The organism is Lactobacillus sp. ESL1191 (assembly GCF_058504435.1).
On the sequence record NZ_CP196365.1, the window covers coordinates 300001 to 357082 of the forward strand.

Annotated in this window: 50 protein-coding genes, 27 tRNA genes, 3 rRNA genes and 1 riboswitch (2 of these 81 running past the window's edge); of the genes, 75 read left to right on the forward strand and 5 right to left on the reverse strand. The window is 42.8% G+C overall.

What is annotated here, in order from left to right:
• The 40 genes from ACSYSN_RS01620 to ACSYSN_RS01815 form a co-directional block, all read left to right on the forward strand.
• Positions 1 to 106 (forward strand): 16S ribosomal RNA (locus ACSYSN_RS01620); it begins 1456 nt to the left of the window's first position.
• 210 nt (positions 107 to 316) lie between these two features.
• Positions 317 to 3227 (forward strand): 23S ribosomal RNA (locus tag ACSYSN_RS01625).
• An 84-nt stretch (positions 3228 to 3311) separates the two neighbouring features.
• A 5S ribosomal RNA gene (rrf, locus tag ACSYSN_RS01630) occupies positions 3312 to 3428 on the forward strand.
• Together the 16S, 23S and 5S rRNA genes with 16 tRNA genes alongside form the textbook arrangement of a ribosomal RNA operon.
• A 5-nt stretch (positions 3429 to 3433) precedes the next feature.
• Positions 3434 to 3506 (forward strand) — tRNA-Val (locus ACSYSN_RS01635).
• A 4-nt stretch (positions 3507 to 3510) separates the two neighbouring features.
• Positions 3511 to 3583 (forward strand) — tRNA-Lys (locus ACSYSN_RS01640).
• A 12-nt stretch (positions 3584 to 3595) separates the two neighbouring features.
• Positions 3596 to 3677, forward strand: a tRNA-Leu gene (locus ACSYSN_RS01645).
• A 30-nt stretch (positions 3678 to 3707) separates the two neighbouring features.
• Positions 3708 to 3780, forward strand: a tRNA-Thr gene (locus ACSYSN_RS01650).
• A gap of 12 nt (positions 3781 to 3792) precedes the next feature.
• A tRNA-Gly gene (locus ACSYSN_RS01655) sits at positions 3793 to 3864 on the forward strand.
• A 10-nt stretch (positions 3865 to 3874) separates the two neighbouring features.
• Positions 3875 to 3960 (forward strand) — tRNA-Leu (locus tag ACSYSN_RS01660).
• 9 nt (positions 3961 to 3969) lie between these two features.
• Positions 3970 to 4043, forward strand: a tRNA-Arg gene (locus ACSYSN_RS01665).
• 4 nt (positions 4044 to 4047) lie between these two features.
• Positions 4048 to 4121 (forward strand) — tRNA-Pro (locus tag ACSYSN_RS01670).
• Between the two features lie 34 nt (positions 4122 to 4155).
• Positions 4156 to 4229, forward strand: a tRNA-Met gene (locus ACSYSN_RS01675).
• Positions 4230 to 4242: 13 nt separating this feature from the next.
• Positions 4243 to 4316: transfer RNA gene (locus tag ACSYSN_RS01680), tRNA-Ile, on the forward strand.
• Positions 4317 to 4353: 37 nt separating this feature from the next.
• Positions 4354 to 4427 (forward strand) — tRNA-Met (locus ACSYSN_RS01685).
• A gap of 3 nt (positions 4428 to 4430) precedes the next feature.
• A tRNA-Asp gene (locus tag ACSYSN_RS01690) sits at positions 4431 to 4504 on the forward strand.
• Between the two features lie 6 nt (positions 4505 to 4510).
• Positions 4511 to 4583 (forward strand) — tRNA-Phe (locus ACSYSN_RS01695).
• A gap of 20 nt (positions 4584 to 4603) precedes the next feature.
• A tRNA-Gly gene (locus tag ACSYSN_RS01700) sits at positions 4604 to 4674 on the forward strand.
• A gap of 4 nt (positions 4675 to 4678) precedes the next feature.
• A tRNA-Ile gene (locus tag ACSYSN_RS01705) sits at positions 4679 to 4752 on the forward strand.
• 5 nt (positions 4753 to 4757) lie between these two features.
• Positions 4758 to 4847: transfer RNA gene (locus tag ACSYSN_RS01710), tRNA-Ser, on the forward strand.
• A 452-nt stretch (positions 4848 to 5299) separates the two neighbouring features.
• A complete protein-coding gene (locus tag ACSYSN_RS01715; RefSeq protein WP_491712510.1) occupies positions 5300 to 5638 on the forward strand; it encodes a hypothetical protein in 339 nt (112 codons plus the stop codon).
• A 260-nt stretch (positions 5639 to 5898) separates the two neighbouring features.
• Positions 5899 to 5970, forward strand: a tRNA-Glu gene (locus tag ACSYSN_RS01720).
• A gap of 27 nt (positions 5971 to 5997) precedes the next feature.
• A tRNA-Ser gene (locus ACSYSN_RS01725) sits at positions 5998 to 6084 on the forward strand.
• Positions 6085 to 6094: 10 nt separating this feature from the next.
• Positions 6095 to 6168, forward strand: a tRNA-Met gene (locus ACSYSN_RS01730).
• A gap of 3 nt (positions 6169 to 6171) precedes the next feature.
• Positions 6172 to 6245: transfer RNA gene (locus ACSYSN_RS01735), tRNA-Asp, on the forward strand.
• Positions 6246 to 6251: 6 nt separating this feature from the next.
• A tRNA-Phe gene (locus ACSYSN_RS01740) sits at positions 6252 to 6324 on the forward strand.
• A 7-nt stretch (positions 6325 to 6331) separates the two neighbouring features.
• A tRNA-Tyr gene (locus tag ACSYSN_RS01745) sits at positions 6332 to 6413 on the forward strand.
• A 4-nt stretch (positions 6414 to 6417) separates the two neighbouring features.
• Positions 6418 to 6488 (forward strand) — tRNA-Trp (locus tag ACSYSN_RS01750).
• Positions 6489 to 6499: 11 nt separating this feature from the next.
• Positions 6500 to 6572 (forward strand) — tRNA-His (locus ACSYSN_RS01755).
• 7 nt (positions 6573 to 6579) lie between these two features.
• Positions 6580 to 6651 (forward strand) — tRNA-Gln (locus ACSYSN_RS01760).
• 21 nt (positions 6652 to 6672) lie between these two features.
• Positions 6673 to 6743, forward strand: a tRNA-Cys gene (locus ACSYSN_RS01765).
• Between the two features lie 40 nt (positions 6744 to 6783).
• Positions 6784 to 6868, forward strand: a tRNA-Leu gene (locus ACSYSN_RS01770).
• A gap of 117 nt (positions 6869 to 6985) precedes the next feature.
• Positions 6986 to 8158, forward strand: a complete 1173-nt coding sequence (locus ACSYSN_RS01775) for a glycosyltransferase family 4 protein (RefSeq protein WP_491712511.1) — start codon at positions 6986 to 6988, stop codon at positions 8156 to 8158.
• Entirely contained in the window at positions 8151 to 9194 is a 1044-nt protein-coding gene (locus ACSYSN_RS01780; protein ID WP_491712512.1) for a glycosyltransferase family 4 protein, read from the forward strand. Before ACSYSN_RS01775 ends, ACSYSN_RS01780 begins: the two co-directional genes overlap by 8 nt.
• A complete protein-coding gene (locus tag ACSYSN_RS01785) occupies positions 9194 to 10219 on the forward strand; it encodes a lysylphosphatidylglycerol synthase transmembrane domain-containing protein (RefSeq protein ID WP_491712513.1) in 1026 nt (341 codons plus the stop codon). The genes ACSYSN_RS01780 and ACSYSN_RS01785 overlap by 1 nt, the downstream gene beginning before the upstream one ends.
• A gap of 69 nt (positions 10220 to 10288) precedes the next feature.
• Positions 10289 to 12349 (forward strand): LTA synthase family protein, encoded by a 2061-nt coding sequence (locus ACSYSN_RS01790; protein WP_491712514.1) that lies wholly within the window; start codon positions 10289 to 10291, stop codon positions 12347 to 12349.
• Between the two features lie 68 nt (positions 12350 to 12417).
• A complete protein-coding gene (gene secG / locus ACSYSN_RS01795; protein ID WP_317637826.1) occupies positions 12418 to 12651 on the forward strand; it encodes a preprotein translocase subunit SecG in 234 nt (77 codons plus the stop codon).
• Between the two features lie 72 nt (positions 12652 to 12723).
• Positions 12724 to 15042, forward strand: a complete 2319-nt coding sequence (gene rnr, locus ACSYSN_RS01800) for a ribonuclease R (RefSeq protein ID WP_491712515.1) — start codon at positions 12724 to 12726, stop codon at positions 15040 to 15042.
• Between the two features lie 9 nt (positions 15043 to 15051).
• Entirely contained in the window at positions 15052 to 15510 is a 459-nt protein-coding gene (smpB, locus tag ACSYSN_RS01805; protein ID WP_317637828.1) for an SsrA-binding protein SmpB, read from the forward strand.
• 367 nt (positions 15511 to 15877) lie between these two features.
• Complete coding sequence (locus tag ACSYSN_RS01810; protein ID WP_491712516.1) at positions 15878 to 16534, forward strand: nitroreductase; 657 nt, start codon at positions 15878 to 15880, stop codon at positions 16532 to 16534.
• 81 nt (positions 16535 to 16615) lie between these two features.
• Positions 16616 to 17959 (forward strand): hemolysin family protein, encoded by a 1344-nt coding sequence (locus ACSYSN_RS01815; RefSeq protein WP_491712517.1) that lies wholly within the window; start codon positions 16616 to 16618, stop codon positions 17957 to 17959.
• A gap of 55 nt (positions 17960 to 18014) precedes the next feature.
• On the opposite strand, the gene hpt is transcribed toward ACSYSN_RS01815, so the two are convergent.
• On the reverse strand, positions 18015 to 18584 hold the full coding sequence (gene hpt / locus ACSYSN_RS01820; RefSeq protein WP_317637831.1) for a hypoxanthine phosphoribosyltransferase: 570 nt from the start codon (positions 18582 to 18584) through the stop codon (positions 18015 to 18017).
• 188 nt (positions 18585 to 18772) lie between these two features.
• On the opposite strand from hpt, the gene ACSYSN_RS01825 reads away from it, so the two are divergent.
• The 6 genes from ACSYSN_RS01825 (at position 18773) to ACSYSN_RS01850 (ending at position 24277) form a co-directional block, all read left to right on the forward strand.
• Positions 18773 to 19855 carry a M42 family metallopeptidase gene (locus ACSYSN_RS01825; protein WP_491712518.1) on the forward strand — a complete coding sequence of 361 codons (1083 nt, stop codon included), beginning with the start codon at positions 18773 to 18775 and terminating at the stop codon, positions 19853 to 19855.
• A 74-nt stretch (positions 19856 to 19929) separates the two neighbouring features.
• A riboswitch (TPP riboswitch) is annotated at positions 19930 to 20021 on the forward strand.
• Between the two features lie 42 nt (positions 20022 to 20063).
• Entirely contained in the window at positions 20064 to 20648 is a 585-nt protein-coding gene (locus tag ACSYSN_RS01830) for an ECF transporter S component (protein WP_491712519.1), read from the forward strand.
• 279 nt (positions 20649 to 20927) lie between these two features.
• Positions 20928 to 21251 (forward strand): hypothetical protein, encoded by a 324-nt coding sequence (locus ACSYSN_RS01835; RefSeq protein ID WP_491712520.1) that lies wholly within the window; start codon positions 20928 to 20930, stop codon positions 21249 to 21251.
• A gap of 104 nt (positions 21252 to 21355) precedes the next feature.
• The gene (locus ACSYSN_RS01840) at positions 21356 to 22549 is read left to right on the forward strand and encodes a hypothetical protein (RefSeq protein ID WP_491712521.1); all 1194 of its coding nucleotides are present in this window, start codon (positions 21356 to 21358) and stop codon (positions 22547 to 22549) included.
• Positions 22546 to 23157 carry an ATP-binding cassette domain-containing protein gene (locus tag ACSYSN_RS01845; protein WP_491712522.1) on the forward strand — a complete coding sequence of 204 codons (612 nt, stop codon included), beginning with the start codon at positions 22546 to 22548 and terminating at the stop codon, positions 23155 to 23157. Before ACSYSN_RS01840 ends, ACSYSN_RS01845 begins: the two co-directional genes overlap by 4 nt.
• A gap of 4 nt (positions 23158 to 23161) precedes the next feature.
• The gene (locus tag ACSYSN_RS01850) at positions 23162 to 24277 is read left to right on the forward strand and encodes a hypothetical protein (RefSeq protein ID WP_491712523.1); all 1116 of its coding nucleotides are present in this window, start codon (positions 23162 to 23164) and stop codon (positions 24275 to 24277) included.
• A 100-nt stretch (positions 24278 to 24377) separates the two neighbouring features.
• Here the strand turns inward: ACSYSN_RS01850 and udk are convergent, their stop codons facing one another.
• Positions 24378 to 25019 (reverse strand): uridine kinase, encoded by a 642-nt coding sequence (gene udk, locus ACSYSN_RS01855; protein ID WP_491712524.1) that lies wholly within the window; start codon positions 25017 to 25019, stop codon positions 24378 to 24380.
• A gap of 170 nt (positions 25020 to 25189) precedes the next feature.
• Between udk and ACSYSN_RS01860 the strand changes: the two genes are divergently transcribed.
• From ACSYSN_RS01860 to ACSYSN_RS01930, 15 genes are all read left to right on the forward strand, one after another.
• Positions 25190 to 26056, forward strand: coding sequence for a LysR family transcriptional regulator (locus tag ACSYSN_RS01860; protein WP_491712525.1), 867 nt, complete (start codon positions 25190 to 25192; stop codon positions 26054 to 26056).
• Positions 26057 to 26155: 99 nt separating this feature from the next.
• On the forward strand, positions 26156 to 27631 hold the full coding sequence (locus tag ACSYSN_RS01865; protein ID WP_491712526.1) for an FAD-binding protein: 1476 nt from the start codon (positions 26156 to 26158) through the stop codon (positions 27629 to 27631).
• Between the two features lie 12 nt (positions 27632 to 27643).
• A complete protein-coding gene (locus tag ACSYSN_RS01870) occupies positions 27644 to 28378 on the forward strand; it encodes an SDR family NAD(P)-dependent oxidoreductase (RefSeq protein ID WP_491712527.1) in 735 nt (244 codons plus the stop codon).
• A 10-nt stretch (positions 28379 to 28388) separates the two neighbouring features.
• On the forward strand, positions 28389 to 29840 hold the full coding sequence (gene vprA, locus ACSYSN_RS01875) for a vinyl phenol reductase (RefSeq protein WP_491712528.1): 1452 nt from the start codon (positions 28389 to 28391) through the stop codon (positions 29838 to 29840).
• Positions 29840 to 31033, forward strand: coding sequence for an MFS transporter (locus ACSYSN_RS01880; RefSeq protein WP_491712529.1), 1194 nt, complete (start codon positions 29840 to 29842; stop codon positions 31031 to 31033). The genes vprA and ACSYSN_RS01880 overlap by 1 nt, the downstream gene beginning before the upstream one ends.
• A gap of 232 nt (positions 31034 to 31265) precedes the next feature.
• A complete protein-coding gene (locus ACSYSN_RS01885) occupies positions 31266 to 31988 on the forward strand; it encodes a GntR family transcriptional regulator (RefSeq protein ID WP_491712530.1) in 723 nt (240 codons plus the stop codon).
• Positions 31989 to 31990: 2 nt separating this feature from the next.
• The gene (locus ACSYSN_RS01890; protein WP_491712531.1) at positions 31991 to 32680 is read left to right on the forward strand and encodes a GntR family transcriptional regulator; all 690 of its coding nucleotides are present in this window, start codon (positions 31991 to 31993) and stop codon (positions 32678 to 32680) included.
• 13 nt (positions 32681 to 32693) lie between these two features.
• Positions 32694 to 33161 (forward strand): PTS sugar transporter subunit IIB, encoded by a 468-nt coding sequence (locus ACSYSN_RS01895; protein ID WP_317637840.1) that lies wholly within the window; start codon positions 32694 to 32696, stop codon positions 33159 to 33161.
• A 15-nt stretch (positions 33162 to 33176) separates the two neighbouring features.
• Positions 33177 to 34004: a PTS mannose/fructose/sorbose/N-acetylgalactosamine transporter subunit IIC gene (locus ACSYSN_RS01900; protein ID WP_317637841.1), complete on the forward strand. Its 828-nt coding sequence runs from the start codon at positions 33177 to 33179 to the stop codon at positions 34002 to 34004.
• Positions 33985 to 34809: a PTS system mannose/fructose/sorbose family transporter subunit IID gene (locus tag ACSYSN_RS01905; RefSeq protein ID WP_491712532.1), complete on the forward strand. Its 825-nt coding sequence runs from the start codon at positions 33985 to 33987 to the stop codon at positions 34807 to 34809. Before ACSYSN_RS01900 ends, ACSYSN_RS01905 begins: the two co-directional genes overlap by 20 nt.
• Positions 34810 to 34827: 18 nt before the next feature.
• The gene (locus ACSYSN_RS01910) at positions 34828 to 35898 is read left to right on the forward strand and encodes an SIS domain-containing protein (protein WP_491712533.1); all 1071 of its coding nucleotides are present in this window, start codon (positions 34828 to 34830) and stop codon (positions 35896 to 35898) included.
• A gap of 37 nt (positions 35899 to 35935) precedes the next feature.
• Complete coding sequence (locus ACSYSN_RS01915; protein ID WP_491712534.1) at positions 35936 to 36931, forward strand: SIS domain-containing protein; 996 nt, start codon at positions 35936 to 35938, stop codon at positions 36929 to 36931.
• Positions 36932 to 36951: 20 nt separating this feature from the next.
• A complete protein-coding gene (locus ACSYSN_RS01920) occupies positions 36952 to 37365 on the forward strand; it encodes a PTS sugar transporter subunit IIA (RefSeq protein WP_491712535.1) in 414 nt (137 codons plus the stop codon).
• Positions 37366 to 37830: 465 nt separating this feature from the next.
• On the forward strand, positions 37831 to 38166 hold the full coding sequence (locus ACSYSN_RS01925; RefSeq protein WP_317637846.1) for a PTS sugar transporter subunit IIB: 336 nt from the start codon (positions 37831 to 37833) through the stop codon (positions 38164 to 38166).
• A 14-nt stretch (positions 38167 to 38180) separates the two neighbouring features.
• Positions 38181 to 38531 (forward strand): PTS sugar transporter subunit IIA, encoded by a 351-nt coding sequence (locus ACSYSN_RS01930; protein ID WP_317637847.1) that lies wholly within the window; start codon positions 38181 to 38183, stop codon positions 38529 to 38531.
• Between the two features lie 75 nt (positions 38532 to 38606).
• Here the strand turns inward: ACSYSN_RS01930 and ACSYSN_RS01935 are convergent, their stop codons facing one another.
• Positions 38607 to 40052: a 6-phospho-beta-glucosidase gene (locus tag ACSYSN_RS01935; protein ID WP_491712536.1), complete on the reverse strand. Its 1446-nt coding sequence runs from the start codon at positions 40050 to 40052 to the stop codon at positions 38607 to 38609.
• Positions 40053 to 40203: 151 nt separating this feature from the next.
• Here ACSYSN_RS01935 and ACSYSN_RS01940 point away from each other — a divergent pair, with 151 nt between their 5' ends.
• The 6 genes from ACSYSN_RS01940 (at position 40204) to ACSYSN_RS01965 (ending at position 45279) form a co-directional block, all read left to right on the forward strand.
• The gene (locus ACSYSN_RS01940) at positions 40204 to 40707 is read left to right on the forward strand and encodes a PTS cellobiose transporter subunit IIA (protein ID WP_491712537.1); all 504 of its coding nucleotides are present in this window, start codon (positions 40204 to 40206) and stop codon (positions 40705 to 40707) included.
• An 80-nt stretch (positions 40708 to 40787) separates the two neighbouring features.
• Positions 40788 to 42137: a PTS cellobiose transporter subunit IIC gene (gene celB / locus ACSYSN_RS01945; RefSeq protein WP_491712538.1), complete on the forward strand. Its 1350-nt coding sequence runs from the start codon at positions 40788 to 40790 to the stop codon at positions 42135 to 42137.
• 111 nt (positions 42138 to 42248) lie between these two features.
• On the forward strand, positions 42249 to 42719 hold the full coding sequence (locus ACSYSN_RS01950) for a Dps family protein (RefSeq protein ID WP_491712539.1): 471 nt from the start codon (positions 42249 to 42251) through the stop codon (positions 42717 to 42719).
• 92 nt (positions 42720 to 42811) lie between these two features.
• On the forward strand, positions 42812 to 43507 hold the full coding sequence (rpiA, locus tag ACSYSN_RS01955) for a ribose-5-phosphate isomerase RpiA (RefSeq protein WP_491712881.1): 696 nt from the start codon (positions 42812 to 42814) through the stop codon (positions 43505 to 43507).
• Between the two features lie 113 nt (positions 43508 to 43620).
• Positions 43621 to 44541 (forward strand): nucleoside hydrolase, encoded by a 921-nt coding sequence (locus ACSYSN_RS01960; RefSeq protein ID WP_491712540.1) that lies wholly within the window; start codon positions 43621 to 43623, stop codon positions 44539 to 44541.
• 12 nt (positions 44542 to 44553) lie between these two features.
• Entirely contained in the window at positions 44554 to 45279 is a 726-nt protein-coding gene (locus tag ACSYSN_RS01965; protein WP_317637854.1) for a GntR family transcriptional regulator, read from the forward strand.
• Positions 45280 to 45339: 60 nt separating this feature from the next.
• On the opposite strand, the gene ACSYSN_RS01970 is transcribed toward ACSYSN_RS01965, so the two are convergent.
• A complete protein-coding gene (locus ACSYSN_RS01970; RefSeq protein WP_491712541.1) occupies positions 45340 to 45720 on the reverse strand; it encodes a bacteriocin immunity protein in 381 nt (126 codons plus the stop codon).
• On the reverse strand, positions 45717 to 46481 hold the full coding sequence (locus tag ACSYSN_RS01975) for a DeoR/GlpR family DNA-binding transcription regulator (protein WP_491712542.1): 765 nt from the start codon (positions 46479 to 46481) through the stop codon (positions 45717 to 45719). Before ACSYSN_RS01975 ends, ACSYSN_RS01970 begins: the two co-directional genes overlap by 4 nt.
• A gap of 284 nt (positions 46482 to 46765) precedes the next feature.
• Between ACSYSN_RS01975 and ACSYSN_RS01980 the strand changes: the two genes are divergently transcribed.
• The 8 genes from ACSYSN_RS01980 to ACSYSN_RS02015 all read left to right on the forward strand — a co-directional run.
• Positions 46766 to 49165: a phosphoketolase family protein gene (locus tag ACSYSN_RS01980; RefSeq protein ID WP_491712543.1), complete on the forward strand. Its 2400-nt coding sequence runs from the start codon at positions 46766 to 46768 to the stop codon at positions 49163 to 49165.
• 236 nt (positions 49166 to 49401) lie between these two features.
• Positions 49402 to 50601: a metallophosphoesterase gene (locus ACSYSN_RS01985; protein ID WP_491712544.1), complete on the forward strand. Its 1200-nt coding sequence runs from the start codon at positions 49402 to 49404 to the stop codon at positions 50599 to 50601.
• A gap of 10 nt (positions 50602 to 50611) precedes the next feature.
• On the forward strand, positions 50612 to 51784 hold the full coding sequence (locus ACSYSN_RS01990) for a nucleoside transporter C-terminal domain-containing protein (RefSeq protein ID WP_317637859.1): 1173 nt from the start codon (positions 50612 to 50614) through the stop codon (positions 51782 to 51784).
• Positions 51785 to 51959: 175 nt separating this feature from the next.
• Positions 51960 to 54629, forward strand: coding sequence for a calcium-translocating P-type ATPase, PMCA-type (locus ACSYSN_RS01995; RefSeq protein ID WP_491712545.1), 2670 nt, complete (start codon positions 51960 to 51962; stop codon positions 54627 to 54629).
• A gap of 214 nt (positions 54630 to 54843) precedes the next feature.
• Positions 54844 to 55581: an amino acid ABC transporter ATP-binding protein gene (locus tag ACSYSN_RS02000; protein ID WP_317637861.1), complete on the forward strand. Its 738-nt coding sequence runs from the start codon at positions 54844 to 54846 to the stop codon at positions 55579 to 55581.
• 11 nt (positions 55582 to 55592) lie between these two features.
• Positions 55593 to 56408 carry a transporter substrate-binding domain-containing protein gene (locus ACSYSN_RS02005; RefSeq protein ID WP_491712882.1) on the forward strand — a complete coding sequence of 272 codons (816 nt, stop codon included), beginning with the start codon at positions 55593 to 55595 and terminating at the stop codon, positions 56406 to 56408.
• On the forward strand, positions 56405 to 57043 hold the full coding sequence (locus tag ACSYSN_RS02010; protein ID WP_491712546.1) for an amino acid ABC transporter permease: 639 nt from the start codon (positions 56405 to 56407) through the stop codon (positions 57041 to 57043). Before ACSYSN_RS02005 ends, ACSYSN_RS02010 begins: the two co-directional genes overlap by 4 nt.
• A 15-nt stretch (positions 57044 to 57058) precedes the next feature.
• Positions 57059 to 57082 carry the 5' portion of an amino acid ABC transporter permease gene (locus ACSYSN_RS02015; protein ID WP_491712547.1) on the forward strand. The gene runs 636 nt beyond the window's last position, so only the first 24 of its 660 coding nucleotides appear in the window; its start codon is at positions 57059 to 57061; the stop codon falls past the right edge of the window.

The following is a 57082-nucleotide window of genomic DNA, read 5'->3' on the forward strand; positions in this document are numbered from 1 at the left end:
GTAGGATAACCTGCAAAGGAGTCAGCCGTCTAAGGTAGGACAGATGATTAGGGTGAAGTCGTAACAAGGTAGCCGTAGGAGAACCTGCGGCTGGATCACCTCCTTTCTAAGGAAGCAAATAGGTGGAGAGTAGGAATACTAAAAGAAGCCTAGGAGCAGGAAGCACACTTTGTAAACATTGTTTAGTTTTGAGGGTAGTACCTCAAGAGTTAGTACATTGAAAACTGAATATAATCCAAGAAAAAACCGAGAAACAATCAAATCAAAAGAGAACAGATTGCACGAGCGACCGAGAAGAGTAAGATCTTAGAAGTAAGGTCAAGTAAAGAAGGGCGCACGGTGGATGCCTAGGCACAAGCAGGCGAAGAAGGACGTGACGAACCACGAAAGGCTTCGGGGAGCAGTAAGTAAGCGATGAACCGGAGATATCCGAATGGGGGAACCCAATGCATGCAGATGCATTACTAATAAGTGAATCAATAGCTTATTAGGGCGAGACGCAGTGAACTGAAACATCTAAGTAGCTGCAGGAAGAGAAAGAAAAATCGATTTCCCAAGTAGCGGCGAGCGAAACGGAAAGAGCCCAAACCAGATGATTTATCATGTGGGGTTGTAGGACTGCAAGAAGGTAGCGTAAGTGATAGCAGAATTACCTGGGAAGGTAAGCCAGAGAGGGTGAGAGCCCCGTAAGCGAAATTGCGAGCGCGCCGAGCAGGATCCTGAGTAGGTCGGAACACGAGAAATTCCGATTGAAGCAGCGAGGACCATCTCGCAAGGCTAAATACTAGCATGTGACCGATAGTGAACCAGTACCGTGAGGGAAAGGTGAAAAGAACCCCGGAAGGGGAGTGAAAGAGAACCTGAAACCGTGTGCCTACAAGTAGTCAGAGCCCGTTAAGGGGTAATGGCGTGCCTTTTGTAGAATGAACCGGCGAGTTACGTTAATTAGCGAGGTTAAGTCCAAAAAGGACGGAGCCGGAGCGAAAGCGAGTCTGAAGAGGGCGAGTAAGTTAGTGGATGTAGACCCGAAACCAAGTGACCTACCCATGACCAGGTTGAAGGTGCGGTAAAGCGCACTGGAGGACCGAACCCACGTAAGTTAAAAATTGCGGGGATGAGTTGTGGGTAGCGGTGAAATTCCAAACGAACTTGGAGATAGCTGGTTCTCTCCGAAATAGCTTTAGGGCTAGCCTGGTGCGAGGATGATCATGGAGGTAGAGCTCTGTTTGGACGAAGGGCCCATCAAGGGTTACTGAATTCAGATAAACTGCGAATTCCATGGATCAAAGCACTGGAGTCAGACTGCGAGTGATAAGATCCGTAGTCGAAAGGGAAACAGCCCAGATCACCAGTTAAGGTCCCAAAATCTATGCTAAGTGGAAAAGGATGTGGAGTTGCGTAGACAACTAGGATGTTGGCTTAGAAGCAGCCATCATTAAAAGAGTGCGTAATAGCTCACTAGTCGAGTGACTTTGCGCCGAAAATTTACCGGGGCTAAGCATAGTACCGAAACTGTGGATGTGTAGTAATACACGTGGTAGGAGAGCGTTCTAAGGGCGGAGAAGCTTAACCGAGAGGATAAGTGGAGCGCTTAGAAGTGAGAATGCCGGTATGAGTAGCGCAAGATAGGTGAGAATCCTATCCGCCGAAAGACTAAGGTTTCCTGGGGCAGGCTCGTCCGCCCAGGGTAAGTCGGGACCTAAGGCAAGGCCGAAAGGCGTAGTCGATGGACAACAGGTAGAAATTCCTGTACTGCGTTAGATCGTTAAAAACGAAGGAGGGACGCAGGAGGCAAAGAACGCATGGCGCTGGAAGCCCATGTTTAAACGATAAGTGTGGAGAAGAGTCAAATGCTTTTTTCCGGAAAGCACAAGTCGTGATGAGGAGCGAAATTAAAGTAGCGAAGGTTCTAGAGTCACACTGCCAAGAAAAGCTTCTAGTGAGAGCTAACGTACCCGTACCGCAAACCGACACAGGTAGTCGAGTGGAGAACACTAAGGTGAGCGAGAGAACTCTCGTTAAGGAACTCGGCAAAATAGCCCCGTAACTTCGGGAGAAGGGGTGCTGGTGTAAGAGCCAGCCGCAGTGAATAGGCCCAAACAACTGTTTATCAAAAACACAGGTCTCTGCAAAGTCGAAAGACGACGTATAGGGGCTGACACCTGCCCGGTGCTGGAAGGTTAAGGAGAGAGGTTAGCGTAAGCGAAGCTTTGAACTGAAGCCCCAGTAAACGGCGGCCGTAACTATAACGGTCCTAAGGTAGCGAAATTCCTTGTCGGGTAAGTTCCGACCTGCACGAAAGGTGTAATGATTTGGGCACTGTCTCAACGAGAGACTCGGTGAAATTATAATACCCGTGAAGATGCGGGTTACCCGCGACAGGACGGAAAGACCCCATGGAGCTTCACTGCAATTTGATATTGAGTAGCTGTTAAACATGTACAGGATAGGTAGGAGCCAGAGAAGATAGTACGCCAGTATTATCAGAGGCAATGTTGGGATACTACCCTTGTTTGATGGCTGCTCTAACCAGGGCCTCTAAGCGAGGCATGGGACAGTGTCAGATGGGCAGTTTGACTGGGGCGGTCGCCTCCTAAAGAGTAACGGAGGCGCCCAAAGGTTCCCTCAGAATGGTTGGAAATCATTCACAGAGTGTAAAGGTATAAGGGAGCTTGACTGCGAGAGCGACAACTCGAGCAGGGACGAAAGTCGGGCTTAGTGATCTGGTGGTACCGCATGGAAGGGCCATCACTCAACGGATAAAAGCTACCCTGGGGATAACAGGCTTATCTCCCCCAAGAGTTCACATCGACGGGGAGGTTTGGCACCTCGATGTCGGCTCGTCGCATCCTGGGGCTGAAGTAGGTCCCAAGGGTTGGGCTGTTCGCCCATTAAAGCGGCACGCGAGCTGGGTTCAGAACGTCGTGAGACAGTTCGGTCCCTATCCGTCGTGGGCGTTGGAAATTTGAGAGGAGCTGTCCTTAGTACGAGAGGACCGGGATGGACATACCGCTGGTGTACCAGTTGTTCTGCCAAGGGCATAGCTGGGTAGCTACGTATGGAAGGGATAAGCGCTGAAAGCATCTAAGTGCGAAACCCCCCTCAAGATGAGATTTCCCATACGAAAGTAGTAAGACACCTCAAAGACGATGAGGTAGATAGGCTAGGAGTGGAAGAGCCGTGAGGTTTGGAGCGGACTAGTACTAATCAGTCGAGGACTTGACCAAAGCGAGTGCAAGCTAAAGATTGGGGAAGGGAATTTTCGAAGGATTATATTTAGTTTTGAGTGTAAAAACTCAAAAAGAGAAAAGTACGGTGGCAAGAGCAAGAAGGAAACACCTGTAACCATGCCGAACACAGCAGTTAAGCTTCTTAACGCCGAGCGTAGTTGGTGGGAGACTGCCTGCGAGGGTAGGACGCTGCCGTGCTTTATGGAGGATTAGCTCAGCTGGGAGAGCATCTGCCTTACAAGCAGGAGGTCACAGGTTCGAGCCCTGTATCCTCCATACCGAGTCGTTAGCTCAGTCGGTAGAGCATCTGACTTTTAATCAGAGGGTCGACGGTTCAAGCCCGTCACGACTCATGGCCCCATTTTGCGGGTGTGGCGGAATTGGCAGACGCGCTAGATTTAGGTTCTAGTGTTTTCGGACGTGTGGGTTCAAGTCCCACCACCCGTATTCGCCAGTATTGTACCATATTTACATTATGCCGATTTAGCTCAGTTGGTAGAGCATCTGTCTTGTAAACAGGGGGTCGTACGTTCAAATCGTATAATCGGCATTTCATATTTATGCGGAAGTAGTTCAGTGGTAGAACATCACCTTGCCATGGTGGGGGTCGCGGGTTCGAATCCCGTCTTCCGCTTTCATTACTTGCCGGGGTGGCGGAATTGGCAGACGCACGGGACTTAAAATCCCGCGATTGGTTTCAATCGTACCGGTTCGACTCCGGTCCTCGGCACTTAATGATGCACCCTTAGCGCAACTGGATAGAGTGTCTGACTACGAATCAGAAGGTTGAAGGTTCAAATCCTTCAGGGTGCATTTGCGGGAAGTGGCTCAGTTTGGTAGAGCACCTGGTTTGGGACCAGGGGGTCGCAGGTTCGAATCCTGTCTTCCCGATTGTAATCTTGATTTTATCGATTACATGTTTGTTGGCGGTGTAGCTCAGCTGGCTAGAGCGTCCGGTTCATACCCGGGAGGTCGAGGGTTCGATCCCCCCCGCCGCTATTTGCTAGAGCTTGGACCTTTAGCTCAGTTGGTTAGAGCAGACGGCTCATAACCGTCCTGTCGTAGGTTCGAGTCCTACAAGGTCCATAATAGATATGGAGTTTGTACTTTTACTTAATAATATCGCGGGATGGAGCAGTCTGGTAGCTCGTCGGGCTCATAACCCGAAGGCCGGTGGTTCAAATCCACCTCCCGCAATATGGTCCATTGGAGCAGTGGTTTATCTCGCCTCCCTGTCACGGAGGAGATCATCGGTTCAAATCCGATATGGACCGTAGGATGGCTCGGTAGCTCAGTCGGTAGAGCAAAGGATTGAAGCTCCTTGTGTCGGCGGTTCGATTCCGTCCCGCGCCATTATTTTAATATTACTTTTTGCGGGTATAGTTTAGTGGTAAAACGAAAGCCTTCCAAGCTTTAGTCGCGAGTCCGATTCTCGTTACCCGCTTTTGGGGCCTATAGCTCAGCTGGTTAGAGCGCACGCCTGATAAGCGTGAGGTCGATGGTTCAAGTCCATTTAGGCCCATTTATGGAGACTTACTCAAGTGGCTGAAGAGGCGCCCCTGCTAAGGGTGTAGATCGGGTTATTCCGGTGCGAGAGTTCAAATCTCTCAGTCTCCGTATTGAAATTCCTAACGTTTGACGTTAGGGATTTTTTTTACAGTAAAGTTGTAGGAACAGAAAGGGGAAGAGACAGAAGAAATGGCGAATAGTAGTAACTAATATAAAAATGATTACTGCAATGTATGAAAATCGTTTTTTGGGCAATAAAAATTGCCAGAAGATGCAAATCCCAATTTGGTTCCTTTTTCCGCAGAAAATGCTTTATACTTTACCTTGCTCGCAGCGCTTAATTATCGGAGAAATTACTATAGCCTTTGGGAAAACGCAAAAAGACCTAGGTTGACGATCAAACGAATTTTGTTTTTTCGCCAGAAAGTGTCTGTCAGGCTAGCTATCAGGAGGTTCAAGAGGCGCTGGTAATGTAACGCCTCGCGGTTCAAAAAAACAAGCAGATAGATATTTGGGTGAGACTGTGTCAGACATTAGAGCAAGAATTTGGCGGAAGCGTGTTGACCTTTATTGAAAGCTTTGATAATGATGTGGTAAAAATTCGTCATTATATGCAGGTTGAAGCCAAGGGTTATTTTCCTTATCTTTCTGGAAAGAAATTATGTAACTACTGGTTATTTTTATTGGATCAATATGTGAAGGTTAAGCTTAAAAACGTGAGTAAAATTGAAATCGCAGCTGATACTCATATCATTAAGGCAAGTGAAAAACTAGGTTTAATTAATAAGGAGCAGTTGAACAGTAGCCAGGATCAAGATATTGTGATCAAGGCTTGGTCTGACTTGCTCAAAAACGTTGAAGATAGCCCGATAGACTTTCAGACCACAGTTTGGCTGTAGGCTAGAGTTGGGTTGCCAACTATTGTAGCGGAAGTGTAGTTAGCGTGATTTTTAAGCCATTATTTGTAAGTTTTGTTTTTTTAAAGATAGAAAAGTGATTTTTTACGTAAAAGTCTTGCAAGCTGCTTGATAATCCTGTATCATAAGTAGCGTTGTGATTCAGCTAGTTAAGCGTAACTGGCTGATGAAAAGTTATTGACTTTCAATCACAAATTCGGTAAGATAATTAAGCGTATGAATGACGTCAAACCGATAATGTCGACCCGTTGGTCAAGTGGTTAAGACATCGCCCTTTCACGGCGGTAACATGGGTTCAAATCCCGTACGGGTCATTACCAGTTTTGGTATATTTACATTTTGGAGGATTACCCAAGTGGCTTAAGGGGACGGTTTTGAAAACCGTTAGACGGTTTTGCCGTGCGTGGGTTCAAATCCCACATCCTCCTTTAATAATATCGCGGGATGGAGCAGTCTGGTAGCTCGTCGGGCTCATAACCCGAAGGCCGGTGGTTCAAATCCACCTCCCGCAATATGGTCCATTGGAGCAGTGGTTTATCTCGCCTCCCTGTCACGGAGGAGATCATCGGTTCAAATCCGATATGGACCGTAGGATGGCTCGGTAGCTCAGTCGGTAGAGCAAAGGATTGAAGCTCCTTGTGTCGGCGGTTCGATTCCGTCCCGCGCCATCAGCCTGGAGGAGTAGCGAAGTGGCTAAACGCGGCGGTCTGTAAAACCGCTCTCTCTGAGTTCGGCGGTTCGAATCCACCCTCCTCCATAATAGGGATATAGTATAAAGGTAGTACATCGGTCTCCAAAACCGCTAGTGTGGGTTCAATTCCTACTATCCCTGTTTACCTCATGGCGGAATTGGTGAAGGGGTTAACACACCGGTTTGTGGATCCGGCATACATGGGTTCGAATCCCATATTCCGCCCTAGCATTGGGATATAGCCAAGTGGTAAGGCACTAGACTTTGACTCTATTATGCGCTGGTTCGAATCCAGCTATCCCAATCTATTAATAGAATATTCGATGGCGGTGTAGCCAAGTGGTAAGGCAGAGGTCTGCAAAACCTTAATCGTCGGTTCAAATCCGATCTCCGCCTTTAATGGTTCACTCATTGAACTATTGATTTAAAAAAATATGGCGGTGTGGCGGAATTGGCAGACGCGCCAGACTCAAAATCTGGTGTCCGTTTAGGACGTATCGGTTCGACCCCGATCACCGCTATTGTCTAACAGCTCTCCAACGGGAGCTGTTTTTGTTTAGCAAATTTAAGCTTTTTCTTTTTAAAAATTGCACAAGTAAAGCGGAATCTTTATAATACCTTTAGATGGAGGTGGCTTAATGAATATTGGTATTTTTACCGATACATATTTCCCGCAAATCAGTGGCGTAGCGTCTTCGGTTAAGACACTTAAAGAGGCACTTGAGGAGCAGGGACATAACGTATTTATTTTTACAACAACTGATCCGCACGTTGCCAAGGGCACCGTCGAGGCCAATGTTTTTCGCTTCAGTAGTATGCCGTTTATTTCGTTTACTGACCGGCGCATTGCTTATAGGGGTTTCTTTGAGGCAACTAAAGTAGCGCGGGAAGTGAATCTTGATGTGGTCCACACGCAGACTGAATTTGCACTCGGAATGATTGGCAAATATGTGGCGCACCAGTTAAAGATTCCCGCAATTCATACCTACCATACAATGTATGAAGATTACTTGCATTATGTGCTGAATGGTCACCTCCTGCGGCCATACCATGTTAAACAGTTTACCAGTGTCTTTCTTAAAAATATGGATGGCGTGATTGCACCTAGCATGCGCGTAAAAAAGCTTTTGAAGCGATACAAGATATCTATCCCAATGAAGGTGATCCCGACTGGTGTGGACGTTAAGAGCTTTAATCAGCCGGCAACGCATGATGTTCGCCAGGAACTTGGAATTGAGCCGGATGTTCCGGTACTCTTAACCCTCAGTCGCATTGCTGGTGAAAAAAAGATTGACCGGATTTTAAATGTGATGACGGAAGTTGTTGATGAATTTCCGCGCGCTCAGCTGGTGATTGCTGGTGGTGGTCCCGACGTTGAGGTATTGCAAGACCAAGTTGAGCGATTGACCCTTGAGGACAACGTAATTTTTGCTGGTGATGTGCCGCATAGCGATGTTGGCTCTTTCTACCAAATGGCTGATCTTTTTGTTTCGGCGAGTGATACTGAAACGCAGGGGTTGACTTATATTGAAGCTCTCGCAGCCGGGACAAAATGTGTGGTATACGATACCGACTATACCGAACAGGTTTTTGATGATTTGGCTTTTGGACAAGTTTTTACACGTCCAAGTGATATGCGGGATGAAATTTTATTCTATTTGAAAGAAAAAAAGACGGCTATTCCTGCCGAAAAACTCGAAGCCAAGCTAAAGCAGATTTCTGCCGAGCGCTTTGGTGAAAAAGTTCATCAATTCTACGAAGAAGTAATTGCAAACTACCAAGAAGACCCTAAAGAGGATACAAATGATTAGAATCAATATGTTTTCCCAAGCAGATTCCGTTGAAGGCCAGGGGGTTGGCTCGGCCTATCAGGAATTGATTAACTTGCTGAGAACGCACTTAGTCGATGAGTTTTATATAACCAACAACAAGTACGGCGCAAGCGATCTGACCCATTATCACACGGTTAATCCGACTTATTTTGCTAATAGCTTCTCACCAGCTCGTGGTCGTAAAATTGGTTATGTGCACTTTTTGCCGGAAACGCTTGAAGGTTCAGTTAAGTTGCCACCAATTGCCAAAAAAGTCTTCTACAAGTATGTTATTGATTTTTATAAACGGATGGACCAAATAGTTGTAGTCAATCCAATTTTCATTGACCATTTAGTTAAGTATGGGATTAAGCGCGACCAGGTTAAGTATATTCCCAATTTTGTAGCCAAGGATGAATTTTATCCGGAGCGTCTTGAGCAAAAGAATGCTTTTCGGCACCAATTAGGTATTCCCCTGGATAAGTTTGTGGTCTTTGGGGACGGCCAGGTGCAAGCGCGCAAGGGTGTTGACGATTTTGCGAAGCTTGCTAGAGCCAATCCAGACATGCAATTTATCTGGGCTGGCGGTTTTTCCTTTGGTAAAATTACGGACGGCTATTCTCACTTCAAGGAACTAGTTGATAATCCACCGCAAAACCTGAAATTTACTGGTATTATTGCCAGACCAGAATTAGTGAATTACCTTAACATTGCCGACTTGTTTGTTCTGCCATCCTATGATGAACTCTTTCCGATGTCAGTTTTGGAGGCTTTTAGTTGTGGTACGCCGGTCTTACTCCGTGATCTTGACTTATATCAGGCAATTATCAGCGGTTATTATTTGAAGGGCAGCAACTTTGAAGCGCTGAATGAGCAATTGCGCCAGGTGGCCAATGACCAGGATTTGCTTAATAAATACAGTCACCTGTCAAATCTGGCCAGTGAAAAGTATTCTGAAGACAATCTGGCTCAGATCTGGAATGACTTCTACCATGAACAATACGAAATTGGTCGAGAATTAGGACAAATTCACTAATGAACAAGAAACATTTATGGGGCATTGCCGTTGTCTTATTAATCAGTGGGGGAGTTCTGTACGCTGAATTGAAGGGCACACCGGTTACCCAATTACTTAAAGCTGCCCAAAGTATTAATCCAGTGGCTCTGGTACTGGTTTTTGCATTGATGTTGTTGTCATACTTATTTGAAGCAAGCATCTTGGCTGTCTTAGCTCAACGCAAGGATGAACCGAAACGCTCAAAGTGGTCCTTTGTGCGGATACCACTAATTCAGGCCTTGTTCAACTCTATTACCCCAATGTCAACTGGTGGTCAGCCCTCGCAGCTGGCAGCAATGGTCCAAATGGGGGTTGAAGGTGGTCGTGCAACGTCACTGCTGCTAATGAAATTTATTATTTATCAGATTGTGGTTTTTTTAAGCTATGTGGTAACAATTATTACGGGTTTTCACTTAGTTGCTACTAGGTTTTCCGGTCTGGCGATTTTTATTGCCATTGGTTTTTTGCTTCATGTCAGTTCAATTGTCTTTTTACTGGCAATTTTGTTTGCCTACAATTGGACCAAACGGGCGGCAAATTGGTTAATGGATATCTTGGCTAAGCTGGTTAAGTCGGAGCGCGTGGAAGGCTGGCGCCAAAACACCCTTGAAAAAATTGATACTTTTTATCATGAAAGTCAAAAACTCAAACGCGAAAAAAAGAAGCTGCTGTTGAGTAGCTTGTTAACGGTACTGCAACTGCTATGCTTTTATTCTGTTCCCTATATGGTGCTCGTGGCGCTGCAAGTGCCGGCCAGCTGGGCAAGTGTCACACAAATGAATATCATGATTATCATGTTTATGGCAATTGTGCCTATCCCAGGTGCCTCGGGTGGCGCCGAATATAGTTTTCAAACGCTTTTTGCAACCTTTATTTCATCGTCCGGTACGCTAGTTTTGGGGATGTTCTTATGGCGGTTTATCACCTACTTTATGGGCATGATTCTAGGTATCTTTGGTTGGATCATCAAACCGCAGAAAATCACTAGTCCACCAAATGATTAATTTTTACTAAAATCACTATGCTTTATTCAGCTTAAGGGTAAGATATTAGCATAGTGAGAGGAGAATAGGATGATACGGACCAAGTCTTATCTGCATTGGTTGACCAAAACTAAATTTGGCTTTTTTACCATTGTTTTATTAAGCTTTTGGCTCAAAAGCTATGCGATTTACTTAACCAAGTTTAACTTAGGAGCGGTTGGGCCGATGCAGAATTTTCTGTTGCTGGTCAACCCTCTGCCAGCAGCAATGTTGCTGCTGGGAATAGGACTTTTCTTTAATGGACGTAAGTCATATTGGATTATTGTTATTATTGACCTCATCTTAAGTTTGTGGCTGTTTGCCAATATCCTGTATTATCGAGAATTTTCCAACTTTTTATCGATGTCGATTATTAAGACGTCCGGTTCAACTGCCGATAATCTGGGTAAGAGTATTGCTGGTATTACCCAGGCCAGTGATTTTCTAGTCTTTCTTGATTTGCTTGTCATTGTCGGTTTAATGGTTGGTAAGGTAATTCAATATGACCTGCGCCCGTTAAAGCTGAAATTCACCGTACTGGTTGAAGGTTTGGCGCTTGCTCTAATGGGCGTTAACTTGCTGATGGCCGAAAAAGATCGGTCGGGCCTGTTGACGCGCACTTTTGACAATAGTTATATCGTCAAATACTTGGGTATCAACGAGTACGCTGTCTATGACGGTTTTAAGACTGCTCAAACAAGTGAGCAGATGGCCAAGGCTAACGTATCTGACCTGCATTCGGTTAAAAAGTATTTGAAAATCAACTATGTCAAGCCTAATTCCAACTATACTGGCGTGGCCAAAGGCAAGAATGTCATGGTTATCCACCTGGAAAGTTTTCAGCAGTTTTTAATTGGTTACAAGTGGAAGGGCAAAGAGGTTACCCCGAACATAAATAAGCTCTATCATTCCCGAAATACGCTTAGTTTTGCTAACTTTTACAATCAAGTAGGGCAGGGTAAGACTTCGGATGCGGAAATGATGTTGGAAAATTCCCTCTATGGCCTGCAGTCTGGCTCAGCTATGTCCAGTTATGGAACGTCAAACACATTTGAAAGTGCACCGGCTATTCTGCACCAAGAGGGTGGTTATACTACGGCGGTAATGCATGGTGGTGCGGGTTCTTTTTGGAACCGCAATAATGCGTACAAACAGTTTGGCTACCAGTATTTCATGCCGCTGTCCTATTATCAGAACAAGCCGGAATATTATGTTGGTTATGGCATAAAAGACAAAATCTTTTTCTCCCAGTCAATCAAGTACATCGAACGCCTGCCGCAGCCGTTTTATCTTAAACTGATTACGGTAACTAACCATTATCCGTATGAATTGGATAAGAAGAATCAGTCGATTGCTCCAACAGATACAGGTGATGAGACGGTTGATGGTTATGTTCAGACCGCTCGTTACTTAGATCAGGCTGTGGGCGAGCTACTTGCCTGGATGAAGAAGACGGGGCTTGACAAAAAGACGTTGCTAGTTTTTTACGGTGACCACTATGGCATTTCAGGTAACCACCACAAAGCTAGCGCAGAACTGCTCAAGCAAGACGACTTTACCAATTTTGATAATTTGAAGTTTCAACGAGTACCGCTGATGTTCCATATGAAGGGGTTAAAAGGTGGCATTAAACAAACCTATGGTGGTGAAATTGATGTGTTGCCTACTCTGCTCAACTTGCTAGGGATTAACAACAAAAATACCATCCAATTTGGGCATGACTTGTTAAGTAGTGCTGCACCGCAAGTTGTTGCTCAGCGCAACGGTGACTTTATTACGCCCAACTATGCTAAAGTGGGCGGAACCTATTATGATACCAAAACGGGTGATGAGCTGGTTGACCCCAACCCCAAAGTGCGGGCCCAGTTAGTCGGTTTATCTAACCAGGTGACTACTGAGCTATCTTTGTCAGACCGGGTGATTGCAGGGAACCTCCTGCGCTTTTATAAGCCAAAGTGGTTTAAGAAAGTTAAAACTCAGGATTATGACTATAATAGCGAAAAGGCGTTGCACCAGTTATATTCTAAGGACAAAAATTCCTTGTGGGAGAAGAACCACCGAAAGTCAACTCAGAAGGACTTTAAGACTGATGCGCCAGAGTTAAAGAAATAAAACTCGAATTAGAAACTATTTTATGCTAAAATTTAGCAGTAATGTATTTGGATATTGGAGGCAGCGGATTGTATAACTTATTTATGACGCTACTAATTATTGTTTCGGTTTTAATCGTAATTGCAACAATGATGCAGCCGCAGAAGCAGCAAGATGCACTGAATGCCCTATCTGGCGGTGCAGTGTTTAGTGGCCAGACAAAGAAACGTGGTTTTGAAGCATTTATGGAGAAGGTAACAGCAGGGTTACTGGTACTATTTTTCATTTTTGCTATCGTACTGGCTTATTTGTCTTCAAAATAGACGCTGGTTCCTCCCGCTCAGTCGATGGAGGAACTTTTTTTATCTTTTTACTATGGAACGGAGATTAAGTGCATGGCCCAAAACGAGAATATTTTAGCTAATGTTTTAGAAATTTTTCGTCGAAACCCCAAAAAACAATATCAAGTTGAAGAAATAGACCGGATGCTCAGGCGAGATCGCCTTGGGTCTTTTACCGATATGGTAAAAGCGCTTGCCTTTTTGGAACAAGAAAAAAAAATCATCACTGATGGCAAGGGCCACTACCAATTAGCTCAAGAGAATATTGAGGAAGAAGGGTGCTTTAAGGCCAATAGCAAGGGTTTTGGCTTTGTTAAGTTGGAAGATGAAGATGCGGATGATGTCTTCATTGCCAGAGATTATACTGGTTCTGCCCTTGATGGTGACCAGGTTCGGATCAAAATCACGACCGGAGGCAATCCGTGGAATGGTAAGGGTCCAGAAGGTCATGTCGAAGCGGTTATTGAACGTGGCGTGAAGGATATTGTCGGTGAATTCCATCCGCTGACAGATGCCCAAGTTAAGGTTAGTCACTTCATTGGCTATGTTTTGAGTACAAATAAAAAATTGGCGGACTATCGTGTATATGTCGGTGAAAATGGTTTAAGACCACAAAAAGGGGACATTGCCAAGGTTTCGCTTACCGTTTACCCAGGTAAGGACAATCCTGATACGATGGCCGGTGTGGTTACAGAAATTATTGGCAATAAAAATATGCCAGGCGTGGATATTATGGCGATTGTGTCGAGTCACGATGTCCGCACTGAATGGGACGAAGCAGCCATGGAGCAAGCTAATGCCATTCCGGATCACGTAACTCCAGCAGAAATCGGCGACCGTGAAGACATTAGAGATCAGGCTACAGTGACGATTGATGGCGATGATTCCAAAGACTTTGATGATGCCGTTGTTCTATGGAAAATGGCCAACGGAAACTACCATTTAGGAGTTCACATTGCTGATGTTGCTCACTACATCAAGGAAAAAACTCCGCTTGACCAAGAGGCCTTTACACGGGGCAACAGTACTTACCTGGTCGATCGAGTAATTCCGATGCTACCATTTCGACTTTCCAACGGGATTTGTTCTTTGAACGAAGGTGAAGACCGCCTGGTCTTGTCTTGTGAAATGGAAATCACCCCAGAGGGTGAGCGGGTCGCCTACCGGATCCATCCATCTGTCATGCGGTCGCACGGCCGGTTAACCTATCATAATGTTAATCAGGTCTTAGATCCGGAAAATCATGAACAATTAGCGCCGAAGTATGTCAAATTACAGGCAATGCTGCAGGATATGGCTGATTTGCACAATATCCTGTATAAAAAGCGCCACCAACGTGGGGCAATTGACTTTGAAGAGCCAGAAGCAAAAATTGTTGTCGATGACCAGGGCAAGCCGACTGACATTGTGCTCCATAACCGGGGTATTGCTGAAAAGATGATTGAATCTTTTATGTTAATGGCTAATGAGACGGTCGCGGAGGACTTTTATCGAAAGCATGTACCGTTTCTGTATCGGGTCCATGAGACTCCAGACGGTGAGCGAATTAAGAGCTTCTTTGAGTTCTGTAGTGCCTTTGACCTGCAAATCAAGGCCGACCCCAACCACGTTAAGCCAGTTGACTTGCAGAAGGTAGTTGCTAAGACAACGGGGACGCCAGAAGAAGCCGTTGTGCAAATGATGATGTTGCGTAGTCTAAAGCAGGCACATTATTCTGAGGAGCCCTTGGGGCACTTCGGCTTAGCTGCTAAATACTACACTCACTTTACCTCTCCCATTAGACGTTATTCCGACTTAATGGTTCACCGCATGATTCATGAGTACGGTGAGCAGGGAACAAGTAAAAAGGTTCAGGATCATTTCGCCAGTGTGCTGCCGGAAGTTGCTGACCAAACATCAACCCAGGAACGTGTTTCCGTTGACACTGAGCGTGAAGTGAATGACTTGAAGATGACTGAATACATGGCCAATCAGGTGGGAGAACACTTTGATGCGGTCGTGGCATCAGTTACTAGCTTTGGGATGTTTATCCAATTGCCCAACACGGTAGAGGGCCTGATTCATATCTCTAATCTAACCGATGACTTTTATAGCTTCAACGAGAAGAGTATGACGTTGACGGGCCGCGGAACACATAAACAATATCGGGTGGGGATGCCAATTAAGGTTACGCTTACTACTGCAAACGTAGAGCAGCATCAGCTTGATTTTGAAGTTTATGATCCTAATGCACCTAAAAACGGAGCTGACTCGCAGGGGCATCATGGCCGGCGTCATGATGGCGGGCACAATGACCGTAATCATCGCAGTGGCAACCGCCGGGGCGGACAGGGCAATGGTAATCATCCTCACTTCAGTAAGTATAAGCGTTAGGTTAGAAAAGTGAAGAAAGAACATAATGAGAACTTAATTGCTCAAAACAAAAAAGCACATCATGATTATTTCATTAAAGAAACTTTCGAGGCGGGAATTGCGTTAACCGGTACCGAAATAAAATCTGTGCGGGCCCGGCATATTAGCTTACGTGATGGTTACGTCCAGATTATTAATGGTTCTGCCTTTTTGGAGAATGTGCACATTAGTGAATATAAACAGGGTAACCGCTATAACCATGAACCAGTTCGTCAGCGCCGGCTACTGCTGCACAAGAAAGAAATTACGCGTTTAACTAAGGAACAAGCTGAACGCGGCATCGCTGTTATTCCGCTTAAAGTCTACCTTAAGCATGGTTTTGCTAAGGTGCTGATTGGGGTAGGCCAAGGAAAGAAAAAGTACGATAAAAGAGAAACGATTAAAAAGCGCGACCAGGAACGAGAGCTGCGTCGACAGTATAAAGTATAAGGGCGAAAAACGCCTTTTTTTGTTGCATAAAAAGTATAGTTAAATAAATAGCTATGTTATTTTTATGTTTAAGTTTGTAGACAAGTATGAATGTTTGACTATAGTAACTTATAAATGTTCGACTGACAAATTTATAATTCACCATTGTAAAATACATGTATATATTTAATGTTAAATAAAATCAAAAAATGCAATTTAAAGGTTTAAATGGTTGTGTACTTTTGCATTATTGTGTATTATTTATTAAGATAACTATTGATATAGAATAATTTATCATTGTTCTATCGATTAATGATTTTGAATCATTTATTTACCAGTATAGAGTGTCACAGAGGTGCTCATTTTTATATAAGAGTTTGAATTAATAATGGAATTTAATGATGTATACGGTAATGAACGCGTAACACGCAAATTTACCAATCGCAAGGTCAATGAGAAGTTACTGGCGAAAATAATCATGCAGGCTCAGCAATCCCCGTCATTGCTCAATTCTCAGCCCTGGAAGGCTTATCTGGTGACTGGTGAGGCGCTCAAGGGTTTAAAGCAAGCAGTAAAGCAGCAAATAGTTGATAAGGTTGAACCGCATGAGGATTTTGCCACAACGCTTAATCTTAATTGGGATTCGTATCCCAGTCAGAACATGGCTGCAGTGGGGGCATCCCAACCCTACTTTTTCAATAATAAAATTGATTTATTCAAAGATGCTAACGATACGATGTTCAATGCGCAAGATGTCGTTTTCTTAACTATTCCAAAGTCGTCTCCCTTGTGGTCAGTCTTTGACTTGGGCATCTTTTCGCAGAGTATCATGCTTTTGGCAATTAATGAAGGACTGGCCGTGATGCCAGCTCATTCAATCGTAGCTTATCCAGAACTGGCCCGCAAATACGGTCAGATTCCGAGCGATGAACTTGTCGGTATGGCAATTGGATTGGGCTTTGCGGATAAGTCGGCGGAAGTGAACGACCCTAAATACATCCCAGCGCGTCTGCCTTTTGAAAAAATTTACAAATTAGTTAAGTAAAAAGCCATTTAGGTCATTAAAAAAGCGGTTTAAATGATAAAATAAAGGGAAGAGATTTTTTTACAAAAGGTGAGATAGATATTGAATACTCCCCAATTAGTTGCTAATTTGATAGCAACTTTGGTAATTTTTGTTTTTGCTGCTTTTTTTGTAGCGGCTGAATTTGCGTTAGTTCAGACCAGGGCAAGCCAACTTGAAGACATGCTGAGCAACCACCTGGGCAACCAGCGTAAAGTTAAACGTGCCTTGCTGATGGTCCAAAATCTAAATGAATACTTGTCGACTACCCAGGTTGGTACTACCCTTGTCGGGGTTGTTTTGGGTTGGTTTTCGGCTGAAACTTTTGCTGGACTGTTTGAAAGGCTACTAGTCATGCTGCACTTGAACCAGTCTGTTCTACGCTCGGTTAGTGCCATTTTAGGAGTGATTTTGTTAACCTATTTAGAAGTGGTGGTTACCGAAATAGTACCTAAAAATATTGCGATTGACATGCCGGTGAAGATACTGTTAAAGATTGTCACCCCACTGCAGTTTTTTCATACATTGGTTTATCCATTTGTGTGGCTACTCAACTCCAGCTCCAATCTTCTTTTAAGAATGCTGGGCTTTGATTCAGCTGATGAAGAAAATGAAGTTTATTCACAATCTGAAATTATCAAATTATCACGCAAAGCCGTGCACGGTGGTGCACTGGATAAGAATGATCTGACCTACATGAAGCGGGCTTTTGAACTCAATGATAAGGTAGCCAAGGACATTATGACGGATCGGACCAGGCTAATGGTCATTAATGCTGCCGATACGATTAAGCAGGCCCTGAAGCTCTACCTAAAAGCAGGTTTTAGCCGGTTGCCCGTTGTGCGTGATCATAACAAGGATGATATTGTCGGTTACATTTATGCTTTTGATGTGGTCCAACAAAGTCAAATTGATGCTACAGTACCAGTTACTAGGATAATTAGGACAATAATTACGGTGCCTGAATCGATGCCGATTCAGGACATTCTGCATTTGATGATTAATAAGCATACGCCCATTGTTTTGGTGGTAGATGAATATGGTGGGACAAGCGGTCTGGTTACCGATAAGGATATCTACGAGGAACTGTTCGGAACGGTTAAAGATGAGATCGATGATGTTTCGGACGATTACATTATCAAAAACGAAGATGGTAACATACGGGTATCTGGTAAAACCACCCTTTATGACTTTGAACGGTATTTCCGCAAGGATCTAGAGAGCTTTCAAAATAGCGATATTATTACTATCGGTGGTTATATGATGGAACATTATCCGGACTTAAAAGAAAATGAAGCGGTTGAACTTGAGAATTTTGAATTTAAGTTAGCTAGCATAGAGCAGGGCTTTATGCGCTGGTTTGTCGTTAAGCCTTTAGGCCAAGACAAAGAGGCTAAAACGGAATAGAATTTGCTACTAAAAAAGAGTTATCAAGCATGATAACTCTTTTTATTAGCTTTAATTATTTGTTGTTGGCTAACTTGATGAATTCTGCCTTTAAGACACCTATATAGCGCAAATTGCGGTAGTAGCCCATGAAGTCCAGACCGTAACCAACTACAAATTCGTTATGGACGGTTGAGCCGTAGTATTCAATCTCAACATCAACTCTGCGCCTAGATTCCTTGTTAAGGAGGACGCAGCATTTAACGGAGCGGGCGCCCCGTTTTTTAAGCAAATCTTTCATGTATTTCAGCGTTAGGCCAGTGTCAACAATATCTTCGACAATCAGCACATCACGTCCCTGGACATCAGTCACCAAATCGGAGATCAGTTTGACTTTCCCGGTTGATTCTAATGAGTCACCGTAACTGGAAACATCAAGAAAATCGATTTCTTCTTTAACGTCCATTTCACGTACCAGATCGGTTAAAAAGAAAATTGCCCCCTTAAGCGCACCGACAACTAGCGGCTTCTTTCCGGCATAATCAGTGGTTAGCTGCCTGCCCAACTTGACACACATTGCATGGATGTCATCTTCGGTAAACAATTTATGATCAATAATGTTATTAATATTGTCGTTCTTCGGCATTTATCTACCCTTCACTTTAATCATCAGAATTTCTCAATAGAGTCGATTATAGCATCTTTTGGCGGAAAAGGTAGCTTGTTTGAGAGATTTTGCTGGGGGTAACTGTGCTAGAGACTAGTTTTGTTCGTCCAGCTGCGGTAGTTTTTGCTACAATGGAAGAATAAGTAATTATTCACGAGGTAAATAAAATGGAAAAAGAACAAGAAATCAAGATGCTCAAGGCTTTTTCAAATGCTAATGCAACTTCAGGTTTTGAGGAAGAATTTGTTAAGTTATTTAATGAAAGCGTCAAGGATAGCGCTGATGTCAAGGTCGATGGGATGCTCAACGTGTATGCTGCCAAGAAGGAGAATCAGGCGGGGCGCCCGCTTATTCAGCTTGATGCGCACTCTGATGCCGTCGGCTTCATCACGCAGGCGGTCAGGCCCAATGGGATGATCAAGTTTGTTCCGCTGGGCGGCTGGGTTAAGTACAATATTCCAGCCTTGCGGGTCAAAGTTAGAAACCGCCAGGGTGACTATGTACCAGGTGTTGTTGCTACCAAGCCACCTCACTTTATGACTGAAGCGGAGCGCAATAATGTGCCTGATGTTGCAGACATGTCGATTGACGTTGGGTCAAGTTCGCGGGCGGAAACTATTAACGACTACCAGATTGATACAGGTTGTCCGATCTTTGTTGATGTCGAGTGCGAATATAATGAAAAGTCGGGTTTGTTCTTTGGTAAGGACTTTGACGACCGCTTTGGAGCAGCTGCCATGGTTGCAATTCTTGATCAGTTAAAAGGTGAAGAAACCAACTTTAACCTGGTTGGCGCTCTTTCCAGTCAAGAAGAAGTAGGCTTGCGCGGTGCGTATGTCACTGCTAGGGCGGTTAAGCCGGACCTCGCCATTGTGCTGGAATCATGCCCAGCAGATGATACCTTTACTCCTGAATGGTTGTCACAAACTGGCTTAAAGCGGGGCCCCATGCTACGGGATATGGATACTTCCTTTTTACCGAATCCAAAATTTCAACAGTATGCCTGCGACTTGGCCGATCAAAATCACATCCCGTATACGCGTTCAGTTCGTACTGGGGGTGGACAAGATGGGGCAGCTATCTACTATGAAAACGGGGCGCCGACCATTGTGATTGGGATACCTGTGCGCTATGAACATTCACCATATTGTTTTAGTGCCTACCAAGACTTCAGGGCTGCTGTTGAGCTGGCGGTTGCGCTTATTCGCGATTTAACTGCGGAAAAGTTGGCCAGTTTTACTGAATTCTAAATTAGTTAATAACGGCTAACCGGTCAATTTGGGCAGTCATCTTGTCTGGTATGTGATATACTAAGTAAATAATTAAAAGTCACTAGGGGTGCGTCAATTAGCTGAGAAATACCCTCTGAACCTGAACAGGACAATACCTGCGTAAGGGAAGTGTTTATGATCGATAAATGCGTACTCCTAATGAAATAACTAAGTTAGGAGTATTTTTATGTTTACCAGATCATCAAAATGGAATGTTAAAGCGGTTATTCTGATTGCATTAATCGGCATAATTATGGGCGTAATCTACACTTATGGCTTCAATTGGGCCTTCAACTTGATCAAGCTGGCTCTTTTGCCAACCGGTTTTGCTCCGGTAACCGATGCGATCTTTACCGGTCTTTGGCTACTGGCTGGACCTTTAGCGATGTATTTTGTGCCGACCCCTGGTTCAGGAATGGTTGGTGAAGCGCTAGCAGCAATTGTCGAGATGGCGATTGGCGGCCAGTGGGGTGCGATTACGGTTTTACAAGGCCTGATACAAGGAGCTAGTAATGAAATCGGCTTCTTTCCGCGCAAGCGTCGCTACCAGCAATTTTCTTGGCAGAGTGTCTTAACCGGCGCCTTCTTTGCTGGACTTGGAACTTTCATTCCGACGTATTTTTTATACGGTTGGAGTAAGTTTAGTCTTCAGTTACAAGTGGCGATGTTTGTCGCAACCATGATTTCTGCCATTGTGTTTGACGGGATCTTGGTTAAGTTAATTACTAACTTGTTTGACCAGGCGCTGAAGCCCAAAATTGCTAGTGAATAAAGGCCTAGGATAAAAATAATAGTTTAGACAAAAAGTCTGATAAATCACGGTAAAACGTTGATTTAGCAGACTTTTTACTTATGAAATGAAATTAATTAAAATTTTTGCTGGATCAAGTATCTAGTAAAGCAAAGACTTAAATATGAAAAATAAAATATTTTAAAATGATAAAATTAAATTTTTAATTGACAAAAATGATTAAATTATATAATATAAATTCATAACACGAAAGCGCTTATCTGTTATTTGTTTAAAAATCAGGTTATTAAGGAGGACATTATGAAAAAGAATGTTTTAAAACGGATAATCGTTGCCTCAAGTTTAGTTTTAGGTCTTGCTGGTTCGGTCAATGTCATGGCTGATACGATAAATCAATCAAAAAATGGACAAGAAACTTATGCTACGGCTCCTAGAGTTCAAGCGATTAAGTCCTATACATATGATACTTATGCTACTGCTAGAGGACAATTTAATAAACGTGCGTACAATTTTATTTTGGTGCCACCATCAGCGCGGCAAACTGGCTATAACGATTATTTTGTCAGCTATCGAGGCGGTAAAGGTACCTGGAACCGTGTATATTCTTATTCGGGAGGATATTAGGTTAGGGTCGGTATAGGTTAATTTTTAGTATTTAAAGCAATTGGAGCTGTTAGATTTAAAATCATCTAGCAGCTCTTTGTTAATCTAATAAGGAAGTGGCCCAGATGTCGTATTTCAAATTGCAGTTTAAACGGACGCTCAAAAGCAAATTCACTTGGCTTAGCCTATTGGCCATTCTATTGAGCTGCTTCTATTTTTGGAAACAAAATTATCATCTTAATAAGTCAGATAGTCATGAACTTGTTACAGCCCGGAATAACTTGGCTATCCAAAAGGGCAACATCAAGTATTATCAAAAAGAACTAAAAAAGGGCAAAGTCGAAAAGAAAAATAAGCAACAGCTTCACAAAGATCTTAAAGAAAATCAGACTTTAGCTAGGGAAAACCAGACGCTGATTAAGTCACTTGAGACCAAGGACTGGCAGCGCGCCTATGCGATCTTGATTAAGCAAGCAAAATCTGGGTTAAATGATGCTAAGCGTAATAATGGTAGTGATTATTCACTAGCTTTGTTAAAGCGAGATTTATGTCAATTGCAGCTTCTAGCTAAGCAACATTTGGCCATGGAAAATGAACATTTCCCTATTCAGGGCGGCTTCTTTGTCCTTTTTATGATGCAAGAAGTTTTGCCCCCACTTACTATTTTGGCGGCGATTTTTATTTTAACTAAGCTATATTCAGCTGGTTATTATGAACGAATGAGATTGGGTAATTTATTACCCCAAAAGCAACTTGTCTTTACCGAATTTACTACAGGATTAATGATTACTTTTGCTTATTTTCTCTTGATCTTCTTATTGGTTTTTCTTCTTCCCAGTATCTTTTTTGGAACTGGCAACTTGAATTATCCGATTACGGGGATGAATCCAGGCGCTAAGGAATACACTTTTACGCCGATGTATCAGCTCTTTTTGCCGATTTTAGGCATAGCGTTCTTAAGTTTTGCCTTTATTACTGGGGCCGTCCTACTTATCGTACAGCTGCTTAAAAATCGCCTGCTGGCTTTATTTGCTGCTGTACTTTTACTGGGTGGTGGCATGATATTACCCCAATATGTGGTTGCTGTCCGTAATCTTGCGCAATTTTTACCCACGAGCTACTTCTTTGCCTTACAGCCAGTAGACGGCATGTTTGGTATCAGTAATGCCTACGTGTTCACAGACGAAAGTCAACTTGTTACTTATCCGCAAGTCAACTTTAGCAATGGGCTAATTGTTTTAATAATAGGAACAGCGGTACTGTTATTTTTAAACCAGCTGCTTGCTAAGAGAATTCAAGCAGGGAGGAAAATAAAATGATTGAAATAAAAGATTTAAGTCTGACGCTGCGCGAACCAATTCTTAAAGATGCCAATTTTTCTTTTCAGGAGGGGTCAATCTATCTGTTGCATGCCCTCAACGGCACTGGCAAAACAAGTGTCTTGCGAACGATGGTTAACTTAATTGCCCCCAACTCTGGTCAAGTTTTGTTTGATGGTCAAAAGTTTGCTCAGGTTAAGCAGCAGGTTTTTTATTTGGAAACGTCTGACTGGTTTGACAAGAATCTCTCGGGACTGGATTACTTGAAATTTGTTAAAAGTGAATGGCAATCAGAGCAAGATTTGAATTCGGCAATTGAGCGCTGGGAGATGGGCAGCTACATTAAAACTCCTATCAGGAAGTATTCACTAGGGATGAAGCAGAAGCTTTTGGTTGCTCTTTATAGGGTAAGCGATGCTAAGTACTTGTTGATGGATGAAATCAACAATGGTTTGGATGCAGATAGCCGGCAAGTACTATATCAAGAGTTGTCAGCCTGTGCTTATCAAAGGAAGTTAATTATTATGGCTTCACACTACCAAGACGAAGTGGAGAATATTGTCGATGAAACGGTGACCTTGGACCATCGTCAGTTGATTAGGGGGTAAGATTATGGCCTATTTCAAGTTGCAGTTTAAGAAGGTTATCAAGAGTAGCTTGACTTGGCTTATTCTGAGCGTGGTGCTGTTAGGTGCCGGACTTGTTTTGACTTATAATGCTGTTAGCGGCGACCAATCTTCGATTAGAACAGAAGTAACTCGGGAACTAGATCGTAAGAAACAGGTCCAGTCCAAACTGTCCGGAGATAACAAGCAAGTTAAAAAAGATCGTGCTATCTTAACAGCTTTGAACCAAAGAAACTGGCAGCTGGTCTACCGAATGATGATTAAGCGGAATAGGGAGCAAGTGGCAGGGATAAAAATTGGCGGAGAAAAGTATAGGCAAGATACTTTACAAAAAAACCACCGTTTGCAAGCTCTTTTGCGGGCAAACGTACCTGAAGAAGACGAGCAAAGGCCTAAGCGTGGGTTTTTATTTCTATTCAAGTTGCTGGAAGGCTATTTACCTGCTTTGATCACTGTAATGCTTTGTTTTGTTTTGAGTAATTTATTTGCAGCCAAGTACGTTGACCAGTTAAATCGTGATAATATACTACCCAGTAGAAATATTTTGGCTCTGGACCTGATTCTGGGTCTTTTAGTAGCCAGTGGTTTAACGTTAGTAGTTGGATTGCTTATTTTTGGCGTTAGCAGTCTACTTTTTGGCCCTGGTTCACTTGCTTATCCTATATCTGGTGTTATGCTACCTAAGTTGCAAGCCCAGTATTTACCATTATCTCATTGGCTGGCGCAGACATTAACTTTAACTGCTTTGGTAGGAATTTTCATCGTGTTCTTAATTCTATTTTTGGCGCAAGTTACACGTAATCAGCTAAGCTGCCTCTTCTTAGCGCTAGTTCTACTTTTGGGTGGCGCTATTTTACCCCTGATTTTGCAATCGGCGTCAAAAGAGGTGGGCCATTTACAAACTTCAATAGTACGATATTTGCCATCAACTTATCTCTTCTCTGCCCAGGTGGTGACAGGTAAGTGGGGAACGAATTTAGAAGATCCACAGATTAACTTTGCTGTTGGTTGTCAAGTTTTGGTCAGCGCGATTGCTATACTGGCAATCTTAAATCTAGTGTGGCCTAAAGTTGAAAGTCGAATTGTTAAGCATATAAACTAGTAATTAACAGCATATTTGTAGGTGCAATTATTAAATTTAGCAATATATAATGAAAAGAGCCCTGAAAGCTGTTGACTTTCAGAGCTCTTTGCGTGCCGGTTTACTTAATGTTTTCGCTTAAAACGGCATGTACTTTAGTGGTCAACATATCGATGGCCACATCGTTGGCACCGCCTTCGGGGATGATAATATCGGCATAGCGCTTGGTTGGTTCGATAAACTGATGATACATTGGCTTGACGGTGCCAAGATATTGTTCAATGACCGAATCAAGCGACCGCCCCCGTTCTTTAATATCACGTTCGAGCCGCCTAATAAAGCGAATATCGTCATCGGTGTCAACGTAGACTTTAATGTCCATCAAATTGCGAATATCTGCGCTAGCTAAAACTAAAATTCCTTCTAAAATGATTATCTCGGCAGGTTCAACGTGAATAGTGTCGGTGCTTCTAGTGTGCTTTTTGAAGTCGTAAACCGGCATTTCAATAGCTTGATATTCAAGTAATGATCTCAGCTGCTGCTTAAGTAGCTCTACATCAAACGCATCTGGATGATCGTAATTGATATTCATTCGGATGTTCATCGGGATGCCAGTGTTATCCTTGTAATAGGAATCCTGCGTCATGATTAAAACGTGTTCATTTTCTTGCATTTGCTCAACTATTTTGCGGGCAATGGTGGTTTTACCACTACCAGAACCACCGGTAATACCGATCACGACCGGTTTTTCGAGTTTAGACATGTTGACACTCCTTTTTATCAATAAACATTTTACTTTACTTTCCCACTAATTACCAACGTATAGGGTAAAAAGTAATTTGTTAATTAGGATTTAGGGTTTAACCTTCATCATATTTTTTATATCATTAATTTGTGAGAACAATAACTTGAGTTATCAACTAGGTGGAAAAAATGAATTATAATCTAATGCCAGTTAAATATTTTATTGATGTGGTTCAGACACATGGCTTTATTTCTGCGGCTAAACGGAATTATGTTTCTGAAACTGCTGTAAGTTCGGCCATTAAGAAGCTTGAAAGCGACCTCGGTCAAAAACTAATTAACCGCTCTAACGGAAAATTTGCTCTAACCCCGGTAGGAGAGGAATTTTACTGGCGTGCCGTTGAGGTGGTTAACTTATATAGCGAGATTTGGCATCATCCCAACTTTGATCCTAAGCGGATCCTACGGGTACATTTTTTGCCTGGATTTGAAAATGAGGCAGCCAGGTTAGTGGCAAAACTGCCTCAGGAGTACGAATTTAATTTTGATGAAGAAAATATTGATATGGGTATCCGGCGATTGATTAATGGTAATTTTGATCTTTTGGTTGGTTTTGAACTAGCTTTTGCGGGCAACACGAAGATTGCTTGTCTGCCTTTAAGAACAATTGGATTTGACGTAATACTAAATCAGCATGAACTTGCTGATCGAAACGAAGATGTTAAAGGTCTTGCAAGAACGAGTACGATTTATCTGGAAAATTGGAATTCGACAGGAATTATGAACATTCAACGGGCAATGTTAGAAAGCTATCAGCAAAACGACTGGGCGTATCAACAAATCGAAGAAGTAAATAACTTTGCTGCCGCCGCCCTCAATGTCAATTTTAAGGGTGGGATAGCACTAATCCCAGATTCATTTATTCTTCCTATTCAATGCACGAATGTGTACCGCTGTTCACCAGCTCACTTGAAGCAAGCTTTTAAAATTGTGCTTGGAATGTCTAGTTCTGTTTCGGAAGATTTTAGAAAAATTATTAAACGGGCGATAACTTAAAGTTGTTGCCAGCAACTTTAATGTGTTAGCGCTTTCTTGTAAAGTGTTTTAGAATTCAATTGTAATGAAAATCACAAGATTAAAGAAAGGAAAATTACAGTGGATTCTATCTCTACTAGTGTTGTTGTTGTTGGGTCAGGTTCATCAGGCATTTCTGCCAGTTTTGAACTTTATCAGCAAAAGATTCCGTTTGTGCTCTTAGAAAAAGGTAACAAAGTAGGAGGTGCTGGAAAGTTTGGTGCTCATGGGGTTTTTGCGATTGATTCGAATGAGCAGAAAGACCGCAAGGTTGAATATGGGTACCGTGAAGCTTTTAGCGATTTAACAGCTTATAGTCACTACTTTGTTAATGGCGAACTATTAGCTCGTTTTTTGAAACGATCGGGTGCAAATATTGACCGCCTGGCTAAGATGGGCTTGCCGGTAACAGTGGAACAAAGTGAACAAAGAGCCCATTTGGATGATCCAGAAGTTTATCACAAGTTCAATAACTTCAGTGAAAAGATGGCCAACTGGGATAAATTGCCGGCAACTTTTGAAGCAGCTGGTAACAAGGTAATGTTGGAAACGGCAGCGGTCGACCTGGATTATGCTAACGGCTTAAAGGCCGTAATTGCTGAGGATAAGAACGGTCAGCGGACCAGAATTGAAGCTAAAAAAGTTATTTTTGCAGATGGTGGATACTGTGGCAATGAGGAGATGCTCAAAGCCAGATACTCAGATGCTGCTGAACTGCTGAATCTGGGTGAACGAAAGTCTGATGGAACAGGCATTAGGCTAGTTCATGAGTTGGGCGGCGACTGGCGTCATAGTCCAGCGTTGTTTGCTCATGGCTGTGCTCCAAGCAGAAACATTAATCCGATGAAACGTAACAGTGCAGTTGAAGCATTAACAAACCTGCCACTCTTATGGCTTGATCAAACTGCTAATCGTTTTGTTAATGAGGATGTTGTTTATGACTTTGCAATGTGGGGTAATGCTGCACATAATGTGCAGGGTAAATACTACGTACTACTCGATCAGCCAACGCTTGATACCTTTGCTAGGTCTAAGGTTGACCTTGAAGATACATTTGAGCGGCAGTTTTGTGAAGTGGGTGAAGAACCAAGCACGACGGTTGGGCCACTGCCACATATTCAGCAGGACTTCGACCAGGCTGTTGTAACTGGTGAGGTGGTCAAGGCTGCTAGCTTGGAGGAACTGGCTCAAAAACTAGACTTACCAGTGAAATCACTAAGCAGGAGCGTCGCTGCCTATAACGAGGCCGTTGACCAAAAAGATGACCAGACTTTTCTCAAACCGACAAAAGAGCTATTATTTGGTATTCATGAGGGTCCATACTATGCCATTGTTGAACACTGTGCAATCTTAGGGACACTGGATGGTGTGAACGTTGACCGTAACTGTCAACCCGTAAAAGAAAATGGTCGACCAATTAAGGATATCTACATTGTTGGTAATAATGTTAACGGTTTATACTCAGATGGTTATCCGAGTTACGAAGGGATTGCCAACGGTTTTGCCTTTGTATCGGGTTGGATTGCAGCCGAAGAAGCAGTTAAAAGTTTGAACTGAGAGGACAAAAAGATGTTAAAAGGAAAAGTTGCAGTGATTACAGGCGCTGCCCAAGGAATCGGTTTGGCAATTAGCGAAGAATTTGCTAAGCAAGGTAGTGACGTGGTGTTAACGGACTATAACGACGAGGTGATAACAATTGCAGCCAAGTTGAACGACCAGTACGGTGGTAGGATTACCGGCTTAGTCTTAAATGTCATGGAGACAGAAAGTATCAAAAATGGACTAAATAAAATTGTTGCTGATTTTGGCAAGATTGATTATGTAATGAACAATGCGGGTGGGGGAGTTTTAAAGCCATTTGCAGAACTAACTGATGAAGACTTTGATAAAACGGTTAACCTGGATTTGCGTGGTACCTTCTTGTGCATGCGGGAAGAGATCAAACTCTTCTTAAAGCAAGGTTACGGTTCGATTGTAAACACGAGCGCTCTAGGTAGTATTTACAACCCAGGTGGAATGGGTGCATACAATGCGGCCAAAAATGGTATTATCGGAATGACTCAAGCGGCTGCTATCGACTATGCGGACAAGCATATTCGGGTTAACAGTGTAGCACCAGGTCTCACTAAGACGCCATTAAACGAAGGTGGCTTTCTAGACAAGATTTTGCCAACTGTGCCAATGAAACGGGCTGAAACGGCGGCTGAAGTTGCCAAAGTCTTTGTTTTTGTTGCAAGTCAGGCTACTTTTATGACAGGCCAAACCATTCTAAGTGATGGTGGGGTGTCTGTTGGTTTGAAGTAGGAGGTCCCTGATGTTTCCTCAACAAACAAAATACGATTTGGTAATTGTTGGTGCTGGCCTTGCTGGCTTGGCGGCTGCAGTTAGTGCTGGTGAACAGCATTTGCGCACATTAGTTTTGGAAAAAGGTCGGACAATTGGCGGTGATGGTAACTACGTCGAAGGCGCGATGGGAGTTGATAGTTTTTTACAAAAAAAACAAGGTATTAAGATAGATCCAATTGAACTTCTACAAGACGAACTAAATTATTCCCACTATGAGGCCAGTGCACCGCACTTAAGCAAGTATATTAGCCAAAGCGGTCAGGCGATTGACTGGCTTCACGACTTGGGGGTTGAGTTTAGTAAGGTAGGACCACAGGGAAAAAGTTGGCCAACTATCCATACTTTTGCTGGTGGTGGTCATGCAGTGGTTCAAAAGTTATTGCAAAAAGCCCAGGATTTAGGTGCGGAAATCGTCACCAGTGTCAGTGCACAAAAGATCTTGCAAGAAAATGGGCACATTGCCGGGCTCTTAATGCAAAGTGAGGCCACGGGGCAAGAAAGAGAAGTTGCTGTAAGCAAAGTGATTCTGACAACAGGAGGGTACGTTGATAATCTAGAATTAGTTAAGCAACGGATCCCCTTTACGGCCCGCTTATTGTCAGTTAGTGATGGCAAATCAACGGGTGATGGTATGAAACTTGCTTGGCAGGCTGGTGCCGAACACTATCAAATGGGCGCAATCCAGTATGGCGGCGGTGCAATTCTGGACCAGACCAGGCCCGCTTATGTTCACATGCCGGCGCAATTGGCGGCGGCTGCTACGCAAGAAGCAATCTTGTGGGTTAATGAGCGTGGTGAACGTTTTGTTAATGAGGACGTTAATGACAATATGTGTCATGCTGGTAGCGCCATATTGACTCAGTCTCGCACTTTTTCAATTTTGGATCAGGCTGCAATTGATCACTTAACAAATGTTGGTCTTTTTAAAGAAGTAGGAAATTCGCCTGTTTCGCCAGATAAGTTTGTACATTTAAAAGAGGAAATTGAGCGTGATTTAACCAATAAAGAAAAGTACCTGACTAAGGCGGATTCGCTGTCTGAATTAGCTGAAAAGCTCAGTCTACCAGCTCTGCAAGCCACAATTAAGCGCTATAATCGTTTGTCCCAGGAGCAGCAAGATACTGACTTTGGTAAGGCTGAACAATATTTGACACCGCTTAGAACTGGTCCCTACTATGCAGTTGAACTCGGTGTTGGTATGGCTTGTGCTATTGGAGGCATTCGAGTAGACGACGACAACCGGGTACTGAACAGCTATGGTTATCCGCTTGATGGTTTGTATGCTGCCGGTAACGATGCTGCCGGAATGTTGGTTGGGGATACTTATGCGGTCACGCTGCCAGGTAGTACAGCCGGTTATGCTATTTTTTCGGGTCGTAATGCAGTGCAACATATTGGTAAAACGGTGAGGCAACTTTAATGGGAACAGTAAATAAAGCATACGTTGTCAAAACTAGGACTGGTGTTTTGGCAGTCAGCATGATTGGTATGGCTGCCTTAGCCATCACACCGTCATATGCGGCAATTGCCAAAACATTTGCGCTAAATAATACTAGTGTACAAATGCTGACTTCCTTACCTAACTTATTTATGATGGTAGCCGGGATTATCATTGGCAAGTTAACAGCAAGTAAGATAAACCTGAAAACGTTAACTATCTTTTCAATTCTGTTAGTCATGGTAGGTGGGTTGCTACCATTGGCTTTTCATCATTCCTTTCCTTTTTTGATTTTTTGCTCTTGCTTGGTTGGACTGGGTCAGGGTGCTTGTACTAATCTAACTCAGGTACTGATCTCACAAATTTTACCAAAAGAGGAACGGGCAGCGACGATGGGCCTTTCGACCACGTTTATCAATATTGGTGGAGTTGTTTTCATTATGGGTGGTGGCCAGTTAGCAGCAATGAGTAGCTGGATTAATAACTATTGGATTTACCTATTTTCACTATTGATTTTGTTAGTCGTCTTGGTCTTGCTCCCATTCAATCCGAAAGAGCTGAACCAGGGTAGTAAAAGTTCTGCCACAAGTAAAATAAAACTAAATAAATATGTCTTTTATTGCGCATTTTGGGCCTTTCTAACTATGTTGTTGAATAATGTCTTAAACAACAATATTTCTTTGTTTGTAGTAGAGGAAAATCTAGGTGCTACTTCACAAGCTGCACTTACTTCAACAATCTCACTAGTTGGTGGAATGCTGTGCGGTTTGCTAGTTGGTTTCATTGGTAAAAAATGCAAATTTTCATCAATTGCTCTTTCATTCCTACTATACGGGCTGGCCTACTTACTAATTGGTCTGTTTCATTCACTATTAATTGTCTTTGTGGGCAGTTTCTTAGTTGGTGCGGCGATGAGTATTGCGATGGGACAGTTCCCGTATCTGATTTCGATTGTGGTTGATGATCATAGTGTTTCAATGGCACTGGGAGTTTATGTTGCGATATACTCAATTGGCGGTGTAATTAGCCCCTTGGTTATTAATCCATTAACTAATATTGTAAAAAATGTTGGCCTGAATGTTTTTTCTGCTAGTGGCATTTTAGCCATTGTAATTGGCTGTCTTTGTTTGCTAGTAAAGTTTCAAGCGAGGTTGGTCGAGCACTCATTAGGTTAAAAAGAATAGTTGTTTTAAAAAATTCCGTTTTTGCTTAAAGCAAAAACGTTTTTTTGTATTTAAGGAAATGTTTATAAAAAGATTGACATATTAAATGAAAGCGATTACTATTAATCTGGTACCAAAAAAATAAAATTTATCACTAATTAATGTTTATTTTAGCTAATTTAAACGACTATTATCTTAAAAAAGAACCATATAATTATTTTAAAGAACCAATTAAAGCGAGACCATGGAATATAAGGAAAGATCAGCTGCAATCCAAGCGCAGGAATATTTAGAACAACTAATTAAGTTCAACCATAAAAGCAAGGTATTGCCGTCACAAAGGGAAGTTGCAGAGCAGCTTAATATTAGTCGCAACGCCGTTATGCACGCACTAGAATGGCTAAAGAGTGAGGACCAGGTTGCAGTTAAAGAGCGCACGGGCATAGCTGCTAATTCCAAAATTGATATTAACATGCTTGGTATGGAGTCAATGACTGCCGAATTGAAAACTAAGTCCGTAACAATAAGGCATTTATCAACCGAACTTATTTCGCCCACACCAGTCTTAAGGAAGTTTTTCGGTGCTGAGGTTGAGCAATTAATCAAAATTAGCCGGGTCAGACTAACTGCTGGTGTTCCGTTGACGTATGAGATAGCTTATTTTGATCAAAGTCGATTTGCCAAATTGGCCACAACGGACTTTACTGATCGTCCCTTATATGAATTTCTGAACCAGCAATACGGAATCAAGCCAGCGTACGGGCAAGAAACGATTACCTGTGTTTTAGCCGATCAAAGAACTAGTGAAATTTTAACAGTGCAGGAAGGAACGCCCTTATATCAAGTACAAAGCTACAACTACCAATCAGATGATACCCCTTTGGAAACTACAGACCAATATTTGATTGGGAGTCGCTTTAAGTATCATTTTAAGGCTAATAGTATTTATGATTACCGCGAGGATTAATCATGTTATTTAAAGAAATATATACCGACTTGAACCGAAAGATAAAGGCAAAAGAGTATCCTCCTGGCAGTACGTTGCCAACGGAAATAGAACTTCAACACATTTATCAGGTTAGTCGTACAACGGTTCGTAAGGCAATTGACCAGTTGGTGGCAGAAAACCAGGTTGTGCGCAAAAAAGGAAGTGGTATTTTCGTTGCACCAACGATTTCAAAACAAAACATCTTAGAGATGACGGGCATCATTAAACCGCCATACCTTGAATCTTCGGATCGGGTGAAATTTAAAGATAGTTATCTAAGACTAGTGGGCCCATATTATGCTGATCTGTTTAAGATCAACACTAATGATCTTTTGTATGATATTTCTTTCTTAACGGCAATTGCAGGAAAGTTAACCAGTGAAAGATTATTGTTGCCTTTAGACCAATTCCCTGATTTTGATCCTGCTTGTTTAAAGGTTACGCCAATAATTGAGGTAGTTAACGCGGGCAAGTTAAAGCCAGCAGATGTTTTTCAAGATTTTCAATTAATCAAGGCAACAGATGAGCTTAGTAAGCAACTTGGTGTGGCGGAACAGGGACCGGTCTTTAAAATAACGAACCTTTTTTCAACTAAAGAGGGCAAAATTGTAGCTGTTGAGTACAGGCTACAAGATGCTTTAACTACTAAGTACTCAATTGATTTTAGTTAATGGAGGAAAAATAATGATTAAACTTGTCAGAGTGGATCACCGTCTTGTTCACGGTCAGGTGGCTGTTTCCTGGTTTAATAGTTTGGATGTTAATACGATCTTCGTGGTAAACGATGATGTCGCTAAGGATGATTTTCGTAAATCGGCTATCAGGTTAGCCAAACCGGAAAATGCCAAATTGGTCATGAAATCTGTCGCTGACAGTATTAAGGCAATTAATTCTGGTGTGACAGATAAGTATAAGATGTTGGTTGTTGTAGAGTCAGTTGCAGATGCAGTTAAATTGCTTAAAGGTACTACAGATGAAATTAAGGGTATAAACCTAGGTGGTACTAAGCCCCGTGAAGGAACTAAGAATTATTCTAAAACAATTAATTTGACTGCTGCAGAAGCCAATCAATTAGCTGAATTGCAGGAAACAGGCGTTGATGTTTGGATTCAGCAGGTTCCGAGCGAAGAGCGGCAAGAATTTCATAAATAAAATGGGAGCTGAGTTATGAATGTTTATTTAACCGCAATTATTTTAGCTTTAATTGCGATGATGGGAAATGGTGAGTACTTTTTAGGGTCATCGATGTTATCAAGACCGCTAGTAACGTGTACGTTAACTGGGCTGGTATTAGGAAACTTGCAGCAGGGAATTATCATGGGTGCAACGCTGGAACTGGCCTTTGTGGGGTCGTTCTCAATTGGCGCTGCGATTCCACCAGAGATTATCTCTGGTAGTGTATTAGGAACTGCCTTTGCGATTGGAGCAGGTAAGAGTACAGCAGTTGCCTTAACTTTAGGTATTCCAATTGCGTCGTTAGTACTAGTGATTAAAAACCTTTGCTTTATTTTTATTTTGCCATACTTTGTACACCATGCCGATAAGTATGCCGCAGCAGGCGATGGCAGTGGAGTAAGTCGAATGAATGTCCTGGGTGGTTTTTTATCGGTTAACTTACCAATTGGACTGGTCGTTGGTATTTCTTATGTATTAGGAAGTCCAGTAATTAAGGGCATCCTAGGTGTGATTCCGCAATTTGTGATTAATGGGTTAGGGATTGCCACCGGTTTGTTGCCGGCCTATGGATTTGCGCTCTTGATGAAGATGATGATTAACAAAAATAATGTCACCTTCTTTATTATTGGTTTTGCCTTAGCAGTTTACCTCAAGCTGTCTGTTACCGGAGTTGCTATTTTTGGAGCTTGTCTAGCCCTGATTTTAACCGGTTATTCAGCTTTTAAGGGTAAGCCGATAGTAAATGGAGTATCAGGTACGAACAAAACAGAAGTGAATACTGGTCAAGGAGGCATTGATTATGAAGATGAAGAATTCTAAGTTACTTACCCGAAAGGATTTAATGAAAACTTTCTGGCGTTCGTTTACGATGGAATGGGCCTGGAACTATGAGCGGCAAATGAACTTGGGTTATGCCTATTCAATGATTCCAGCTTTGCGAAAAATATACGGTAATAACAAAGAAAAATTAACAGCGGCCTATCAACGTCACCTTGAATTTTATAATGTAACGCCGTGGCTAAGTACTTTTCCGTTGGGCATTTCGATTGCAATGGAAGAGCAGAATGAACTTGATCCGGATTTTGATGCTGACTCAATCAACAGTATTAAAGTTGCTTTGATGGGGCCCTTGAGTGGAATTGGTGATTCTTTCTTCTGGGGAACCTTACGTGTTATTGCAACGGGGATTGGTACTTCCTTAGCGCTACAAGGGAATATCCTGGGGCCAATTCTGTTTTTGCTGATTTTCAATATACCGGCCTTGCTGGCTCGGTATTACGGCTTATTCGTGGGCTATAATATTGGTTCTTCCTTCATCGACAAAGTCCAAAAAACTGGCCTGATGGATAAATTAACCTATGGTGCCTCTGTGTTAGGTTTGGCGGTAGTTGGTGCAATGGTGGCATCGATGGTCACCCTCAAGATGCCGTTAAAGATTGGTAGTGGAACAGATGCGACTACTGTCCAAAAAATTTGTGACGGAATTGTTCCGGGTATTTTGCCCCTACTCTTTACCTTCTTTATTTTTTGGCTCGACAAGAAGGGCTGGAAGTCACAATACATTTTGTTATTGATTGCGGCAATCGGTATTTTCGGTGCATGGTCAGGAATACTCGGCCAGTAATTTTCAAGGAGGTAATTGGTGAAAAGTATAGAAGATTATGTTAAATTAGAACCCCAATATTATCGGTATGTCTTGGCAAACTATCAAGAATTGTTTGTCCAAAAATTTGCTGAGCTTGACACGAGTAAGATTGATAATGTGGTGATTTATGCAACAGGTTCAAGTGCTAATGCTGCTTATGGCGCCTTACCCCTGATGAGTAAAGTGCTGGGGATGCCGGTCCAGATTGAGGAACCATCTATTGCTGAGAATTACTTGCTAAAGGTGAAGCAAAACACCCTTTGTATTGCAATTTCTCAGGGAGGACATAGTTATTCAGTAGTTAAGCTTATTGAACGGTTGCAAGCAACTGGTCATGCGGTCTTTACATTAACTAGTGAACTCACTAGTCCGGTTGCCCGTGTCAGTCAAAATGTCTTAACAATGGGGATGCCAGTTGAAGAAATGCCATACGTTAGTGCAGGTTACAGTATCGAAATTTTGGATCTAATGATAATTGCTCTAACTATTGCTCAAAAAGAACAAAGGCTAACAACAAAAGAATTTAACCAATATTTAGCCGAGTTAAGGACCATAGCCCAAAAATTACCTGACGTTATCAGGCGTGCAAGTGAATGGATTGCTCGGCAGTTACCTAGCTTTGTCACCGCTAAAAGACTGATGTTCATCGGTTATGGTGCGGCTTATGGTGTAAGTCGTGAAGGAGAAACTAAGACTACTGAAGCCGTGCGGATTAGTTCTTGGGGCAAAGAGCTAGAGGAATACATGCATGGGCCCTATCTCGGACTCACAGCTGATGATTTCATCATTTGTTTGGAACCAAATGGTAAGTTGCAGAAGCGGGCGGACTTGCTAAAACAATTTTTGGATAAGCATGTTAATAACATCTATACCATTTATGCCAACGACGCGCGGAATAAGCAAGGTCATGACTTGAGTCTTGGCATCGAAACGGATGAACTATTGACAGCACTCTTTATGACCGTACCGGTTCATTTGCTGGCCTACAGCTTGTCAAAAGAGCACGGTCATGACTTGCAACACTCTGCTTATCCAGACTTCGATGAAATCACTTCGTCAAAAATATAAGTACTACTCAATAATTTTAGAAAACAAGAGGAATAAGATGCGTAAATATAATCAAGAAAAATTAGTTAACAGTATGAATGGCGCGCTTAAGTTGCGTGAACAGATTAATGAGATTATCGATCCCTTATTTGAACAAGGGATTTCAAATATTTGTTGGTTGGGCATTGGTGGTACATACGCTTCTGGGATGCAGGCCAATATCCATATGAAAGAAAAGACAGCCCTAGAAACGTTTTATCAAAATGCTGCTGAGTATCTCGTTACTGGCAACAAGCGAATTACTGCTAAAACCTTGGTAGTGATTTCATCAGTTACTGGTAACACGCAGGAAATGGTCGATGCTGTTAAGCGGTTGAATGAGGTAGGGGCAACTATCTTGGGCTTCATGGATGATTCTAAGGCCAAACTAGCTGCAAGTTTAACCTACTGTATTTCATACCCGGAAAATGAGCAACTGAAGTTTTTTATGGTTGGCGACCGGTTAATGTACCTAAATGGTGAATTTCCAGACTACGAAGACTTCTATCAGGAAATGGACGCCCACTTTGCTGAAGATATTGCTCAAATTGGTAAGCAAGCAGATGATTTTGCGCAAGAGTTTGCTATTAAGCACCATGAAGATGCACTTCATTACTTTGTTGGTGCCGGTAACCAATGGGGGGCAACTTATTCTTACGCTATGTGTTATTGGGAAGAGCAGCACTGGCTTAGGACGCGCGCAATTGAGGCTGCTGAATTCTTTCATGGAATGTTTGAAGTGGTGGAACGTGATACTCCCGTTACGGTATACGTTGGCGAGGATACACAAAGAGCACTCAGTGTGCGGGTAGCTAAGTTCTTACCGGAAATTTGTGGTAATTACACCATTATTGATACCAAAGATTATGCTTTACCAGGCTTTTCAGAAAAGTACCGCGGAACTTTGTCGCCCTTTGTTTTCCATGAAATTAATAACCGGATTGATGTCCATATTGAACATCTCAACCGGCACCCGATGGACATCCGGCGCTATTATCGTGCCTTAGATTATTAAAAAAGATGGGCTTGACCGTAATGACTGGAGTGATAATCTGTACCCATGGCAGTTCTGCACCAGAATTATTGAATTCTGCGGAAATGATTTGTGGAAAACAAGTAAACTGCCGTACTGTAAACTTTGCAATGGGCGAATCGCTAGATGATTTAGAGCAAGAATTGCGTCAAGCAATCGCCTCACTTTCTGGACCAATAATCGGTCTAACCGACTTGAAAGGTGGGACTCCGTTCAACATCTTGGTAAAACTAGTTGCTAGTCAACCAGAAATGGAAATTGTGACCGGAGTGAATATTCCACTACTACTTGAATTGTTTATTAACCGTGAACAAGTCGCGCTTAAAGAGTTAGTCAAGCTAGCGGTTGAAGCAGGGAAAAGCGGTGTATACCACTATCAAGAAGAAACACCAAGCAAAATTGATGAAGAATTTTAAGGTAAAAATGCGGAGCGTAAAGCGACGCATTTTTTATTTTATTTGTGATTGAAAGTGCTATCATGGTAAGTATCTAAACAGAAGCAAAAAAGCTTTAATTAAGGAGGCAAAATCATGTTTTAACTGAAAACTTAGCCAGTTTGTTAAAAGGCAGTGTTGTTGGCAGAGTGAGTGCAGTAGTTCTTGTTGTTTTAGGGCTGGTCGAGCTGTTACTTAGCATAAAATACAGTAAGCAAATATTACAAAAAGGGACCCAAAATGGTTTTGCCCCAATTTCAATAGCTTCGTCCTTATTCTTTGGTCTTGTCTTACTGGTAGTGGGTATTATGCTGTTGATTGCGACGTTTTAAGGGCTAGGCAAACTAGTTATTTTCAATGGGAATTTCACTTTTTTATAGAAAGCGCTAACGCAAAAGTGCTATAATAAAGTAAATCTTATGATACATTCAGGAGGAATACACTATTATGGCAAAACAGACAATTATGCTAAATTGTAGTGCTGGAATGAGTACTTCATTACTGGTAACTAAAATGCAGCAGGCAGCCGAAGAACAAGGGATTGATGCGAAGATTTTCGCTGTTCCAGCAGCGGAGGCCGATAACCACATTGAGCAGGATGATTTAGATTGTGTTTTGCTGGGGCCACAGGTTCGTTACATGGAAAATGACTTTAAAAACAAGGTCAAAGGTCGCGGAAAAGATGGCAAAGATATCCCACTAAGCGTGATTGATATGCGCGCTTACGGTATGATGGACGGCAAGAAGGTTTTACAACAAGCCGAAGACCTAATCAACGGGTAATACAGGAGATAGAGATGGCAGAAAATAATACATCTGAACAGGCAACTTTGGAATCAGCGATGGGCTTAATTGTCAATGGTGGTAACGCCAAAAGTTCGGCATTTGAGGCTATTCGGCTAGCAAAAACAGGTGATATTGAGGGCGCTCGGGCCAAACTGAAGGAAGCGGATGAAGCGCTCAACGAGGCCCACAATTCGCAAACTGGAATGCTTACCAAAGAGGCACAGGGTGGTCATACCACGGTTACCTTGCTGGTGGTGCACTCACAAGATCACCTGATGAACGCAATTACCTTCAGAGATTTAGCTGGTGAAATGGTCGATTTATACGAAAAACTGTATGAATCTGGTACTTTAACCAAGTAACTGGCAGTTTACTGTTATTACTGCAAACAAAAAGCGAAGTTAGTAATAACTTCGCTTTTATGATGCTTAAAAATCCTAGTCGAGATCTAAACCGTTAGTTTGGATCACTTTCTTATACCAGTCAAAGGAATCCTTGCGTGAACGCGTTAGGTTACCTTCGCCAGCGTCATTTTTGTCAACATAGATAAAGCCATAACGTTTATCCATTTGACCAGTACCTGCTGATACCAGGTCAATTGGTCCCCATGGCAAGTAACCCATCAAGTCTACACCATCGATTTCAACTGCTTTTTCCATTTCTGAAATATGCTGTTTCATATAGTCAACTCGGTAGTCATCGTGGATCGAACCGTCAGCTTCGACCTTATCGTAAGCACCCAAGCCGTTTTCAACGATGAATAATGGCTTGTGATAACGGTCGGTCAAGTGGTTCAGAGAAATCCGCAAACCTTCTGGATCAATTTCCCAGCCCCAGTCGCTTCGCTCCAAGGTTGGATTGACAGCAACGGCTTTTTCTAAATCATTCAGTTGATCGGGATTAACTTTTTCGGCAGAAACGGTTGTTGACTGGTAGTAACTAAAGCCAACATAGTCAACTGTGCCTTCCTTTAGAACAACGCGGTCCTCATCTGTAATGTCAGGCCGATAGCCGTTACGGGTAATGTAAGCCTCAACCTCGTTAGGATATTCACCGAAGACGTGAACATCGGAGAACCAAGCGCGTCTTTGTTCATACTTGTCTGCCAGTAGCACGTCGTCTGATGAAGGCGTTAATGGCCGGACCGGCGAATAGTTAATCATACAACCAATTTGGAAGTCGGGATTGATCTTGTGACCAATTTTAACGGCTAAAGCAGAGGCCACCAGCTCGTAATGGGCTGCTTGGTACATTGCTGCTTCTTTTTCTTGATCGGTGAGCTTATCTAAAATCACCCCGGAATTAGTAGCCATCAAAAAATCATTATTGTAGGAAGATTGGTTGTCAATCTCATTGAAAGTCATCCAGTACTTAACGCTGTCCCGGTAACGTTCAAAGCAGACCGTTGCAAAGCGAACAAAAAAGTCGATTAACTTTCGGTTGGTAAAGCCACGATATTTTTTGACTAAATTAAACGGAATCTCAAAGTGTGAGAGGGTGATTACCGGTTCAATTCCATATTGGTGGCACGTAGCAAACAGGTCATCATAGAATTTTAGACCGGCCTCATTGGGCTGCTCATCGTCCCCATTTGGAAAAATTCTGGTCCAAGCAATTGAAGTTCTGAAGGCCTTAAAGCCCATTTCAGCCATTAACTTGATATCTTCCTCATAGTGGTGGTAAAAGTCAATTGCGCTGTGATTAGGGTAATTTTTCCCGGCAATAACTCCATCGGTAATTTCACGAGGCTGCGTAGCTGAGCCAACAGTCATGACATCGGCAACGGACATGCCCTTACCGTCAACATCCCAAGCGCCTTCTAATTGGTGAGCAGCAACGGCGCCGCCCCATAAAAAACCATCTGGCATTTTTGCTGAATACATTTTGTCTCCTTACTCAATTAATTATACTGATAGCGTTAACATTAATATTTTATACCAAATGAGACAAGGACAGCAAGTTAATCTATAATAAACGTTAACTAATATGATAAGCATATAATTAAAAACATTACTAAATCAAGTGGAGGAAGACATGGCAGGCAATAAGGTTAAGGCAAACGAAGTTGAACGTAAAAAACGTGAAGATAAAATTAAATATCTCTATTTCAGTCGATATTTAATGCTGCGGTATCTTGTGACCTTTTTTTTATTTGCCAACCTCTTTTGGTGGTTGATTTTAATCCAGGATAAAATGGGAGTAGGGATGATGGTTGCGGGCCTAATGACTCTTGGTGCTGGGGCTGCAGCGGTGGAACAACTGACCAAATTGCATCATCGTAAGCTTGATGTGCCAGTGACGCGTATCTATCTTTGGCTGCAAGTGGCGGTTAATCTGTTGTTAAGTTGCCTTATTTTTCTGCCAATCAGACCGTGGTTTTTCCCTTTTATCACGACGAGCAATACGGCTTATGTAGTTCTGGCGATCCTGCTGATTGGAATTGTGCTTGCGTGCGTAGCTGAACAGCGGATTCATAATATTCTTATTGGTAAAGACAAGTATCAGCAAGTAATTGATATCTATCAAAAAGAAAAATAAAATTTGGAATTTCCTAGGAAAAGGCTTACAATAAATCTTATCTTAAAATTTAAAACCAAATAAAGAATGGAGTTTAAAAAATGGGTGAAACAACAAAGATGCCGTTGAAGGATCGGATTGGCAATGCGGCTGGCAAGTTTGCGGCTAGCCGGTTTGTAAGAGCAATTATGGATGCGGGCTTCAGTGTCATTCCGTTTTCTATTATTGGATCGATCTTTCTGATTTTGACGGTGTTTCAGCAAGCGGTACCAATACCTGGCTTTGATGTCTGGTATACAGCTACAGTTGGGCACTTTACCAACTTATTTCAATCGGTCTATAATGCCACCATGGGGATAATTGCACTGGTCTTTGCAGGTACATTTGCTTATTCTTATACTAAAATTTATCGGGATGAGGAACAGTTAAACCTAATTCCAATAGATGGGTTAATGATGTTTTTAATGGGCTTCTTCATTACGGTTGCTGAACTAGTTTGGAAGAACGGCAGAGTGGAATTTCTGCAAACCATTACTAAAGATAAGATGGTTGCTGGCGGCTATCAGGCTTCAACTGCGGGTATTTACCGCATTGGGGCGGTTGGTATTTTTGTAGGCCTGGTGGTTGCCTGGCTGACAGTGCAGATCTACCGCTATACGGTCAAGCATAACTGGCAAATTAAGATGCCACCTTCAGTTCCATCGGGAGTGGCTAACTCGTTTAGTGCGATTATTCCGGGCTTCTGCGTTGCGGTAACTATATCCGCAATTAATATGGCCCTAGTTTTTGCCGGAACGGATTTATTCAATTTGTTGTTTATCCCTTTTTCGTTCATCAGCAATATTGTTGATACTTGGTGGGGATTCTTGATTATCTTGTTCTTAATTCACTTCTTGTGGTGGTTTGGGATTCACGGTGCAACTATTATCAGTTCATTCTATTCACCAATTGTGTTGGCCAACATGACGGCCAATTCTCATGGTGCCCACCACATCTTTGCCGGTGAGATTCTGAACGCTTTTATCACGATTGGTGGTTCGGGTGCTACTTTAGGCTTGGCAATCTGGCTTGTGCTGCGGGCCCGGTCGGTCCAATTGAAAGAATTGGGTAAAGTAGAAATAGTTCCGGCATTCTTTAATATTAATGAACCGATTCTGTTCGGCTTACCAATTGTCTATAACATTAGTTTGATGATTCCGTTTATTTGTGCACCGCTTGCATCTGGGGTGGTCGCATACACTGCATTTGCAATGAGGCTAGTGCCGGTAATTAGGATTAATCAGCCTTGGCCTACCCCGGTCGGAATTGGTGGTTATGTTGCGACGGCTAGCTGGCAAGGCGGTGTGCTAGCAATTATTTGTGCAATCGTGGCCTTTATCGTCTGGTATCCATTTATTAAGCATTATGATAATGTGTTGCTAAAACAAGAAAAGACTACTGCGACCGCCTAGTAAAGGGCTAGTCATGGTTGATTGAAGTAGTAAACAAATCTTTAGTAATCTAACCGCTTTCCTGCTAAGATGAAGGTGTCAAGTAAAGTATCTAAGTGGAGGAGTTTTGATATGAAATATCCTAAGACAAAAGAAGTATTAAACCAACTGGTTGCTGACCTTACGCAGATGCAGATGATTGTCCACCAACATCATTGGTATATGCGGGGCAACCGTTTCTTAAAATTGCACCCGTATTTGGATAAGGTCATGGACGAGTTAGCAGACCAGCTTGATCAAGTGTCAGAGCGCCTGATTACGCTTGACGGCTCACCGGTTTCTACTTTAAGTGAAATTGCCGCCAAAACTAAAATCAAGGATGAACCAGGCAACTGGAATGAAACGATCGATGAACGCTATGCCAAGATTATTGCGGGCTATCATTACCTTGATCAACTCTATGAAAAAGGGATCAAAGCTAGTGATGAGGAAGGCGATTATTCTACTAATGATCTACTGACCGGTTTTCATACTGAGATTGAAAAGCGGATTTGGATGATGGCAGGTGAAATTAACCAGGCACCAGAACTTGATCCGGAATAAAAAGTTAATTAAGTAAATAAAGGCGGTTTGGTTAAACCGCTTTTTTGCTATAATAAGTTTAATAATGGTAATTGGTAAAAAGAAGGAAAATGATGGATAAACAAGCACAAGATAAGCTCAAGGAGCAAGCTGGCGTAAAGGCTGCTAGCTTGGTTAAGTCCGGGATGAAGTTAGGCGTGGGGACGGGTTCAACCGTTGCCTATTTGATTGCCGAATTGGGTCGGCGGAAAAAAGAAGAGGGCCTAGAATTAGCAGCGATTGCTACGACTTCTAGTAGGAGTAAGAAGCAGCTAGAAGATCAGGGTTTCACAGTGACAGAGTTAGCCGCTATTGATCAGCTAGATCTGACCATTGACGGGGCTGATCGCTTGGCCACGAATTTTGATGGTATTAAAGGTGGCGGTGGAGCTCTGACCATGGAAAAAAACGTGGCAATTAATTCGAAGCGGGTAATGTGGATTGTCGACGAGTCTAAACTAGTTGACCGTCTGGGTGGTTTCCCCCTGCCCGTTGAGGTCTTGCCCGTTTCTTGCGAACAGAATTTCCGCCGCTTTCAGGCAGAGGGGTTAAAGCCAGCCTGGCGCATGGCAGGCCATCAGCGCTTGGTGACGCATTATGGTAACTATCTGATTGACTTCAAGGTCGATCCCATCCCTGTGCCGCATAGTCTAGCCGCATACTTGGATCAGACCGTTGGTGTCGTAGAACATGGTTTGTTCCTCGACATGTGTGATGAAGTTATCATTGCGCACATGAGTGGTGCAATAGAGGATCGCCAGAAGTTTTAAGCAAGTATAGATTAGCTATTAGCAATAAGCTGGATTTTTGCTGATTAGAAAGGCAAGGATGGTCTATATTTGGTATGATTACCTGATAGACTTATTGATAAAGAGGAAACCTTATGACGAAAAAACCGTTGATCATTAGTACTGATCCTGGAATTGATGATGTAGCGGCAATTACGATTGCCCTGTTTGCCGAGCAAGTTGATGTTAAGCTGCTAGCAGCAACTTGGGGAAATGTCCCTTTAGCCAAAACATTAATCAATACGCTAAAATTAGAGACCTTTTTAAAAACTAAGGTGCCAGTCGTTAGTGGGGCTGCCCTGCCGCTAATGCGGAAGATTATTGATGCTGCTGATGTTCACGGCAAAAGCGGGATGGCAGGGTATGAATTCCCTGAGCCCGACCAGAGTTTATTAGTTCCTGGTCTTGCAGCTGAGCGCATCCATGACTTGGTGGCTAATAGCCCTGAAAAAGTCACTTTGATGCAAATTGGACCAGCAACCGATTTTGCCCTTTACTTTAGACAATTTCCTGCTGATTTGGCTAACATTGAACAGCTAGTAATCATGGGTGGTGCAATCGGCCGGGGCAACTGGGGACCATACAGCGAATATAATGTTGCTGGCGATCCCGAAGCCGCACAGATTGTTTTTTCGAGTGGGGTCAAGATTTTACTAGCTCCGCTCGAATTAGGCCACCAAGCATTTGTAAGTCAAAGCACCCTGCATGAATTACAGACTTTAGGTCGAACTGGCGATATGCTCTATCATTTGTTGACCAACTTAAATGATAAGACAGATACGGATGGCCGTGAAATATATGACGCGTTGGCGGTTGGGATGTTGCTTAATCCGGCAATGTACACCTTCAAACCAGCCTATGTCGTTGTTGATACTAAGAGTCCCAGTGCTTATGGTGCTTCAATTATTGATTTTGACAACTTCTTTAAGCAACCGGCCAATGCTCAAGTGGGAGTCAGCGTCGACCGTGAGGCTTTTGCGGATTGGTTCATTACCGCAATCAAAAAAGCGCACTAATTGAGGTAGATTATGGCAGATTTCGTTTATCGAACTGTGATGCATGACATTAAACAGAATATTTTAGATAATAAGTACGAAGGGATGCGTCTGCCGGATGAGCGGAGTTTAGCTGAACACTACCAGGTCAGTCGTTCTTCGATGAAGCGGGCAATGGAGCAGCTCTCACAGCAAGGGATTGTTTTTAAAAAAAGGGGCAGTGGCACCTTCATTAACCCACTTTATTTAAAAAATCAGTCCCTCTTTCGTTATGAGGGGTCAAATCTGGGCCTGACTGACAGTCTGAAGATGCCAGGGAAGACTCAGGGGATTAAGCTACTTGACTATCACGTCATTGAAGCACCCAAGGCAATTGCCCAGGATTTATTTCTTAATTCCGGCGACTTTGTCTATGAGTTTCGGCGTCTGCGTTTGTTAGATAACCGTCCATTTTTGATTGAAACCGGCTACTTACCGATCAAGATTGTACCGGAGTTAAAGCCCGAACACTTGCAGAAGTCGCTCTTTAATTACTTGGAAGACACGCAAAATAAAGTAGTGACCAAATCATTTCTCAATATTACGGTTGAGCCCTCCAGTCAGGAAGATCAGAGTCGTTTAAACTTAACTGCGACCGAGCCTGTGGGTGTGTTGGAAGGAATTTTCTTTTTAGACGACGGTACGCCGTTTGAAGTATCTACGATGCGGATTCATTACCAGTACATGCGCTTCAATACCTTTGTTAATTTGAATAAGTAAAAACAGCAGACTAAAACCTGCTGTTTTCAGTTGGATACATTCTATGTTAAAAAAGGAAAGTTAAATACTGCTAAATTGGTGTGCATCCGTGAGCGGCCCTGAATAAACAAAGTTCAAATTAATGTTTTTGGTCTGGTCCGCCAGCTTGTGCAGTAATTGGCGTTGTTGCTTGGTTAACTGTAAGTGATTAAGGGCAAGTTGTCCCTGAATATACATTACCAGCTTGCCAGTATAAGCTAGCGGATGGTCACAGGCGTCAAACTTATGCATGACTAGCCCAATCGCATCACGAATGTGCTTATATTTAGCAATATTCAATTCATTATAAATATTGGAAAAAAAACTACAATAAAATTGCTCTAATTCTTGATACACTTCTTTATTTAGTAAGTCACGTTTTTTCGCCGAACTACCAAAAAAAAAAGGCTTGCATGGCCTCACCTCCTTAGTACTGGAATAATCTGGGTATTTGGTGAAAAATTGCTACTAAGTTCTTGGGGCAGAGGTTCGTCCGTAATCAGGACATCGATCTGACTCAAGGGGATCGACAGGTAAGGAGAATTATTTCGACTATTGAACTTGTATTTTTCGGCGACTACCACAACTTGTTTAGCTCTTGAAGCGGCAACCCTAATTAATTCAGAATCACTCATTTTGGCTAGATAGATACCATCACTTCTAACGTTAGAAGTACCGATAAAGGCGGTATTAAAACTCATCCGTTTAAGCGTCTCAAGTGCCGTAACTGAATAACTGAACCGGTGGGTTTTATCAATTTTTCCGCCGAGTAGGCGGACTTGCGGTAAGGTAGCCTGCATTAATTCCAGCGAATTATCGATCGAATTAGTGACAATTTGTAAGTTCAGGCCATCGATTAGTTCACACAACTTTTTTAGGGTAGTTGAAGGACCAATAAAGTCGCATTGATTGGGATGGACAAAGCGTTTAGCCATTTGGGCCATCTTGGTCTTAATGGGAGAAGCAATTTGACTTCTTGCTAAAAAATTGGGCACACCGTCCTGATTGTTTGCAATTAGACCGCCGTGTACCCTAATCGCTTGCCCAGTCGAAGTCAACTGCAAGACATCGCGGCGGGCGGTGTCAAAGGAAACGGCAAAATAGGTCGCCAAGTCCTTCGTCACTAAATGGTGTTTTTCGGCTAAAAGTTGTTTAATCTTGTAAATACGCTCTTCTTGAGTCATCTTTCTGCTCCTTACTGTAATTTAGCATGTCTGCCAGGATTGTTTAACGATTATTTCAGCGTTATAGCTATAACTTAATCATTTATCAGTATTTGATCATTAAAATGCAGATAAGTAAAGAGCGATTGCTTGATATAGCAGACTTTTGCTTGCTTGCACAGCAGGCAACTACAGTTTTTAAAATTGGTACGTTCCAATTACCGAAATGGTTGAACTATTTTGAAAACTTGCTATAATTAATTTAACAAATTCTAAGCAAGTAAAAATGGTAAAGGAGATTATAAATGGCAGTTGATTATGATTCACAAGACTTCTTAAAAAGCGTTGACGCACACTGGCGTGCCGCTAACTATCTTTCAGTTGGGCAGCTCTTTTTGATGGACAATCCATTGTTAAAACATGAGCTAGTGGCTACTGAAGTTAAGCCCAAGCCGATTGGTCACTGGGGGACAATTTCTCCGCAGAATTTTTTGTATGCCCACTTAAATCGGATAATTAAAAAATATGATTTGGACATGTTTTACATTGAGGGCTCTGGTCACGGCGGTCAGGTAATGGTTTCTAACGCCTACCTTGATGGTTCTTACAGCGAACTTTATCCTGAAATTCAACAAAATGAAGCGGGAATGGCCAAACTGTTCAAACGTTTTAGTTTTCCTGGTGGTTCGGCTTCTCACGCTGCTCCAGAAACACCTGGTTCCATTCATGAAGGTGGTGAATTGGGCTATTCCATCTCTCACGGTACTGGGGCAATCTTGGATAATCCAGATGTGATTGCTGTGGTTGAAGTTGGTGATGGCGAAGCTGAAACAGGGCCGCTGGCTGCTAGTTGGTTCAGCGACAAGTTCATTAACCCAATCAAAGACGGGGCCATTTTGCCTATTTTGCAAATTAATGGCTACAAGATTTCTAACCCAACCATTGTTTCCAGAATGTCCGATGAAGAATTAACTAAATATTTCGAAGGGATGGGCTGGCATCCTTACATCATTTCGGCATACCAAGGCGGCGAGTTTGATGGTTATCAAGACCACATGCAGGTACACGCGGAAATGGCCCAATTGATGGACACCGTGATCGAAGAAATTAAGGCGATTCAGCACCATGCACGAGCAAATAACGATGCGACCGTACCACACTGGCCAATGATTATTTTTCGAGTGCCGAAGGGTTGGACTGGTCCCAAGTTTGATGTTGATGGCAACCCGGTGGAAAACTCATTTAGAGCCCACCAAATTCCCCTGCCAGTGGACCAAGACCACATGGAGCATAAGGACAGGCTGGTTGATTGGCTCATGTCTTACCGACCAGCAGAATTATTTGATGAAGCGGGCGCGCCGACTGCGCTCGTCAAAGCAGACAATGTTAGCGGTGAACAGCGCATGGCCATGAACCCAATCACTAATGGTGGCCAAGCGGCCAAGCGACTGAATTTACCCGACTACCGCAAGTATGCCCTCAAAATTGATCAACCTGGGTCAGTTGAAGCAGAAGATATGACAGAATGGGCTAAATATCTTAACGAAATTGCCGACCTAAATCCGGATAACTTCCGTGGATTTGGTCCGGATGAGACTAAGTCAAACCGGCTATTTAAGTTGCTTGATCAACAAAAGCGGCAGTGGGAAGGTTCAATCCATACACCTAATGATGAAAACTTAGCTCCAAGTGGCCGCCTGCTTGACTCCCAACTATCGGAGCACCAGGCTGAAGGCTGGCTTGAAGGTTATGTCTTGACGGGGCGGCACGGTTTCTTTGCTACTTATGAGTCTTTTGGTCGGGTAGTTGACTCAATGTTGACGCAGCACATGAAATGGTTGCGCAAGGCTAAGGAACAATATTGGCGTAAGGACTATCCGGCACTTAACTTTGTTGCCACCTCGACGGTTTTCCAGCAAGATCATAACGGATATACACACCAAGATCCCGGTATTTTGACTCATCTGTATGAAAAGAACCGGCCGGATCTGATTCATGAATACCTGCCAGCAGATACCAACTCGCTTTTGGCAGTTTCCCAGAAAGCCTTCAGTGAGCGGGAATGCATTAATATTCTGGTAACTTCGAAGCAGGTTCGCCCGCAATGGTTCTCAATCGATGAGGCGACTAGGCTTGCTGACCACGGTCTATCCTATATTGATTGGGCCTCAACGGATCAAAATGCTAAACCGGATGTGGTCTTTGCTTCGACTGAGACCGAACCAACGATGGAAACATTGGCGGCCATTGATCTTTTACACAAGGAGTTTCCAGCGCTTAAGCTGCGCTACATTAACGTCATCGACGTGATGAAGCTAATCAATCTGGCGGACAACCCAGAAGCAATTTCGACCACCGAATTTGACCAACTATTCCCAAGTGATGTTCCGGTAATCTTTGCTTGGCACGGTTACAAGGCAATGATGGAATCAATCTGGTTTGGGCGCAACCGTAGCAACGTTCATATTCACTGCTATGAAGAAGAGGGCGATATTACTACCCCCTTTGACATGCGGGTAGTCAACGAGCTTGACCGCTTCCACTTGGCCAAAGATGCCATCCTGAGTGTGCCCCAATATGCCGACCAGAGTGCTGGCTTTGTAAGTAAGATGGATAATTTGTTAGCCAAGCACCACCAATACATTCGTGACCATGGTAAGGATATGCCGGAAGTGACGGGGTGGAAATGGTCCGGCTTGAAGTAAAACTAAAGCATCTTTTATTGAATTAAAGGCAGGCAGTTGCCCTAGCTTAAAATCCTCCTATTTCGCAGGTAGTGCGAAGAGGAGGATTTTTTTGTTGTTTAAAAAAAGGCTTTGCCCAGAAGGCTAATTTAAAAGTAAAATGACTAATTTTGAAAAAGCATTGCTGTTGATAAGTCGTTTATTATAAAATTAAAAGCGTTGTTGAAGTTATTTTATTACACTAGCGTAAAGGAAAAATGATGAGTAAGCAAATCAATGTGTTAACTACCACCGATCTGCATGGTTTTATTGCCAATCAGGGCGATCAGCCGGCTTTAGCTCTGCAAGGGTTAAAACAAAAATTTTCGCATTCATTACTAATGGACAGTGGAGATTTTTTTGTGGGAAATCCCTTAACAACCTTTTTTACAACGGAAATGGCGGTTTCACCCTTGGTCGCATACGCCAATAAAGTTGGCTTCGATGTGATGGTGCCAGGCAACCATGACTTCGATCACGGCATTGTCTATTTAAAAGAGCAGGTTAAACACCTGGATGCAGACTATGTTTGTTGTAATGTCTTTTCAGAGGAAGGTGAGCTGATTTTCCCACCATTTGCCATTAAAGAAGTTGCGGGCATCAAGCTTGGCGTAATTGGTCTTTTAACCAGCAGGATGTCGATGATCAGTGACTTTGAGGTAACGCGTGGCGTGGTTGTAAAGGAAGCATTGCCCGAACTGAAAAAGCAAGTAGCGGCCCTGCGTGAGCAAGTTGACCTAGTTCTGGTTGGCTACCATGGTGGACTTGAGCGGGATTTAGCGACTCATAACGAGATTAATTATGCCACCGGTGAAGATGAAGCATACAAACTAGTATCACAGACTGAAGGAATTGACGGTTTCAGTTGTGGTCACCAACACCGCGTTAATCATGGTCAACTTAAGCAAACCTTAGTTGTGCAGTGTGGCTATCGCGGCAGCCATTTTGGTCATTTGACCTTTGACTTTAATGAACAAACGGAAGTCGTTAAGCGCCAGGAAGAAGTGCTGGCAACGAACTCTTTGCTACCAGCGCAAAAGGGCGATTTTTATAAAGAGGAAGACTACCAGAAGTGGCTAAAGGAACCATTGGACCTCACTCATTTGACCGAATTTTTGCAGGAAAAATATGGTCGCCAGCACATGGGGATTTTTATTAGTTTGCAGGGTAAGAGCAGGCAGCAAGTGATAAACTCCTTCACTATTCCTTATGGTGTCAGGATTTATCACCTGAGTTTAGCTGAATATCAGACCCTGCTTAAACAGGATTGGACGTTTAAAGTAGAAGATTATCCAGCAGGTGCGCAAGACTTTGTGATTATGACTAATTCATATGAAGTACCAGAGTACCGGCTAACTGATCAGTTTGTCGATAATATTTTTGACGAGTATTCATACTACTTGAAGCAGCACGATTAAGGAGAAAATAATGGGAATAATTGGAATAGTATTAGTGCTTGGACTATTATACTGGGCAAGTTTTGATCGCCAAAAGGTTGATTTTAAGTCAATTCTGTTTTTGTTTGTGACCGAATTGGTGATCTTATTTTTGATTTTAAAAACATCGATTGGTAATTCGATTATCAAGGGCTTGTCTGGCAGCCTAAATATTATCAGTGCATCAAGCAGCAAGGGAATTAACTTTGTGTTTGGGGACCTCAAAAATCCGGCGGCGGCTTCACAGTTTTTCTTGGACGTGCTGCTACCCTTAATCTTTATCTGTGCCCTGATTGAGTTGCTGCAGTATCTGCGCATCCTGCCATTCATAATTAAATATGTTGGTAAGGTGCTAAAAAAGCTTTTCCACATTGATGAAATTAACGCCTTCACGATCTTGAGTTATCCTTTTGTCAGCAACGGGGTTTTTGTTCCGTTCAAGGATCAAATGAAGAACATGTCGCCCAACCAGCTGTTTACGCTGTCAATTTATACACTATCTAATACGACAGTAACGATGCTGGCCTCATACATGCATATCATCAAGTCGGAATACATCATTGTGGCGTTGGTGCTCAACCTGTTTACTTCGATTATTGTTGCAAAAATTGTTGCACCTTACGATGTTAGCCAGGTTAACTATGAGATTTCAACTAAAGATACTAACCAAAAGTCGTTGATCACCCGTCTACTTGACAGTATGAACCTCGGTTTTAAGTTAGCCATCAACATTTCTATTTCAATCATTGGTTTTGTCTCACTGATTACCTTTGTTAATATCATTTTCAAGGCAATCTGTGGCAAAACGTTGACGGCGTTAATTGGTTATGTTTGTGCACCGATTGCTTTCTTAATGGGGATTGATCTGCATTCAGCAATTAGTGCAGGCACGGTTCTGGCTACCAAAGCCTTTACTAATATCTTTGTGGCAATCGATCAGATTAACATGAATACTGTTCCAGTCAAAACTCAGGCGATCGTTAGTGTCTTTTTGATTTCCTTTGCTAATCTGCCTAACTTGGGTACAACCCTGGGGATTATGCATACCATGGTTGATGAAGACCATGGTGAAGCGATTGCCAGTCATGCCTTGCGCCTGTTCTTGGTTGCAACCGGGGTCAGCATTATTAACGGTGCCTTAGCTGGACTATTCTATTCATTTTAAACTTTGCGCTTGTTAATTGGGTTAGTTTTATTTATAATAAAATTAACCATAAGGGAGTAACAGCAATTACTTGTGATAAGCCCAACAACCGAAGAAATACTTCTGGACTTATCTTAATTAGTGAGACTTGTGTGTGTTAGGCACATAAGTCTCTTTTTATTTTTGGAGGGTCAAGATGGCGCAAAATTTTTACCAGCAAGCAGTTAAGGACGTTGAAAAAGAACTGGCAACGTCCCAGACCAGCGGACTAAAGTCAGATCAGGTGAAGCAGCTGCAAGAAAAAAATGGTCCCAACAGTTTGGCTGGAACTAAGAAAACTAGTATTTGGCAGCGTTTTTTAGCTCAGTTTAAGGATTTCATGATTATTGTGTTAATCATTGCTGCCCTCTTGTCTGGCTTTGTAGCTCAGGAATGGACGGATGCAGCAATAATTATGATTGTTGTTTTGCTTAATGCAGTTCTAGGGGTTTTTCAAGAAACGCGGTCCGAAGAAGCAATTAATGCCCTGAAGAAGATGGCAACCCCTAACGCGCATGTCCGGCGAAACGGCCAAGTAGTTGTATTACCCAGTACCGAACTGGTGCCAGGTGATGTAGTTCTGCTTGAAGCTGGTGATGTGGTTCCCGCTGACTTGCGTTTGGTAGTCACCAAAAGTTTGAAAGTTGAGGAGTCGGCCTTAACGGGGGAATCTGTCCCAGTTGATAAGGATGCAGCCGCGATTAATGCGGCTAAAGTCCCGCTAGCTGATCAAGTTAACATGGCCTTTGCCAATACTAATGTGACTTATGGTCGTGGTGAAGGAATTGTTACTCAGATTGGGATGGGGACTGAGGTTGGCAAAATTGCAACTATGCTCAACAATGCTGATGAAACCGATACGCCACTCAAGCGCAATTTAAACCAACTGGGTAAGACACTGACAATAATGATCCTGTTGATCTGCGCGGTGGTCTTTGTGGTCGGTTTTTTGACCAAGCGGGGAAGTGCACCAGCAGACAAGCTGGCAATTGACATGTTCTTGGTTGCGGTTTCACTTGCAGTAGCTGCAATTCCCGAAGGTCTGCCGGCCATTGTTACGATTATCTTAGCTCTGGGTACCCAAGTAATGGCTGCCCACAAGGCGATTGTGCGCAAGCTGCCAGCAGTTGAGACATTAGGGGCAACCGATGTTATTTGTTCAGATAAGACGGGAACGTTGACCCAGAACAAGATGACGGTTGAGCAGCTGTATTATAATGGAAAAGTTCAGCAAGCAGACCAAGAGATTACTGAGGACAATCGGGCACTGCTGGCAATGATTTTGGCGAATGACTCTAAACTAGATGATGCTGACCAGCTTCTTGGTGATCCTACTGAAACTGCCTTGGTGCAGTATGCCCTTGACCAAAAAATTGCCGTCCGAGCATTAATTGATGGTCACAAACGAGTTCAGGAAGTACCATTTGACTCTAGTCGTAAGCTGATGAGTACGGTTAATGAGGATGACGGCCAGTATTTTGTGGCGGTTAAGGGTGCGCCTGATCAGCTTTTAGAGCGGGTAACCCAGATTGATCTGGCTGGCCAAGTGCAGAAAATTACGGCCGCCCAAAAAGACGAAATAATGGCTGCCAACCAAAAAATGGCCCAACAGGCTTTGCGGGTGCTAGGCTTAGCTTATAAAACAACCAAGCAGCTGCCAGCTGACCCAACGACTGACAATGTTGAAACGGATTTGATTTTTGCTGGATTGGTGGGAATGATTGATCCGGAACGACCAGAAGCTCAGGCGGCAATTGTAGAAGCCCGCAATGCTGGCATTCGTACTGTTATGATTACCGGTGACTTTCAGGTCACTGCTCAAGCAATTGCGGAGCGCTTAGGGATTTTAAAGGCTAACCAAGATGATCGGGTGGTCACGGGTAGCCAGCTTGATGAGTTCAGTGATGAATATCTGCAAAAACATGTTCGTGACTATAGTGTCTATGCGCGTGTTTCACCTGAACATAAGGTTCGGATTGTAAAAGCTTGGCAAGCCGCAGGTAAGATTGTGGCTATGACCGGTGATGGGGTGAACGATGCGCCGAGCCTGAAGCAAGCCGATATTGGTATCGGCATGGGCATTACGGGTACTGAGGTCTCAAAGGGTGCCAGTGACATGATTTTGGCGGACGACAATTTTGCTACAATTGTGGAAGCCGTTAAACAAGGGCGCAAGGTCTTTAACAATATTCAGAAGGCTATCCTATATTTGATGAGCTGCAATGTCGGAGAAGTTCTGACCGTCTTTATGATGACCATGTTGGGCTGGGATATTCTCGCTCCGGTACAATTATTGTGGATTAATCTGGTTACCGACACGCTACCGGCAATTGCTTTGGGCCTTGAACCGGTCGAAAAAGGCATAATGACGCGCTTGCCACGCGGAAAGAAGTCAAACTTTTTTAGTGGAGGTGTTTCCAGCTCCATTGCCTACCAAGGAATTTTAGAAGGAATAATTGTGTTATTGACCTATCAGTTAGGCTTAAATATGGGTCCGCACGTGGGTAACGCTAACATGCAACACGGTGATGCCTTAACAATGGCCTTCTTGACTTTGGGTCTGATTCAACTTTTTCATGCCTTTAATTCTAAGTACATTCACCAGTCAATTTTTTCCAAACAAACCTTTACCAATAAGTGGTTTAACTGGGCGATTGTGATTTCGGCACTGGTAATGGCAGCGGTCGAATTGCCTTTTTTGACGAAGTTCTTCAATGTAACTGAGCTCAATGGTATACAATGGCTGACAGTGCTGACCGCTGGTCTTAGCATGATTATCATTGTGGAAGTAGTTAAATACTGCCAGCGCCGACTGGGTCAAAAGTAAAATAGTCAAAAGAGCTCTTCAAGAAAGAAGGGCTTTTTTAGGATAAAAAATTCTTGCCAAAAGATAAATAGCTATACAATGGGTTTTTAAACGATTGTTTTTTATAAATTTTGCTTAAAAAAAAGCTTAACTTTTAAAATTCTTAACAGTTATAGTAAAATGTATTAAGCACTCATTGCATTTCACTGTAATGAATATGAAAGGGGCGATAACAATGTCGATGATAGAATTCCATGATGTGCAGAAATATTATGGCCATTTTCATGCGCTGCACGACATTAATTTAGAAATTGATCAAGGTGAAACGGTGGTTCTGATTGGACCATCCGGTTCAGGTAAGAGTACCTTAGTACGAACCGTGAACGGACTTGAATCAATTCAAGAAGGTCAATTGATTGTTAATGGACACGATTTGTCTGATTCCAAGACCAACCTAAACATTTTGCGTAGCGATGTAGGAATGGTTTTTCAGCACTTTAATTTATACAAAAATAAAGATGTGCTTGAGAATATCATGCTGGCACCGCGAATCGTCAGTCACATTCCTGAAGAAGAGAATAAGAAACAGGCGATTGAACTGCTTGAAATGGTTGGCCTAGAAAAATGGGCTCACAATATGCCGTCACAGATTTCCGGTGGGCAGAAGCAGCGGGTGGCTATTGCCAGAACGCTGGCGATGCGACCAAAGCTTATTCTTTATGATGAACCAACTTCAGCGCTTGATCCGGAAATGATTGATGACGTTTTACAAGTTATCAAAAAAGTTACTAATGAAAGTGGCATGACCTCTCTCATCGTGACACATGAAATGGGCTTTGCCAAAGAAGTTGCCAACCGGGTGATTTTTATGGATAAGGGTCAAATTGTTGAAGATGATGATAGTCAAAGTTTCTTTAAGCAACCTAAGACAGAGCGTGCCCAACAGTTTTTGAGCAAAATCATCTCGCACTAAGGAGGCCAATGATGAAAAAGAAATTTTGGCTACTTCCCTTACTAGTCTGTGTTCTTTTTTTGACGGGTTGTGGTAAAAGTTTATCGGAGCAGTCCGTGTTAGACAATGTTAGACAATCTAATACCATTACTTGGGGCGTTAAAGGTGATGTTAAGCTTTTTGGTCTGATTGATGTTCGTGATGGCCAACAAAAAGGTTTCGACGTTGATATGGCTAAGCATATTACTAAGCACATTTTGGGCCCGAAGGGACAGGCTAAGTTTGTCACGACTACTTCCCAGTCAAGGGTACCACTGCTTAAGAATGGTAACGTTGATGCAGTGATTGCGACCATGTCGATTACTCCAGAACGAAAAAAGATCATCTCTTTTTCCAAGTCATATTTTGATGCCGGTCAATCACTCTTGGTTTCAAAGAAGTCTTCGATTAAGAGTGCGAAAGACTTAAATGGCAAAACGATAATTGGTGTAGTTGGAGCTAATTCGGTCCAAAATATCAAAAAAGTGGCGCCCAAAGCTAAGGTAATTGAGCTCCAAGACTATGCTCAGGCGATGAACGCGCTTAAGTCAGGCCAAGGCGATGCCCTGACCACCGATAATGGTATTTTGTTTGGTTTAGCCGTTCAAAATCCGGGCTATGTAGTCCGCGGAGGTACTTTTACAGTAGAACCTTATGGCGTTGCCGTTAATAAGGGGCAAACCTCATTCACCAAGGCGGTTGACCAGGCCGTGCTGGAGATGCAACATAACGGTGAATATAATCGTTTGATTAAAAAATGGTTTGGTGATGTCCCAGGATTTAAGTATAAGGAGCTGTATCGCCAATGATTAGTATCTTTACAAAATATAGCAACGATTTGCTTATCGGTTTAGGTTGGACGGTTTTGTCCAGTGTGATTGCCTTATTTTTCAGTTTAATAATTGGTACGATATTTGCGATTATGGAGGTCGTTCCGAGCAAAACAATGCGGACAATTGGTCGAGTATACGTAGAGATTTTGCGTAATATTCCTCTGTTGGTAATTACCATGTTCTTCTACTTGGTTATTCCCAAGTATGTGGTTAGCATCAATGGGTTTACTGCCGGCACGATCGGCTTAACGCTCTATACTTCAGCCTTTATTGCCGAAACGATTCGTTCTGGGATCCAGTCTGTTTCAGGCGGCCAGATGGAAGGAGCCAGATCGACCGGAATGACCTACTGGCAGTCCATGCGTCACATTATTTTGCCACAGGCTTTCAAGATTGTCATCCCACCACTTGGTAACCAGTTTGTCAATTTGGTTAAAAACTCGTCGGTACTCGCTTTTGTGGCGGGCTTTGACTTGATGTATCAAGCAAATACAATCGCTTCAGCCACCTTTGATACGATTAATAGTTACTTGGTGGTAGGGTTTTTGTACTTAATTGTTACTTTGCCGCTAAGTTATTACATGCAGCATTTAGAAAAGAAATTAGCCTAGAAGGGGGACGGTAAAATGCAAAATTGGATTAACGCCTAT

Excerpts from the sequence above, each read along its gene's own strand:
- ACSYSN_RS01845 (WP_491712522.1), top strand. The coding sequence starts at position 22,546 with ATGATTGAAATAAAAGATTTAAGTCTGACGCTGCGCGAACCAATTCTT.
- celB (WP_491712538.1), top strand. The coding sequence starts at position 40,788 with ATGGGTGAAACAACAAAGATGCCGTTGAAGGATCGGATTGGCAATGCG.
- ACSYSN_RS01925 (WP_317637846.1), top strand. The coding sequence starts at position 37,831 with ATGGCAAAACAGACAATTATGCTAAATTGTAGTGCTGGAATGAGTACT.
- ACSYSN_RS01775 (WP_491712511.1), top strand. The coding sequence starts at position 6,986 with ATGAATATTGGTATTTTTACCGATACATATTTCCCGCAAATCAGTGGC.
- ACSYSN_RS01870 (WP_491712527.1), top strand. The coding sequence starts at position 27,644 with ATGTTAAAAGGAAAAGTTGCAGTGATTACAGGCGCTGCCCAAGGAATC.
- ACSYSN_RS01965 (WP_317637854.1), top strand. The coding sequence starts at position 44,554 with ATGGCAGATTTCGTTTATCGAACTGTGATGCATGACATTAAACAGAAT.
- hpt (WP_317637831.1), bottom strand. The coding sequence starts at position 18,584 with ATGCCGAAGAACGACAATATTAATAACATTATTGATCATAAATTGTTT.
- ACSYSN_RS01915 (WP_491712534.1), top strand. The coding sequence starts at position 35,936 with ATGCGTAAATATAATCAAGAAAAATTAGTTAACAGTATGAATGGCGCG.
- ACSYSN_RS01935 (WP_491712536.1), bottom strand. The coding sequence starts at position 40,052 with ATGTATTCAGCAAAAATGCCAGATGGTTTTTTATGGGGCGGCGCCGTT.
- ACSYSN_RS01885 (WP_491712530.1), top strand. The coding sequence starts at position 31,266 with ATGGAATATAAGGAAAGATCAGCTGCAATCCAAGCGCAGGAATATTTA.
- ACSYSN_RS01780 (WP_491712512.1), top strand. The coding sequence starts at position 8,151 with ATGATTAGAATCAATATGTTTTCCCAAGCAGATTCCGTTGAAGGCCAG.
- ACSYSN_RS01930 (WP_317637847.1), top strand. The coding sequence starts at position 38,181 with ATGGCAGAAAATAATACATCTGAACAGGCAACTTTGGAATCAGCGATG.
- rnr (WP_491712515.1), top strand. The coding sequence starts at position 12,724 with ATGGCCCAAAACGAGAATATTTTAGCTAATGTTTTAGAAATTTTTCGT.
- ACSYSN_RS01995 (WP_491712545.1), top strand. The coding sequence starts at position 51,960 with ATGGCGCAAAATTTTTACCAGCAAGCAGTTAAGGACGTTGAAAAAGAA.
- vprA (WP_491712528.1), top strand. The coding sequence starts at position 28,389 with ATGTTTCCTCAACAAACAAAATACGATTTGGTAATTGTTGGTGCTGGC.
- ACSYSN_RS01985 (WP_491712544.1), top strand. The coding sequence starts at position 49,402 with ATGATGAGTAAGCAAATCAATGTGTTAACTACCACCGATCTGCATGGT.
- ACSYSN_RS01840 (WP_491712521.1), top strand. The coding sequence starts at position 21,356 with ATGTCGTATTTCAAATTGCAGTTTAAACGGACGCTCAAAAGCAAATTC.
- ACSYSN_RS01790 (WP_491712514.1), top strand. The coding sequence starts at position 10,289 with ATGATACGGACCAAGTCTTATCTGCATTGGTTGACCAAAACTAAATTT.
- ACSYSN_RS01830 (WP_491712519.1), top strand. The coding sequence starts at position 20,064 with ATGTTTACCAGATCATCAAAATGGAATGTTAAAGCGGTTATTCTGATT.
- ACSYSN_RS01850 (WP_491712523.1), top strand. The coding sequence starts at position 23,162 with ATGGCCTATTTCAAGTTGCAGTTTAAGAAGGTTATCAAGAGTAGCTTG.
- ACSYSN_RS02005 (WP_491712882.1), top strand. The coding sequence starts at position 55,593 with ATGAAAAAGAAATTTTGGCTACTTCCCTTACTAGTCTGTGTTCTTTTT.
- ACSYSN_RS02010 (WP_491712546.1), top strand. The coding sequence starts at position 56,405 with ATGATTAGTATCTTTACAAAATATAGCAACGATTTGCTTATCGGTTTA.
- ACSYSN_RS01960 (WP_491712540.1), top strand. The coding sequence starts at position 43,621 with ATGACGAAAAAACCGTTGATCATTAGTACTGATCCTGGAATTGATGAT.
- ACSYSN_RS01860 (WP_491712525.1), top strand. The coding sequence starts at position 25,190 with ATGAATTATAATCTAATGCCAGTTAAATATTTTATTGATGTGGTTCAG.
- ACSYSN_RS01950 (WP_491712539.1), top strand. The coding sequence starts at position 42,249 with ATGAAATATCCTAAGACAAAAGAAGTATTAAACCAACTGGTTGCTGAC.
- rpiA (WP_491712881.1), top strand. The coding sequence starts at position 42,812 with ATGGATAAACAAGCACAAGATAAGCTCAAGGAGCAAGCTGGCGTAAAG.
- ACSYSN_RS01785 (WP_491712513.1), top strand. The coding sequence starts at position 9,194 with ATGAACAAGAAACATTTATGGGGCATTGCCGTTGTCTTATTAATCAGT.
- ACSYSN_RS01975 (WP_491712542.1), bottom strand. The coding sequence starts at position 46,481 with ATGACTCAAGAAGAGCGTATTTACAAGATTAAACAACTTTTAGCCGAA.
- ACSYSN_RS01940 (WP_491712537.1), top strand. The coding sequence starts at position 40,204 with ATGGCAGGCAATAAGGTTAAGGCAAACGAAGTTGAACGTAAAAAACGT.
- ACSYSN_RS01895 (WP_317637840.1), top strand. The coding sequence starts at position 32,694 with ATGATTAAACTTGTCAGAGTGGATCACCGTCTTGTTCACGGTCAGGTG.
- ACSYSN_RS01990 (WP_317637859.1), top strand. The coding sequence starts at position 50,612 with ATGGGAATAATTGGAATAGTATTAGTGCTTGGACTATTATACTGGGCA.
- ACSYSN_RS01920 (WP_491712535.1), top strand. The coding sequence starts at position 36,952 with ATGACTGGAGTGATAATCTGTACCCATGGCAGTTCTGCACCAGAATTA.
- ACSYSN_RS01880 (WP_491712529.1), top strand. The coding sequence starts at position 29,840 with ATGGGAACAGTAAATAAAGCATACGTTGTCAAAACTAGGACTGGTGTT.
- ACSYSN_RS01980 (WP_491712543.1), top strand. The coding sequence starts at position 46,766 with ATGGCAGTTGATTATGATTCACAAGACTTCTTAAAAAGCGTTGACGCA.
- ACSYSN_RS01810 (WP_491712516.1), top strand. The coding sequence starts at position 15,878 with ATGGAATTTAATGATGTATACGGTAATGAACGCGTAACACGCAAATTT.
- ACSYSN_RS01890 (WP_491712531.1), top strand. The coding sequence starts at position 31,991 with ATGTTATTTAAAGAAATATATACCGACTTGAACCGAAAGATAAAGGCA.
- ACSYSN_RS01835 (WP_491712520.1), top strand. The coding sequence starts at position 20,928 with ATGAAAAAGAATGTTTTAAAACGGATAATCGTTGCCTCAAGTTTAGTT.
- ACSYSN_RS02000 (WP_317637861.1), top strand. The coding sequence starts at position 54,844 with ATGTCGATGATAGAATTCCATGATGTGCAGAAATATTATGGCCATTTT.
- ACSYSN_RS01900 (WP_317637841.1), top strand. The coding sequence starts at position 33,177 with ATGAATGTTTATTTAACCGCAATTATTTTAGCTTTAATTGCGATGATG.
- ACSYSN_RS01825 (WP_491712518.1), top strand. The coding sequence starts at position 18,773 with ATGGAAAAAGAACAAGAAATCAAGATGCTCAAGGCTTTTTCAAATGCT.
- ACSYSN_RS01905 (WP_491712532.1), top strand. The coding sequence starts at position 33,985 with ATGAAGATGAAGAATTCTAAGTTACTTACCCGAAAGGATTTAATGAAA.
- udk (WP_491712524.1), bottom strand. The coding sequence starts at position 25,019 with ATGTCTAAACTCGAAAAACCGGTCGTGATCGGTATTACCGGTGGTTCT.